The organism is Pseudomonas sp. JV241A (assembly GCF_900275665.1).
Classification (GTDB): domain Bacteria; phylum Pseudomonadota; class Gammaproteobacteria; order Pseudomonadales; family Pseudomonadaceae; genus Aquipseudomonas; species Aquipseudomonas wadenswilerensis.
This window is the reverse complement of record NZ_OPYO01000013.1, coordinates 57,672-113,074: the sequence shown is the minus strand read 5'-3', so window position 1 is coordinate 113,074 and position 55,403 is coordinate 57,672. Positions and strand designations below refer to the sequence as shown.

Genomic DNA, 55,403 nt, shown 5'->3' with positions numbered 1-55,403 from the left:
GCCAGTGCCTGTTCGCTGACCGTGCTGCGCAGGACGTAGTACGGCTGGCCGGTCTTGTCGTCGAGCAGCTGGTCGGCGGAAATCAGCGCCACCTCGCCCGCTACCCGCGGCGTGCTGCTCTGGTTGAAGGCGGTGAAGAGGATATCCACAGGCAGCTGCACCGCGACTTTATCCACAAGGTTGACCGGCAGGCGCCCTTCGACTTCCAGGGCAGTGCCCTGGGGGACCACCTCAAGCAAGGTTTCACCGGCGCGCACCACTGCGCCCTCGGTATGCACGCCGAGGTTGACCGCGATGCCGTCGGCCGGGGCAAGAATCTCGCTGTGCTGCAGGTCGAAACCAGCCGAGGTCAGTTGCTGCTCCAAGGTCACGCTTTTCAGTTGCGCCTCGGCCAGCTGGCTGCGCACCTCTTTCTGGTATTCCTCGCGGCGTTGCTGCAGGTTGAGCCGCGACTCGACGATGCCCTGCTCAAGCCGTGCGCTATCGCCGCTGTTCTGCGCCAGGTCACGCTGGACCTGGGACAACTGCCGCTGATACTCCAGCAAGCGGTTGCGCGGAATGTAACCCTGGCTGGCCAGCGGCTTGAGGTTCTCCAGTTGCTCACGCAATGAATCGGCCTGGGCCTGCAGGTCGCCACGGGCGCGGCGCATGCCGGCCAACTGGGCGACTGCACCGTCGATACTCGCGGTCAGCCCCGCCTGTTCGCGGGCCTGGGCATCACGGCGGCTGCTGAATAGCTGACGCTGGCTCTCCAACACCAGGCTCAACTGCGGGTCGGGATTGTTGCTGAGCTCGGCCGGGAAGACGATTTCGCCGAGGTTATCGCGCTCGCTCTGCCAGCGCGCCAGGCTGGCCCAGGCCAGCCGGTACTGGGCCTGCAGCGATTGCACATCGGCCTGGACCTGAGTCTGGTCGAGGCGAAACAGCGGCTGCCCCTGCTTAACAATTTGGCCTTCACTGACCAGGATGCGGCTGACCACGCCACCGGCCAGGGACTGCACCGCCTTGCGCTTGCCGGATACCACCACCGTGCCCTGCACGGCGATGCCTTGATCGAGCGGTGCCAGGGTTGCCCAGGCAATGAAGCCGCCAAAGCCGACCAGGGTCAGCAGCCAGCCCAGTCGCACGTAAAAACGCGCGCCGCGGCCTTTATCTACCTGACTCATACGCCACCTCCGGTTGCCAGCGCGGCATTGGCGGGTTGACGTTGGGCCTGTTCCTGGGCGCGGCTCAGGGCCTGCATCACGTCATGCGCCGGCCCAAAGGCCTGCATCCGGCCCTCGCTGAGCACCAGCAGCTTGTCGGCCTGGGCAAGGGCTGCCGAGCGGTGGGTGACCAGTACCACGGTGCGGCCCTGGGCTTTCATCTGCGCAATGGCGGTGGCCAGCGCCGCCTCGCCACTGGTGTCGAGGTTGGAATTGGGTTCGTCGAGCACGATCAGGCTCGGCCCGCCGTAGAGGGCTCGGGCCAGGGCGATGCGCTGTTTCTGCCCGCCGGACAGGTCGCCGCCGTCTTCGCCCAGACGCGTGTCATAGCCTTGCGGCAGGCGCAGGATCAGCTCATGCACGCCGGCCTGGCGCGCGGCCTCGACCACCTTGTGGCCATCCAGATCGGCAAACCGGGCAATGTTCTCGGCAATGCTGCCGCGCAGCAGTTCGATGTTCTGTGGCAGGTAACCGATATGCGGGCCCAGGGCCTCGCGATCCCAGCGGTGCAGGTCGGCGCCGTCCAGGCGCACGGTACCGCCCAGGGTCGGCCAGACGCCAACCAGCACCTTGGCCAGGGTCGACTTGCCCGAGCCGGAGGTTCCCAAAACGCCGAGCACTTCCCCGGCGCCAAGGTTGAAACTGATCTGCTGCAAGGTGGCCACACGCTTGCCGGGCGGCCCGGCGCTGACCTGCTCGAAACCCAGGCGCCCGCTTGGCGCCGGCAAGGCCATCGGTGCTGGCGGTTCAGGAAACTCGCGCAACAGACCATCGAGACGCTGATAGGCCATGTGCGCCCCGCTCCACTGCTTCCACACCGCAATCAGCTGATCGATCGGGCTAAGTACCCGCCCCATGAGGATGGAGCCGGCGATCATCATGCCCGGGGTCATCTGCCCCTCGATCACCAGCAAGGCGCCCAGCCCCAGCACCAGCGATTGCAGGCACAGGCGCAGCGACTTGCTGACCGCGGTGATCACTGCCGACGTATCGCTGGCCTGGTTCTGCAAGGTCAGAAAGCGCGAATGCAAGGCGAACCAGCGCTGGCGCAAGGCACCGAGCATGCCCATGGCCTGGATGCTCTCGGCGTTGTGCAACTGGCTGCTGGCCAGGTGCGTGGACTGCTGCTGGAAACCGCTGGCTTCGACCAGCGGCTTGTGGGTCAGGCGTTCGTTGAGCACCGCCAGGGCAATCAACAGCAACGCCCCGGCACAGGCCAAGACGCCCAGCCAGACGTTGAACAGAAAAATCACCGCCAGATAAATCGGAAACCAGGGCGCGTCAAAGAAGGCGAACAACGCCGGGCCGGTGACAAATTGCCTCACCTGGGTCAGGTCGTTAAGTGCTTGCCCTGCCTGGCCATCGCCCTGACGCAAGTTGCGCTCGAAGGCGGCCCGGTACACGTTCAGGTTGAAGCCCTGTTCCAGCTGGTTGCCGACACGGATAACAATGAAACTGCGGATTGCTTCCAGCGCACCAATAAACACAAAGAAACCGACCACCATCAAGGTCAGCATCCACAGGGTTGTTTCGTTTTGCGAAGAAAGTACCCGATCATACACTTGCAGCATATAAATCGAGGGCACCAGCATGAGGAGATTAATCAACGCGGTAAAACAACCCACACTCAGAAGCGTGGACTTGTGATCTGCCAGTGCTGCCCACAAGGGCGCACCGGCCTTATTAGTCGGCCTGTTCATTGTCCGCCTTTCTATCCCTGAAAAATCGGCAATTGCCTACAAGGTTTTATTATTTATTCTTACGTTCCAATAACAGTGTCTTTCCGCTCGCTGAAGTCCATTTGAAGATACCGGGCTTATAACGGTTGAAGTGCACCAATGCAGTGCCGCTGCCGCCCATCAAGGCCAGGGTATCGGGAGTCGGCAGCCAGCCGCTGGGACGTTGGCGCTTGCCGATCAGTTTCTGTGCGCATTTCAGGTCGCCACGCAAGGTTTGCGATGCGTCCAATTGCAACTCACAGCCCGCGGCCCGATTGTCTTCGGGGTAAAGCGTCCATTCACCGGCCAGTTGCGCGGGAGTGGGGAGTATCAGGCTGCTTGCCATACCGACCTCGGTCATCAACATCAGGGGAATCGCGCCGAGCGCGATCATTCGCTTGAAAGCCATCATCTGCCCGCCTCAGAAAAAGCGGCGCATGAGCGCCGCCCTTTCAGGTTGCTATCAGACCACGATATCCGTGGCGACTGCCTGACCTACAGTAGTCACCAGGAAATCAGACAGGCTGTTGCCGGTGAAGTCGATCGACAGGCTACCGAGGTTGCTTGCCTGATCGAAGCTCAGTACCGCCTCGCCGGCATGCCCGGTAAAGGCATCAACGAACTGCAGCGGCAGCTTGTTGACAGCAAAGGCCGAGATGGCCGACAGATCGATCTTGTCCTGACCGCTGACAAAATCCATGATCCGGTCGGGATTGCTCGGGGTCGAATCGCTGCTGGCAGCGAAGACGAAGGTGTCGGAACCGGCACCACCCCAGAGTTTGTCGCCACCACCGGCGCCGTAGATGATGTCGTTGCCGGCACCGCCCTTGAGCTCGTTGGCCACGGCGTTGCCGATCAGCAGGTCATTGCCCGAACCGCCGATGGCGTTCTCGACAATCGCGCCCTTGGCAATGGAAATGTTGCCGACCATGCCGCCAACGTCGGAGAACGACGCGTCATTGAGGTTGATCTTCTGGTTTTGGGTAAAACCGGAGAAGTCCAGGGTATCGTTGCCGCCACCGTCCCACACCGAGAAGACGATTTTCGACGAGGCCGAGGTGGCCGAGTAGAAATCGCGGTCGGCGGTGGAGTTGAAGCCGTATACGGTATCGCCGGAGCGGGTCGCGTAGTTGGCACCGTAGAGTTTCTGGATCGCCGCGATGTCATCCATCAGTGGCGCCGAGGAGTACACCTGCACGCCGCCCTTGGTGAAGTTCTGGCTGGTGTTGCTCTCGCCCCAGTAGCTCATGACGCTGTAGCCACGGGTATCCTGGCCGTAGGTTGCATCGGCGTAGGTTGGGTAGCCTTCCCCGGCGTTGTAGTCGCCCGGGTGGGACAGACCGAGCACGTGGCCGATCTCGTGGGTCAGGGTCTGGCGGCCGTAGTTGCCGTTCTCCGGGTTGACGTTGGCCTGGTACTGGTTGTTGATCAGGTACCAGGATTCACCCTTGTGCGAACCCGGGCGGTCGAACGGCAGATAGGCAAATGCCGCGCCACCGGTGCTGCCGTCGCTGTAGTTGCCGAAGGTCATGTGACCGTCGCCGCCTGACGCACCTTCCTTGAAGGTCACCTTGGCCACGTCTGCCCAGGACTGCATGGACAGTTTGGCCTGAGCCTTCTGCTGGCCGGAAAAGGCGCTGAACGAGCCCAGTTCCTGACTGTCGAAGCCAACAGGTGCCTTGGTCAGGAAGGTATAGGTCAGGTTGATGGTGCCGTCCTTGTTCAGGTCCTTCCAGGCGGCGCCATCGCGCAGCAACTGGGTAGCGGCCTGGTCGACCGAGAACGAAGGTTTGCCATTGACTGTCGCACTGCCGCCGCGATCATATTGATGGCCGAAACTATTGATCAGGCTGTAAGCGGAACTTGCACCGTGCGGTTGCAATACAGAGCCAGCTGAAACAATAGCGCTTTCTTTGACTTTCGACATACAGACACTTCCTTGTTTACAAAAAAGCAGTTGTTGTCCGACAGGACGCTCCCGCGGCGAGATCGTCCCATCACTCGCCTGAATGAGGCGGGGAAAAACTGACACACCAGGAATTGAACTGTCCAGCTTTTTTTGACGCCAATTTTCAATAACACTACTTGTTTATTGTCCTACAATTCAGAAGCCTTGATTTAGCGCCCTCCGCAACAATTTGCGCAAACGGTGATATATCGAGCCCAACTAAAATCGCGCCCATAGACGAAAGTCGACCGAGCAGCTTTAGTTGAGAAACCGAACTTTAATTATAAGAATGCGACATGCCGTTATCCTTCAGCGGATCTACGTCTTTACTTTTTTGCGACAACTCGGCGGTGACCCTCCGTCGCCTGGCCATTGACTTGTGCCGAACCCTGGCGCTGAGTAGGGATTGGTCAATAGCCCTTTCAACCTGGACGCCACTATGACAAGACTCACGGTTCAATCCGGCGATTTCTTGCAAGGTGAAGGCGAGTACCGCAACGGATCGCTCACACTCAAGACCGCCCGCAGCCCTTCACCCGGCGAGAAGATCGCCCTTACCCGCATTTCCGATCTGATCGTTGCCAATCAGGAATCCAGTCGCAGCCTCAGCAGTGCGCTTGGCTGGGGCATGGCCGGCGCCCTGGTGGCGGGTCCGGTCGGACTGATCGCCGGCCTCTGGCTAGGTGGCAAGGAAGAAGAGGTGACCTTCCTGGCCACGTTCAAAGATGGTCGCAAGCTGATGGCCATCACCGACAAGAAGACCTGGTCGAAAATCGACGGCAACTGGCGGCGACACGCCCAGACGGCGGCGAACGGGTGAATCCGCGCCGCCCTCGCTCGTACAGAGCAGTAGAAGCCGATTGAAAACAGGGGCACCGCCAGCCGGTCGCCCCTGCTAAGATTGCGCCCCCGCCTGCCCGGCGCAATACCGGGCGGGTTACCAGTGCCCGGGCTAGTCCCCCTCTACCCATCGGGCAAAAAGCCCTATCGGACAGCAGCCGATCAATAACGGCGCGTCCGCGTTCGCCTTCAAGGAGCTCCTGCATGACCTTGCCCCGCCCTCGCCTGTCCCTGCACCTGCTCGGCCTGAGCCTGGCAATGCCGGCCTCGCACAGCCTGGCCCAGGACAGCATCACCCTGGCGCCGGTGCAGGTATCGGAGGCCTACAGCGAGGGCTATCAGGCCCGGGAAGCCGCGGTCGGCGGCTGGCAGCCAGCGCCGCTCCTGGATACTCCGGCATCGATTGCAGTGTTCAGCGAGCAATTGCTGGCTGATCGTCAGGTGCGCAAGCTCAGCGAAGTACTGCAAAGCGATGCCTCGGTGGGCGAAAGCTACGCACCGATCGGCTACTACGAGAACTTCAATGTACGCGGCTTTGAACTCAATGCCGCCAGCAGCTACAAGATCAACGGCCAGACCATCGCCGGTGAGCAGAACGTGGCACTGGAGAACAAGCAGCAGGTCGAGTTGCTCAAGGGCCTCTCGGGCTTGCAGAGCGGCGTGTCGGAACCGGGCGGGCTGATCAACTACGTGACCAAGCGCCCGGAGGATGTGCGCACGGTCACGGTGTCGAGCAACGAGCAGGGTGAACGCTACATTGCGACCGACCTGGGCGGCTGGTTCGGCAGCGAACGCCAGTTCGGCCTGCGCGCCAACCTGGCCCACGAAGACATCCGCTCCTACGTCGATCACGCTGACGGCAAGCGCGACTTCGCGTCCCTGGCCTTCGACTGGCAAATCAACCCCGATGCGGTGCTGCAACTGGATGCCGAGTACCAGCAGCGTGAACAGCGTTCGGTGCCGGGCTATCAGTTGCTGGGTGGCAACAGCCTGCCCCACGGCATCGACCCGCATGACCGCCTGGCCTACCAGCACTGGGCCAACCCGGTAACGATCGACTCGCTGAACCTTGGCGGGCGCTTCGAGTATCGCTTCAGCGACAACTGGACGGGCAGCGTCAGTGCTTCGCGCAGCAAGGTGGTGATCGATGACTACAGTTCGTTTGCCTGGGGCTCCAGCGAAGGCGCCTACTTCAGCGAGGCAGGCGACTATGACATCTACGACTACCGCAGCCCTGACGATACCCGCCGCACAGATGAGGCACAGGGGGCGCTCAATGGCCGCTTCGATACCCTGGGCATGGGGCATGAGCTGACCATCGGCGCCAGCGCCCAGCGCCGTACGCTCGACCAGCGCCCTTACTTCAACGAGTGGATCGGCAGCGGCAACATCTATCAACAAACGCCGGCGCTGGAGCCGTCCGAGAAGACCCCGGGCCACAGCACCCGCAGGCTCGACAGCCGCCAGTACGGGATATTCGCCAGCGACCGGATCAGCTTCAACGAACAATGGCAGACCGTGCTGGGCGCGCGCCTGGTGCGTCTGGATGAGAAGACCTTTGCCGAAGATGGCAGCCCAGGCCGCCATACCCGCGACTATCAACTGCTGCCCAATGCCGCGCTGATCTACAAGCCGCGCCCGGATATCTCCCTGTACACCAGCTATAGCAAGGGCCTGTCATCCGGTGGCACGGCGCCGTGGTTCGCCACAAACACTGCCGAGATTCTTGCGCCGACCCTGTCCCACCAACTGGAAGTCGGCATCAAGCGCGACTGGCAACGCCTGAGCCTGAGCGCAGCTTTGTTCCAGCTGCGTCAGGCCTACCAGTATTCGCAACCTGACGGCGCAGGCAATTTCACTTATGTACAGCAAGGCCAGCAAAAGAACATCGGCCTGGAACTGGGCGCCAGCGGTTGGCTCACCTCCAACCTGCAGATCAATGCCAGCGCTGCGGCAATCCGTGCACGGGTCAAGAACAGCGGCACGGCTGACCACGAAGACCATCAAGCGCTGAACGTGCCGAATTTTCGCGCCGCCATTCAGGCCGACTACAGCCTGCCGATCCCGGGCCTGGCCCTGCTCGGAGGCGCCCGCTACAGCGCCAGCAAATACGCCAACCAGGCCGGTACGGTGGAGGTCGGCAGCTATGCGGTTGTCGATCTGGGGAGCCGCTACAGCACCAAGGTTGGCGGCTATGACACGGTGCTGCGGCTGATGGTGGATAACGTCTTCGACAAGCGCTACTGGCGCGATGCCGGCGAGTATCTGGGGGATGGTTATCTGTTTCAGGGGGCGCCACGGACAGCGCGGGTTTCGGCTTCTGTGAGTTTCTGAGGCCCTCATCGCGGGTCTGTGGGAGCTGGAGTTGCCAGCGATCGAGCGCGAAGCGGTCGTAATCCAGGCAGCGCATGATGTGCTGGCTGCACTGGCCCCATCGCTGGCAAGCCAGCTCCCACAATGAATCTGCGTACGCCGCCGGACCTGTGGGAGCTGCGCGAAGCGGTCGTAGTCCAGGCAGCACCTGATGTGCAGACTGCACTGACCTCATCGCTGGCAAGCCAGCTCCCACCAAGCACCGCCGTCAGAATGGTTCGCTACCCTCGCGAATTTCCACTTCCAGCACCTCACCCAACGCAACCAGCTGCGCCGCCACGTCCCTGGTGGTGATGAAGCCACTGTAGCAGTCACTGTCGGTGGACCAGTTCCACAGCACCAGGCCCTGCTTGTGCAGTTCGTCGTGGGCCGTGACCATCAGCTCGGGCACCGTGGTGTCGTCGAGGAAGTCTTCATCCTCCGCATCTTCAACACCGAAGGTAACCTCGGCATCACGCGCCTCGGCCAACTGCCGCACGCTCTGCACAAACGACTCGGTGTCCTTCCAGTCGACGAAATACACCGATTCCCAGTCAGCCACATCCTTGACGATCCACATCAACTGCTGCGGGTCGTCCTCGAACTCTTCGACCTCATCTTCATCCAGCTCGATTTCGCGCAGCGCCTGAATGTGCTGGCGGGTCATCTCGGCCGATGGGCTGATCAGGGCCAACAACTGCTCGGCGGCGAGAATCTGCTGCTTGCTGAATACTTCTTTGAGCATCTGAAACATCCTTTTTCATGGGCAAAACAAAAAGCCCCCGGCCTTGTTCAGGTCGGGGGCTTTTCTAGATGTGGCGGTGAAGAAGGGATTCGAACCCTTGATACAGTTTCCTGTATACACACTTTCCAGGCGTGCTCCTTCAGCCACTCGGACACTTCACCGGTTCTCGCCAAGCAGTTCAGCCTGTCGAGGCGCGCTAATGTAGTCGAAAGAGGTTCTGATGGCAAAGGTTTTTTTCAGAATATTCATGCGCTTAAGCCATTTAATCAAAAAACCCCGGCACAGAGGGCAAAGCCGCCATTCTCTGGCGTGCTTTGGCAGCCCGGATTAACGCACTCCCGTCAGGACGAGCAAGCGGACCTGCAAGCTGACCGGTCAGTCAGTCACAGCGCTTTACCTCGGGCACTTGCCTGAGTAACGTCTGCCCCACTCCCCCTTAAGGAACCCTGTCATGAGTGAGCTGATTACCTACCACCTCGAAGACGGCATTGCGACCCTGACCCTGAACAACGGCAAGGTCAACGCTATCTCGCCCGACGTCATCAAGGCCTTCAATGCCGCCCTCGACCAGGCCGCGCAGGACCGCGCGGTGGTAATCATCACCGGCCAGCCGGGCATTCTCTCCGGCGGCTACGACCTGAAGGTCATGACCGCAGGCCCGAAAGAAGCCGTCAGCCTGGTCACCGCAGGCTCCACCCTGGCCCGACGCATGCTCTCGCACCCGTTCCCGGTCATCGTTGCCTGCCCGGGCCACGCGGTGGCCAAAGGCGCATTCCTGCTGCTCTCGGCCGACTACCGCATCGGCGTCGAAGGCCCGTTCAGCATTGGCCTCAATGAAGTGCAGATCGGCATGACCATGCACCACGCCGGCATCGAACTGGCCCGCGATCGCCTGCGCCGCTCGGCGTTCCACCGTTCGGTGATCAATGCCGAGATGTTCGACCCGGCCAGCGCCGTCGACGCCGGTTTCCTCGACAAGGTAGTGCCGGTCGAACAGCTGCAGGAAGCTGCGCTGACAGCGGCCCGCCAGTTGAAGAAGATCAACATGAACGCCCACAAGCACACCAAGCTCAAAGTGCGCAAAGCGCTGCTCGACATCCTCGACGACGCCATCATCCGCGACCAGGAACACCTGGGCTGACCCCCTACCAAGGCCTGATTGCAACTATTTGTGTAATCAGGCCTACCCCACCCCAATGAGCGTTTGCCGATAGAAGTGCACACCCGTACACTGCGCCGCGTTTGCCTGGTGTGAGTCGTACGATGCTTTTTATTATCCGCATGTTCCTGTTGGGGCTGCATTTTCTCCTGGCCGGTGTTCTCGGTGTGCTGGTTGGCTTGTGCCGACCGTTCAACCCGGACAACAGCCGAATCTGTGCACGCCTTTATGGGCTGCCCGCCACCTGGCTGATGCGCCTCGAGATCAAGGCCGAGGTCGGCCCGCTGTTCGATCAGCCGCCGGGCTGCGTGATCATCGCCAACCACCAGTCCAACTACGACCTGTTCGTGCTGGGTCATGTGGTGCCGCGGCGCACCGTGTGCATCGGCAAAAAGAGCCTGAAATGGGTCCCCCTGTTCGGCCAGTTGTTCTGGCTGGGCGGCAACGTGCTGGTCGACCGCGGCAACGCCTACCAGGCGCGCCGGGCAATGCAGACCACCACCCGCACCCTGAGCGAAGACGACACCTCGATCTGGGTGTTCCCCGAAGGCACGCGCAATGCCGGCGAGCACCTGATCACCTTCAAGAAGGGGGCCTTCCACATGGCCGTCGAGGCGGGTGTGCCGATCGTGCCGGTGTGCGTCAGCCGCTATGCCAGCCGCCTGAAGCTCAACGGCTGGCGTCGCAGCAAGGTGATCATCCGTTCGCTGGCGCCGATCGCCACCAGCGGCCTGACCCAGCAGGATGTGCCGGCCCTGGCCGAGCAGTGCCGCCTGCAGATGCAACACTGCATCGATCGCATGGAAGGTGAACTGGCCCAGGCGTGAACGGTTGCCGAATCGTGCCGGTCAGACCAAGCTACTGGCACGGTTAACAGAAGAAGTGGACAACCATGGGTCGAGTCGTTGCGGCGGCGGTGTACAGCGCCGGCAGAAAAGTCACCAATATCAGCCTTGATGAAGGCAGCCAATGGGCAAGCAAACCCGGTCATTTCGTCTGGATCGGCCTGGAAGAGCCCAACGCCCAGGAGCTGGCCAACCTGCAGCGCCAGTTCAACCTGCATGAACTGGCCATCGAGGACGCGCTGGAAAAGCACAGCCGGCCCAAGCTCGAGACCTTCGGCGACGCCCTGTTCATCGTCACCTACTCGCCGGTGCGCCACGAAGGCAAACTGGAGTTCATCGAAACCCATATCTTCGCCGGCAATGGCTACATCATCACCGCGCGTAACGGCCACTCGAAATCCTATGCCCTGGTGCGCCAGCGCTGCGAAGCGCGGCCGCTGCTGCTCGAACACGGTGAGGACTTCGTGCTCTACGCCCTGCTCGACTTCGTCACCGAGAACTACCAACCGGTCAGCGAAGCCATTCATGGCGAGATCGAGGAGCTGGAGCAAAGCGTGCTCAGCGGTTCGCTCAAGGAAGAGGACATCCAGCGCATCCACAGCCTGCGCCGCGACATCCTGCGCCTGCGCCGCTACGTGGCACCGATGGTCGAGGTCAGCGAAGAGCTGCAGCGCCTGACCTTCCCCTTCATCGACAAGAACATGCGCCCGTATTTTCGCGATGTGCAGATCCACGTCACCCGACAGATGGAAGACCTGGCCGGGATTCGCGATATCGCCAGCCAGACCATCGAGATCGGCATGTTGCTGGAGTCGTCACGCCAGAGCATCGTGCAGCGCAAGTTCGCCGCCTGGGCGGCGATCCTGGCATTTCCCACGGCGGTGGCGGGGATCTACGGGATGAACTTCCAGAACATGCCGGAACTGACCTGGCATTACGGCTACTTTGCCGTGCTGGGCGGGATCGCCGTGGGCTGCACGGCGCTGTATGCCAGCTTCAAGCGCTCCGGCTGGCTGTAACGGCAGGCCTCAGGCCGAGCTGCCCTGAGGTTTGTGCGCCACAAAGCGCATCATCCATTCGGCCACCGTGCTGCCCTGGTGCTCGTGCGCCAGGCTGTCGATGCCCTTGCGGTACACCTCCTGGCCAAGGTTGTGCTGGCGCAGCTCGAGCAGCGCCCGCGAATAGTCGTGAATGAATTCCGGGTGGCCCTGGAAGCACAGCACCTGGTCACCGATGTGATAGGCCGCGTTGGGACAGAAATCGCTGGAGGCAATCACCGTGGCGTTTTCCGGCAAGCGGGTGACCTGGTCCTGATGGCTGATCAGCAGGGTCAGTTCTTCAACCTGTGGGCTCATCCACGGTGCCTTGGCGTTCATCACATAACGGTGGGTACCCACCCCCCAGCCCTGGTGCGCGCGCTCGCTCTTGCCGCCCAGCAGCAGCGCCAGCAACTGATGACCAAAACAAACGCCGAGTAATTTGTCGCCACGCTGGTAGCGCTCCAACAGGAACGTCTTGAGCTTCTGAATCCACGGATCATCACCGAACGAGTCGGCCTTGCTGCCAGTGACCAGGTAGGCATCGAACACCTGGTCATCATCGGGGTACTCGTCGTTCAACACGTTGTAGACGCGAAACTCGGCGGCGATTGGCTGGCGGCTGAACAGCTGCTCGAACATCCGTCCGTAGCCCTGATACTGCTCGACCAGCTCCGGTCGCAGGACGTCGGTTTCCAGGATGCAGATGCGTAGCGACATATAAATAGTCCTGAACGACAAAGGCGGGATTGCCCCGTAAAGCCTGCCCCGAATAAGGCGCGCAGGCAAGTATGATGCTCGGACGAACGGTCATCAGTTGTGGATCCACTTGCTGATGTGCTGCAAGCGTCTAGCAAGGGGAATGCTGCAGGATGGCCAAAGGCCTCATAGCCAAAACAACTTGTAACTGAATAAGTACAGATTAAAGCGTTCTAAAACACGGGTGACGTTGACCCTAAGGTTAGCTGTATACCCATTAGCAACGGTTCGCGTCTTAATGCTTCGCTGCGTCAAATCATGTTCGCCAGATCAATGACAAGGAAGCCTCTGGGCACTCAGGAATAACAACAAAAAGGCGGTCAGCCATGTTCAAACAACACAAAGTACGTCAAGCCGGGCTCATTCTTTTCGCCACCACGCTGCTGTTGATCCTGCCGAACCTTTCACGCCTGTTCGGCTGAGCGACATGCCCTCCTCCCCTGGTTTGTGCCTGGCACAAGCCGGTTGTGTGCAGGTAATCTGCCGACCTTGATGGTTGGAGACTGCCCATGCGCCATTGCCTTACCTTGCTGCTTGCCCTGCTCTGCCTGCCCCTGCAGGCGGCGCAACTGACCCTGGACCTGGGCACTGGCAGCCGTCAATGGCAGAGCGCCGAGTTACTCAGACATCCGCTGGCGCAGGACATTCAGATCGACAACGATGTTTCCTACAAAAGGACCATGCATTACCGCGCAGTGCCGCTGGCTGCCTTGCTGCAGGGTGTCCAGGCTGAGGATCACCTGCAAGCGGTAGCGCTGGATGGCTTCGCCGCCGAGATGCCGGCCGCGCCTTTGCTCCAGGACGGTCCCGCCCGGGCCTGGCTGGCCATTGAAGACCCCGCACAGCCCTGGCCACCACTGGCCAAGGGCAAACCCGGCGCCGGGCCCTTCTATCTGGTCTGGAGTAACCCGCAAGCCGGGCGCATCAGCCCCGAGCAGTGGCCTTTCCAGGTTGCCAGCATTCGCCGCCTGGCCGCAGTAGCCGAGCGCTTCCCGGCCATGCGCCCGGCGCCCGGCCTGGCGGCCAATGACCCGATCAGTCAAGGCTTTGCCGTGTTCCAGAAGAACTGCCTGGCCTGCCATCGCCTCAACGGCGCCGGTGACGCCCAGTTCGGACCGGACCTGAACCTGCCGCACAACCCGACCGAGTACTTCCAGGCCGATTTTCTCCAGCGCTATATCCGTGACCCGCAAAGCCTGCGCCAGTGGCCCCAGGCGAAGATGCCCGGGTTTACCGAAGCGGTCATCAGCGACGGCGAGCTGGACGCGCTGCTTGCGTACCTGAGCCACATGGCCACGCGCAAACCCTGAGGCTCACTGCTGCTGGGCGTTGAGGGTCGGGGTCACCAGCACCTTGGCGTGCATTTGCTCGAAACCGCCGCCCCGGCGCATGCCGCGCACCGGACAGGCATCCAGGTAGTCCAGGCCCACCGCCAGCTTCAGGTGCCGTTCGGGCCGGGCCAGTTGGTTGGTGACATCAAAGCTGTACCAGGCATCCTCCAGCCAGGCTTCGGCCCAGGCGTGGCTGGCCATTTGCTGGCTGTTGCTGTCGAACAGGTAGCCGGACACGTAACGCGCCGGTACACCCAGGCTGCGCACGCACGCCAGAAAGGCATGGGTGTGATCCTGGCAGACCCCTGCCCCGCCGGCGAAAGCCTGTGCTGCACTGGTGTCTACAGCGGTACTGCCGGGCCGGTAGGCCATGCGCTGATTCAAGGCATTCATCAATTCGATCAACGCCGAGCGGTCACGCCGCTTGCGGCATTGCTGGCTGGCGAAGGCGCGCAGCGCTTCGTCGGCCTCGGTCAGACGGGTGAAGCGCAGGAACGGCAGCGGCGATTGCAGTTCGTGTTCAGCCTCACGGCGTTCATCGATGTCCACCAGCCCGCGAGCGCCGATGACCAGGTCCGAATGCGGCTCCTCCAGGCTCAGCACATGCAGGATGTTGCCGAACGGGTCCAGTTGCGCCCGCACCGGCCGCGGCAGGTCCAGCTGCCAACTGAGCACCTGCTGGCGCTCGCTGTCGTGGGGAGTCAGGCGCAGGTACTGGATGCTGGCGCGAACCTGGTCTTCGTAGTGGTAGGCGGTTTCGTGGCTAATGGTCAGTCTCATACGGCCTCCAGGTAGGCACTGTGAATGGCATTACCCAACTCACGCACCAGCGGAATGTAATGGGTCAACCAGGGGTGCAGGCCCTCGGCGAGGATTTCATCAATCGAGGTGTAGCGCAGGCGTGCGTCCACCTCGGCGGCCAGGCGCTGGGCCGGGCGGCCGTTGCCACCGGGCAGGCTGGCGAGGATCAGGTCGATTTCCTCGGTGCAGGCACGCAGCGAGCGCGGCACGTCGGCGCGCAACAGCAGCAGCTCGGCAACATGGCGGGCGGCCGGTGCATCACGGTAGATCTCGGTGTAGGCCTCGAACGACGACAGCGCACGCAGCAAGGCGCTCCATTGGTAGTAACCCCGCGCCGAACTGTCGCTGACCGCCTCGGCCTCGTCGCCGAGCATTTCGTAGCGGGCATCGAGCAGGCGCAGGGTGTTGTCGGCGCGCTCGATGAAGGTGCCCAGGCGAATGAAGCGAAAGGCGTCGTTGCGCATGATGGTGCCGTAGGTGGCCCCCCGGAACAGGTGCGAGCGTTCCTTGATCCACTCGCAGAAACGGCTCATGCCATAGCGGCCCAGGCCCTGCTCGGCAATACCGCGAATCTCGAGCCAGGTGGCGTTGATGTTTTCCCACATGTCGGCGGTAATCCGCCCACGTACTGCATGGGCACTGGCCCGCGCGGCGCCGAGGCAACTGTAGATGCTCGCCGGGTTTTCCGGGTCCAGGGCAAAGAAGTGCAGCAGGCGCTCGGCATGCAACTGGCCGTGGCGCTCCAGGTAATCGTCGAGGGTGCCGGTGATCAGCAGCGGCATGGCCATTTCATCCAGGCCGTCGCCGCGGCCGTCCTGCGGCATCAGCGACAGCGAATAGCTGACATCGAGCATCCGTGCGAGGTTTTCCGCCCGCTCCAGGTAACGCGACATCCAGTACAAATCGGAGGCAGTTCTACTCAACATGACTTAATCCTCAACCACCCAGGTGTCCTTGGTACCGCCGCCCTGGGACGAGTTGACCACCAGCGAACCTTCACGCAGGGCGACCCGGGTCAGGCCGCCAGGCACCACCCGGGTCTCGCGCCCGGACAGCACGAAAGGCCGCAGGTCGATATGCCGCGGGGCAATGCCGTTCTCGACAAAGGTCGGGCAGGTCGACAGCGACAGCGTTGGCTGGGCGATGTAGGCCGCCGGCCGGGCCTTGATCCGTGCGGCAAACGCCTCGATCTCGGCACGGGTGGCCGCCGGACCGACCAGCATGCCGTAGCCGCCGGAACCCTGGGTTTCCTTGACCACCAGTTCCGGCAGGTGCGCCAGCACGTGGGAAAGTTCTTCAGGCTTGCGGCACTGCCAGGTCGGCACGTTCTTCAGGATCGGCTCCTCGTCGAGATAAAAGCGGATCATGTCGGTGACATAGGGGTAGATCGACTTGTCGTCGGCCACGCCAGTGCCAATGGCATTGGCCAGCACCACGTTGCCACAGCGATAGGCCGCCAGCAGCCCGGGCACACCAAGCATCGAATCGGGGTTGAACGCCAGCGGGTCGAGGAAGGCATCGTCCAGGCGCCGGTAGATCACATCCACCGCCTTGGGACCATCGGTGGTGCGCATGAACACCCGCTCATCCCGCACGAACAGGTCGGCGCCCTCGACCAGCTCGACGCCCATCTCGCGGGCGAGGAAGGCGTGCTCGAAGAACGCGCTATTGAAACGCCCGGGCGTCAGCACCACCACGCTGGGGTTATCCAGCGGGCTGGAACTCTTGAGGGTATCGAGCAACAGGTTGGGGTAATGATCGATGGGGGCGATGCGCTGGGCGGCAAACAGCTCGGGGAACAAGCGCATCATCATCTTGCGGTCTTCGAGCATGTAGCTGACGCCGCTGGGGGTACGCAGGTTGTCTTCGAGCACGTAATAGCTGCCATCGCTGTCACGCACCAGGTCGACCCCGGAAATATGCGAATAGATGTTGCGGTGCAGGTCCAGGCCCTGCATCGCCAGCTGGTACTGGTCGTTGGCCAGGACCTGCTCGGCCGGGATGATCCCGGCGCGGATGATGCGCTGGTCGTGGTACAGGTCGGCGAGAAACAGGTTCAGCGCCTTCACCCGCTGAATGCAGCCACGCTCCACCACCCGCCATTCACTGGCCGGGATGCTGCGTGGGATGGTATCGAAAGGAATCAGGCGCTCGGTGCCCTGCTCGTCGCCATAGAGGGTGAAGGTAATGCCGGCGCGGTGGAACAGCAGGTCGGCTTCACGTCGACGCTGGGCCAGCAGTTCCGGCGGGGTTTCGGCCAGCCAGCGGGCGAACTCCCGGTAGTGCGGACGGACCTGGCCGTCAGCGGCGTACATTTCGTCATAAAAGGTGCGGATCATGCCGAACTCCTTGTCACCCGTGCACCCGAGCCATCGCAAGCCCCGTGCCAGCGGCATAATTCCTTGTTATTCAATAAGTTGCGTTTTAAGCGAAGAACGGCCGCACCAGATCTGTGCAACCGCCCCGGTTGCTTTGACGGCAGCGCTTCATTGCGAAGCGCCGAGCGGCCCACGGCAGACGGCCAGAGCCGCCCTGTGGGACCGTTTGATCAGGCCAGCTGACGCTCCTGCTTGACGCCCCAGCCTTCTATTTCTCCACCCAGCGGGGCAATCACCGCCTCGAAATCCTGTTCGAATTCGCCGATACCGCCATAGGTTGCAAACATCACCTTGCTCAGTTCCAGATGCCAGGCGCCATCATCGCGCTCATGCACTTGGGCACTGAGTGATTCGCCGCGAAACTTTCCTGCCGCTCGCCGCGCCCGTGCCTCGTCCGGAAATACCGCATAAAACTCGATGGGATGAATCTGCGCGAAGTTGAACCCCCCTTCTTTCATCCGACGCAAGACCGTGCTGCTGATGTCCTCGTATTGGCTGCTCATGAATCGTCCTCCTCATTACCGATGGATAGACTTTCAGTGCAAAACGCACCTGCCCGCCACACAAGACGTGCGGGGGCAATTCGAGCTGTTGCGTGACGTGGATCGGCAAGCCCGGACAATCAGAAGAAACTGCCCGACCTTGTCTGCAGCGTAGCGCCTGATTGCCCGGCGTGCCAGCCAGCCAGCGGGTTCAGGGGGCTTCAGTGATGGCGGTGATCTCTACCCCGTTCTGCTCTTTCAGCCATTTGGCCGTCGGCGAGGGTGTGCGGCCCTCGAAATCAGTGAGGTCCAGTTCGTCCATGACCGGAAACAGATGGGTACGAATCAGCCGCGCAGCCTCTTCGATGCTCGGCTCAAGCTCTGCGGTGAGAGGCAGCGAGGTACGCTCGCCCTTCTGATCAACAAAAGTAATGACCCAGTCTTTCATTGGACTCTCCTCTGTACCGATGTTCAGGGTGAATCTGGCCTACCTTCCGTTGACCTCGCCGCGGGGTGGTTGTTCAGTCGACTTGCGGCTCAAAGCGATGGCCGCCCGGCAGCGCACGTATGCTTTGCAGCGTGCGCAGGAATTGGTCCCTGGAGGGCTCGAACTGCAGCGGCGGCTCGGAGTGTTCATCGGTCACTCCCAGTACCACGGTGGGCTGGTAGCCGGAGCTCACGGCGCCAGCGACCATCCTGAACGTTTCAGTGGCCGCCGGCTTGAGACTGTCAGGCTCATAGACGCGAAAGCGTGCGCCGCCGAACCTGCCCTTGGCGGCACCGATCCGCACGCTTGAGGGCCCGAACTTATCGACACTGATATGCATCGGAAACGGGTTGACAATCAGTCGATCCAGCAGCATCGGCACCATCTCGACGGCCTTGTCGCTGTCACTGCTCATGCTCAGGCGGTGCAGCAGTTTCGGGTTGTCTGCAGGGTTGAGGCCCAGGGTGATGGCATGGCGCGGTGTGCCATCGTCGGCAATGAAGCCGAAGGGCACACAGAAGCCGTTGTCCTGGGGAATTTCGTATTGCTTGCGGGTGCGGAACGCGGCCAGCACAGCGCGCGCCCTGGGCTCCAGCCGGGCCAGCGCAGCGGTGTCTGTAGCCGTATTGGCGCCACTGTAGAATTTGAATCGGTAGATGCGTTGATCGCGCCACAGGTAGGCAGTCAGATTACCTTCATACCAGTTTGCAGAGGCGTCCGGCACACCCAGCTCGATAAAGCGCTCATGCTCGTACTCTACATCGGTCGGCCATTGTGCCTGCTCCGCGAAGAAGGCATCGCGCTCGACCTGCAGCTTCGCCACCGGCCGCCCCTCGGCAGTAAATTGCTTGATCATGTCGTCAAGCACCACCAGCTGCGAAGTCACATAGCCTATGCGCTGGAGCTTTTCACGCAAGTCGTAGTACTGATCACTCAGGGCCCTGTAGCGCGCTTCATCGTCACGGCTCGCAGAGATGGCAGCATCCAGCGCCTCCATCTGCGCCTTCACCACCCGCTCCTGCGCCGGGCCACGGGTGAGGCTCTGCACATAGCGGATCTGTTCGTAGAGTGCACGGGTGGTCAACGGGCTGACCTCGATGTCGACCAGAAAGGGCAGCTCGCCGGTCAACCCTTCGCCGTAGGCAATCTGCTTGTCCCCAGGGGTGATCGTGGGGTCGGGGAGATCGAAATTGTAGTATTGCCAGTAACCACTGGAAACGTGCCAGGCAATGTCCTGGGGTACATCGAACTGCACCCGGCCCAAGCATTCGGTGCGCCAGCCGGGGGGCGTCTGGTAATCCGCTGAGGCAACATCGGCCACCGCCAACAGTGAATGGCACAGGCAGGCAAACAACACGAACACTCGCACGCAAAAATCCTTTTTTGATGGGCGCCATTCCAGCCCCCGCTTCCCGAGGCGCGCAATTTGAGCATCCATGGCACAAAAAGCCAAGACCCCGGCAAGCCGGGGTCCTGTTTACAGCGCTAGCAACGACGTTATTCCGGGGTGCCGTGCACTACACCCGCGGTGTTGTCCAGCAAGCTCTTGGTCGCCGTCTGGATGAACGACTCGAGCTTGTGAGTCAGGTCCTTCTGGTCCGGGGCTTCGATCAGCTCGGCCTTGAAGTTGGCGCCCAGCTCGTAGCGGTACATGCGTGGCGACATGTCCTTGGCCTCGATCAGGATGCGATCGCCCTTGACTAGGCCGACGATCTGCTCGCTGCCCGACGGTTTGATCATGCCGAAGCCCGGATCACCGGCCGGCAGGTTGAGCAGGTCACGGCCCCAGCACTGGTGACGGGTTTCGCCGCCCAGGCGGCCCATGATGGTCGGCACGATGTCGATCTGGGTACCCACGGTGTGGTTGACCGCACCGAACTTGTCCTGGATGCCCGGGGCAATCAGCAGCAGCGGCACGTTGAAGCGCCCGAGGTCGAGCTCGGTGACCTGCTGGTGGTTGCCGAAGCCATGGTCGCCAACGATGACGAACAGGGTTTCCTTGAAGTAAGGCTCCTTGCGCGCCTTCTCGAAGAACTGGCCCAGGGCCCAGTCGGAGTAGCGCATGGCGGTCAGGTGCTCGTCCAGGCGGCCCTGGCCTGTGACCTTCTCGACCGGCAGATCCTTCGGCAGCGCATACGGCGTATGGTTGGACAGGGTCTGCAGCAGCGCGTAGATCGGCTTCTTGCCATCGTGCCGGGCCAGCTCTTCGTTACCGCGGTCGAACATGTCCTGGTCGGACACGCCCCAGGTCGGGTCGGAGAACACCGGATCGACGAAGTCGTTACGGCCGATGAAGGTGGTCATGCCCTGGTTGCCGAAGAAACCGGACTGGTTGTCCCAGGCAAAGTCACCGTTGTAGACGTAGACGTCGTCGTAGTCACGGGCGCTGAGCAGCGCCGGCAGGCCTGAAAGCTTGTGGCCGCCTTCCGGGGTCTGCATCAGGTACTCGAAGCCCGGCAGGTTCGGGTAGCAGGCCATGGTGGCGAACATACCCTGGTGGGTGTGGGTGCCGTTGGAGAAGAAGCGGTCGAACAGCAAGCCCTCTTTCGCCAGTTTGTCGAAGTACGGGGTGATGTTGTTCGGGCTGCCCAGGGCGCCTACCGAATGACCGGCGAAGCTCTCCATGAGGATCACCACGACGTTCTTGATCGGCAGGGTGTTGTCCGCTGGCGGGATGAAATCACGGCGCACCGCAGCGCTGTCGGCATCGACCAGCTTGTCGTTGCCAGTCAGCAGCATGTCGCGCACGGTCTGGGTAGCCAGGCCCTGCTCGATGGTCGACTTCCAGATGTTGGCGCGGTCCTCGCCGAAACGGCTCTTGGCGGCGTCGATCAGGGTCAGGGTGCCGTTCAGGCCCAGCTGGTTGACGAAGTTCGAGTCGGTGGTGAAGGCATCGCCCCAACGCATGGGCGGGCCCTGGCGCAGGGTGCCGCGGGCAGCGATGACCGCCACCAGCAGGATCATGAAGAACACCACGCCACGCACATACCAGGGCGCTGCGCTGGCCATCTGGCTTTCATACACGTCATTAGGCCGGGTCAGGCGGTCGATGCCCTTGAACAGCAGGCTCAGCAGCCAGGTGCCAAAGGCCCAGGCCAGCAGGTAGCGCACCACCGGGAAGCCGTACCAGAGCATGCTCAGGACGGTTTTCGGGTCTTCCTTGACGTACTGGAACACCAGGCCGTTGAGGCGCTGGTGGAACTCGCGATAGAAGTCCATCTCCATCAGGCCGAGGAACATGACGATGCTCGAGGCGATGGTCAGCCAGGCCCGGAACAAGCCGCGCGCGGCCATCGCCCGGGTGCTGAGGATTGCCAGCAGCAGCGGAATGCTAAGGTACACCACAACCCGCAGGTCGAAGCGCAGGCCATTGAGGAAACCCTCGGCCACGGTCGACATCGGCGTGTCGCCGATCATGTCGTTGTTGTAGACCAGCAGGGCCAGGCGAACCAGGCTGAGCATCAGCATGATCACCAGACCGCACAGCAGGGTGTAGGCCAGATGCGATTTCAGCGTCGTTTGCAACGGGCGCGATGCAGCCCGCTGTTGACTCAAGGCGTCCGTGGTAGCCATGAATTGGAAGATCCCTAGGGTTCAGGTTCGAGGAAGGCGGTAAAACGAATCGGCAAATGTGCCCTAAACGCGAGCGCGTTGCACGGCCATTCGGCGAACGGATAATTGCGCGCGCAAATTGTCGGCAATCGATTGTGAAAATTTCGTAATAGAATCAGGGTTATCAGCAAAGAGATCATTACGCCATGTTTTATCGCTACCTCCCAAGCCCGCTTGGCCCGCTGCTATTGGCAGGTGACGATCAGGGCCTGCGCATGCTGCACATGGACGCCGCCCAACCCTGGGAACTGGCCGAGGACTGGCAGCCGGCCAGCAACCAGCTGGACGATGTGGCGCGCCAGCTGGACCAGTACTTTGCCCGTCAGCGCGAACAATTCGAAGTGCGCCTGGCCCCCCAGGGTACGCCGTTCCAGCGCGAGGTGTGGCAGGCCCTGCAGCGCATTCCCTATGGCACCACCTGCAGCTACGGCGAGCTTGCCCAGGCTATTGGCAACCCCAGATCGGTGCGGGCAGTGGGCACTGCCAATGGTGCCAACCCGATTGCAATCATCATCCCCTGCCATCGAGTGATTGGCAGCAATGGCACCCTCACCGGGTTTGCCGGGGGCATCGAGCGCAAGCAGATCCTGTTGGAACTGGAGGGGACCTGGTTGATCTGAAGATTATCGCGGGGCAAGCCCGCTCCCACAGAGCTACAGCCGCACATTGCCCCGCGGCCCGGCGATCGCCCAGATGATCAGGCCCAGTACCGGCAGCAGCAGAATCAGCAGGATCCAGAGAATCTTGGCGCCACCACTGGCACCGCTCTTGATCACATTGATGATCGCCCAGATGTCCAGGGCGAGGATGATCAGCCCAACCAGGCTATTGAAAGTAGAACCCATGGTGTTGCTCCCTTGATCGAGCCTGCCCCTCAGGATAGCTGGCTATCAGCCCCATAGAGGCGAATCGTTCGCCGCGGCCCTGTAGCGCTGGTTACACTCGTTTCATCGAATTGCGCCAGAGAGGTCCCTATGCCACCCGCCCACAGCCACAGCAGCCCCGCCCCCGTCCCACTGTGGAACGCCTGGCTGCAACAGGCACAAAGTACCCCGTGGCTTAGCGCAGGCCTGGGTCTGAGTTTGCTGGTGGTGCTCGGTCTGCTGATCGCCAGTGCCTGGAATGCCGTGCATGGCGACCACCAGCAAAACCTGCACATGGCCATGCTCGGCGGCCTCGCCGGGTTTGCCGCCACCGCACTGGGCGCGGTCATGGCCGTGGTGCTGCGTGAAATCAGCGCGCGCACCCAGGATGTGATGCTCGGGTTTGCCGCAGGCATGATGCTCGCCGCCAGTTCGTTCTCGCTGATCCTGCCGGGCCTCGACGCAGCCCGGGAGATCACCGGCAACGGCCCTTACGCGGCACTGACGGTGGTGATCGGCATGGGCCTGGGCGTGCTGCTGATGCTCGGCCTCGACCGCTTCACCCCGCACGAACACGAAAGCACCGGCCCGTGCGGCCCGCAGGCGGACCGGATCAACCGGGTGTGGCTGTTCGTGCTGGCGATCACCCTGCACAACCTGCCCGAGGGCATGGCCATTGGCGTCAGCTTTGCCAGCGGCGACCTCAATGTCGGCCTGCCGCTGACCAGCGCCATCGCTATCCAGGATATTCCCGAAGGCCTCGCTGTGGCTCTGGCGCTGCGCGCAACCGGTCTTTCGACCTTCAAGGCGGCGCTGGTGGCGATCGGTTCGGGCCTGATGGAGCCCATTGGCGCCGTGATCGGCCTGGGCATTTCCACCGGCTTTGCCATTGCCTACCCGGTGAGCATGGGCCTGGCTGCCGGGGCGATGATCTTCGTGGTATCCCACGAAGTGATCCCGGAAACCCACCGCAATGGCCACCAGACTTCGGCAACCCTGGGCCTGATGGGCGGCTTTGCAGTGATGATGTTCCTCGATACCGCTCTCGGTTAAACGTGCACGGCAACCCGCAGCGCTTCCAGGGCCGGCGCTGCGGCGATGCCGACTTCAGCGCACAGCTCCAGCACTCGCGGCAGGTCGTCGTTGCCAACCAGTACCATCTGCAGCTCATCGTCGAGCAACTGGCTGAAGTTCATCAGCACATAGCCGCCGGCTTCCTTGTTCATCGCCCCCATTTGCACCTGGAGGCGGTTGAGTGCGGTCAGCGGCTCGACCTTGGCCAACTGCTTGGGCTTGAGGTTGAACGGCACGGTCTTGTCAAAGGAGTCGACGATCTGGGCGAACAGGTCCTGGTAGGTATCGGCCTGGAACAACACGGTATCGGGCAGGCTGCCGACGACAATCCATTCACCCAGCGGGATCGGGAAGCTGTCGTCGTAGTTGATGTCCGGGTTGGCGGCGAGGAACGCCTGCGGGTCGGCATAGGCCTGGGCGGCTTCGTCGGCGATGCGCGCAATGTCTTCTTCGCGCATGCAGCCAGCGCTGATTTTGCCGATGAGTTCGACCAGTTGGGATTTCATGAAGGGGCCCTGCGACGGTGAAAAAAGTCGCCAAGGATAGCCGTAAAAGGCCCCGGAGGGTTAGCCGAGCAGCTTGAGCAACTGCTCGGTAGTCTCGGGAGCCCCCATGGTTTGCGCAGCGCCCAGGGCATCGGCGCCACGGGCGTCACGATGGCGTGGGTTGGCGCCCTTGGCCAGCAGGTAATCGACGATCACGGTGCGGTTGAACATCGCCGCCATCATCAGCGCGGTGCGCCCATCAGCGGAAGTGCCATCGACCTCGGCGCCTTTATCCACCAGCAGCTGGACCATCTCCAGGTTGCCCTTGAACGCGGCGCCGGCAATGGGCAGCTGTCCCTTGTCATTGGCAATCTGCGGATCGGCACCGTACTCGAGCAACACCGCGACGGCATCCAGATGCCCGTGGTAACTGGCAAGCATCAGCAAGGTGTCGCCATTGCCATTGCGCAGGTTCACCGGCAGGCCGTTTTCCAGCAAGCGCCCGAGCATTACCGCGTCGCCCTTGCGCGCCCGGTCGAACACCTCTTCGGCGAACGCCGCAGCCTCGTCGTCGTTCATGGGCGTGGGGCTACGTTGGTCAGACATGGGGAACCTCCTGGCTATCGGAAAGGCCCAAGTCTTTGTCAGGGAGCGCGCGGGGTCAACTGGGGATAAGTCATGGCCATGACAGAAGAAATCTATTGGCCGAGGCAGCACTGCAAAATGCACTGTGCAGAATGCACGACCATGCAGAATGCACGGCGGAGCGCTTCAATGAAATTTATAAACCATTGATTAATAATAGTTTTATTTAAAACAAAAGCTGGCACAGTCGCTGCACCTGTCACTCCATGTCTGCCACTAACAGTCAGGAGCTGATATGGACCTTATCCAGGAAAAATTCGCCTCGGTATTCTCCGCCTACGACGTCACCACCCAGGCGCGCCCCGACGGTGGAATTCTGCTGACCCTGCGGGCAACGGACGGTACCCAGACCAAGCGCTCGATTTCTTATGCACAACTGCACAGTGCCGAACAGCTGTCGTGGGCGATCAGTGCGATTCGCCGCGACCTGGCTGAACAGGCCAGCGAGTTGCCGGTGATTTCGCTGTTGCAGAGCCAGCAGCGGTTTGCCTTGCCGACTTATCGGTAACTTCGCGGGGCAAGCCCGCTCCTACCTGTAGGAGCGGGCTTGCCCCGCGATGGCGTTTGTCAGTCGTCAAGCCGCGGGAAATTCTTGGCAATCGAATCGCCAGTAAACTGTGCAAGCCCACCTTCCGGCCGGTTGAACACCCGGATCGCCACGAACCGCGGCTCCTCGCCCATGTCGAGCCAGTGCCGAACCCCTGCCGGCACGCCGATCAAATCGCCCTTCTCGCACAACACCGCATAGATGTAGTCCTCGATCCGCAGGCTGACCAGCCCGCGCCCGGCGGCGAAAAAGTGCAGTCGATCTTCGTCACAGGTATGTTCGGCGAGCAAGCTGGCGTCCGCTTCGCGGGTCACCTCGACACTGGCGTAACCGGTCTCGGCCTTCAGCGCATCGATACCAGGCTGATAAGCGCCGATCAGTTGCTGATCGCTGGCGCCCGCCTGGATGGGCGCGGCTGCCTGCCAACGCTCGAAACGCACGCCCTGCTCGGCCAGGGTCGCGGCGATATCCTCCAGGTGAGTCAGTACCTTGTTGGGAATGTCCGGGGTGGACTGGTGATACACGCTAAGGCTGCTCATCGGGGCAACTCCTTACTACCGGTTTACGGCCAAGGCTCATGCCCTGTCCTCTTTCATTCGAAGTGCAATGATAACGGCTGCAGCCAGGGCTGCGACGCTGGCAATACTAAAGGTGGTAGCCGGCCCCAGCAGGTTCCAGCTGTACCCCGAGTACAAGGCGCCCAAGGCGCCGCCGGTGCCGGCGAGCGCTGCATACAGCGCTTGCCCCTGGCCTTGCTGGCGGGCGCCGAAGCTGCGTTGCACGAAGGCGATGGCGGCAGCGTGAAAGCTGCCGAAGGTGGCCGCATGCAAGACCTGGGCGAGCAACAGCACGCCCAGGTGCTCGGCAAAGTTGCCCAGCAACGCCCAGCGCACTGCCGCCAGGGCAAAACTGGCGAGCAGCACCCGGCGCAGCGACACCCGCGCCAGGATCCAGCTCATGGCCAGGAACATCAGCACCTCGGCCACCACCCCCAGCGCCCAGAGCATGCCGATGGTGCCGCGGCTGTAGCCCAGGTGCTCAAGGTGCAGAGTCAGAAAGGTGTAGTACGGGCCGTGGCTCAGTTGCATCAATGCCACGCACAGGTAAAACGCGGCAACACCGGGGCTGGCCAGTTGCTTGAGAAAACCGCCGCTGGCGGTACGATCATTCTGCCCTGGTGGCTGGGCATTGGGCACCCAGACGCTGGCCAGGACGATACCGGCCATGATGATCACCAGCGTGACCGGGTAGATATCCAGGCTCAAGCCGTCGAACAGCCGGCCAAGGCCGACCACGGTGAGGATGAAGCCGATCGAGCCCCACAGACGGATCTGGCTGTAGCGTGCGGTCTGCCCTTGCAGGTGGGCCAGGGTGATGACCTCGAACTGCGGTAATACCGCATGCCAGAAGAACGCATGCAGGGCCATCACCAGCGCCAGCCAGGCATAGCTTTTGCCGAAAAAGATCAACGAAAAGGTCGCCAGGGTCGACACGGCGCCCACGCGCACGATCAGCAAGCGCTGGCCACTGCGGTCACCCAGCCAGCCCCACAGGTTGGGGGCCACGCAACGCATCAGCATGGGAATGGCGACCAGCTCGCCGATGCGCGCACTGGAAAAACCCAGGTGATCGAAATACAACGCCAGAAACGGCGCTGTCGAGCCGAGCAAGGCGAAGTAAAAGAGGTAGAAACTGGACAGCCGCCAGTAGGGAATCGGCGCCACGGCTCAGCGAGCCGCAGCGCGAATGGCAGGTGCCAGCATTACAGCTGGCCCAGCACCGGCGTCTTCACTCGCACGTCGGCGTTCTGCCCGCGGTGACGCAGCAGGTGATCCATCAGCACGATAGCCATCATTGCTTCGGCGATTGGCGTGGCACGGATACCCACGCACGGGTCGTGACGGCCCTTGGTGATCACTTCAACCGGGTTGCCATCGACGTCGATGGAACGGCCCGGAGTGGTGATGCTAGAGGTCGGCTTGAGGGCCAGGTGGGCAACGATTGGCTGACCGGAGGAAATACCGCCGAGAATGCCGCCGGCGTTGTTGCTGAGGAAACCTCCCGGGGTCAGCTCGTCACGGTGCTCGGTACCGCGCTGGGCGACGCTGGCAAAGCCTGCACCGATTTCCACGCCCTTGACCGCGTTGATGCTCATCAGCGCGTGGGCCAGCTCGGCATCCAGGCGATCAAAGATCGGCTCGCCCAGGCCAGGCATGACGCCTTCGGCCACCACGGTGATCTTCGCCCCGACCGAATCCTGGTCGCGGCGCAGCTGGTCCATGTACGCCTCAAGCTCCGGGACCTTGTCCGGGTCAGGGCTGAAGAAGGCGTTCTGCTCCACCGAGTCCCAGGTCTTGAAAGGGATTTCGATCGGGCCGAGCTGGCTCATGTAGCCACGGATGCGGATGCCCTGGCTGGCCAGGTACTTCTTGGCGATGGCGCCGGCGGCCACGCGCATGGCGGTTTCCCGCGCCGAGCTGCGGCCACCGCCGCGGTAGTCACGCTCACCATACTTGTGGTGATAGGTGTAGTCGGCGTGGGCCGGTCGGAACAGGTCCTTGATCGCCGAGTAGTCCTTGGACTTCTGGTCGGTGTTGCGAATCAGCAGGCCGATGGAGCAGCCGGTGGTGCGGCCTTCGAACACTCCCGAGAGGATTTCGACTTCGTCGGCTTCCTGGCGCTGGGTGGTGTGGCGGCTGGTGCCGGGCTTGCGCCGATCCAGGTCGTGCTGCAGGTCGGCCAGGGAAATTTCCAGGCCCGGCGGGCAGCCATCGACAATGGCGACCAACGCCGGACCATGGCTTTCGCCAGCGGTGGTGACAGTGAACAGCTTGCCGTAGGTATTGCCGGACATGCAGGACGCTCCGCGAATCAGCCAGATTTGAACAAGGCCGCCAGTATACGCAGGCTAACCATTCAGTTCATCCCTGACGGCGAACCTTCTGCGCCCGGCCCGGTCCAAACCGCACTCTCTCGATAGTGGCCTGATGATGTTGCGTATTGTTGCAGTAATCGCCCTGCTGTTCAGCGGCCTGGTCCAGGCTGCTGCCCCCACCGTATTCCAGCGCCCGGTCAGCCTCGACACCGGCAGCGGCGTGTTACATGGCAGCCTGCTGTTGCCGCGCACCGAGCAGCCGCCACCGGTGGTGCTGATCATTGCCGGCTCGGGGCCCACCGACCGCGACGGCAACAATCCTTACGGCGGCAACACCGACAACCTCAAGCAACTGGCCCTGACCCTGGCGAAAAACAATATCGCCAGCGTGCGCTACGACAAGCGCGGCGTCGCTGCGAGCCTGGCGGCCACCCCGGATGAACGCGACCTGACGGTGGAGCGCTACGTCGCCGACGCGGTGGCCTGGAGCCAGAAGATCAAGGCCGACCCGCGCTTCGGCCGCCTGATCCTGCTTGGCCACAGCGAAGGTGCGCTGATCGCCAGCCTGGCCGCCGAGCAAAGCGGCGCCAGTGCCGTAATCAGCATCGCCGGCAGCGGCTGGCCGATCGACAAGGCGTTGCGTGCACAGATCTTTGAGCGGGTACCCGGGCGCTACATGGCCAGTGCCGGGGACATCCTCGATCGCCTTAAAAACGGCAAGACCTCCTCCCGGGTGCCCCTGCCCCTGCAGGACGTACTGCGCCCGAGCGTGCAGCCCTACCTGATTTCGCTGTTCCGCCAGGACCCGGCGGATGCCTTTGCCAAGGTCAAGGTACCGGCACTGATCATCCAGGGCACCCATGACTTCCAGGTCAATGTCGACAACGCCGAAATCCTCAAGGCCGCCAAGCCGGATGCCGAGCTTGCAGTGATCAAGGGCATGAACCACATGCTGCGCATTGCCCCCGAGGAAATCAGCCAGCAACGTGACAGCTATCTTGATCCGCAACTGCCGCAAGCGGCCGAACTGGGCCAGCGCGTTATCGACTTCATTCAGCGGTTGCCTGCCAGCTGAGGCCAAATCGCAGAAATTACGCCTCCAGCCCAGGACAATCCTGCCGATATAGCGGTGCTGGCATCGTCAATGCGACCAGCCCGCTGCGCACATGAGGATTGCCGTGATGACCGAAGCCGCCCCCCAGGACACCGCCGAGACGACTGCCGAGCAGGCAGCACCGGAGGCCGCCCCACTGCCCTGGGCCGATGTTGCCCCCGAACATTTCCAGATGCTGCGCCTGGCGCCGTTGCCGACCGACCGCAACAGCGGTGCGCGGCCGCTGCGCTTTGTCCAGTACGGCTATGCCGAACGCCACAACAAGCAGACCAGCCTGCTGCGCATGGCTATCCAGCTGCCGGCGCAAAAGGTGCGCAAGGAACAGAACCACCTGGATGTGTGGGTCGACCATGAAGAAAAACGCGTAACTTTCACCCCCGATTCAGGCCTGCAGATCGAGCCGCTGAACCGTGGCCTGGGGCGCTTCCTGCTGAACCAGGCAGTGCAATGGGCGCAGCGCAAGTGGCCGCATTACCGAGTCGAAGGTGCTGCCCTGCCAAGCAAGGACGCCCTCAACGAAGACACCCGCCTGCGCCGTGACCATGTGCTGCGCAGCCATGGCCTGGAGGTCGAGTACGCCGATGCCCAGCACCTGAAGGGGCGCTTTGTCGATGTGCAGGTCGGTGAACTCAAGGGCGCCTGGAACAGTGACAAGCTGCAGCGGGTCGAGATTCTCGATGCCGCGCAGATGCTGCAACAGGCCGAGCAGAACTTGCAGGAAAAAGAGGCGCAACTGCGCGAGCGTGATGAGCGGGTCAGCAAGTACCGCCGCGAAGACAGTGGGCTGCGTTTTACCATCACCTGCCTGGTGGCCTTTGCGGTGTTTCAGGCGGGGTTGTTGATCTGGATTGCGACTCACCGCTAAAAAGCATCGCTGGCAAGCCAGCTCCCACAAGGGCAATTGTGGGAGCTGGCTTGCCAGCGATAGATTCACTGCAAACCTGAAGCCTTACACCTTCGAGGCAAACAACCCCTGGTGCTGACGGCACTGCTCAGCCGTGAGCATGAACACCCCGTGCCCGCCGCGCTCGAACTCCAGCCAGGCGAAATCCACTTGCGGATAAAGCGCCTCGACATGCACCTGGCTGTTGCCCACCTCGACAATCAGCAAGCCCTTCTCGGTCAGGTGATCCGCTGCTTCGGCCAGCATCCGCCGCACCAGGTCCAGGCCGTCATTGCCGCACGCCAGGCCCAGCTCCGGCTCGTGGTGGTATTCCTCGGGCATGTCGGCAAAGTCTTCGGCATCGACATACGGCGGGTTGGACAGGATCAGGTCGAAACGCTGACCCGGCAGACCGGCGAAACCATCGCCCTGCACGGTATAAACGCGTTCTTCCAGGCCGTGACGTTCGATGTTCTGGTTGGCGACTTCCAGCGCCTCGAAGGACAGGTCGGCGAGCACCACCTCAGCCTCGGGGAATACTTCGGCACTGACGATACCGATGCAACCGGAGCCGGTGCACAGGTCGAGGATGCGTGCCGGCTCACCGGCCAGCCATGGCTCGAAGCGCTTTTCGATCAGCTCGCCAATCGGCGAGCGCGGGATCAGCACGCGCTCATCGACAATGAACGACAAGCCGCAGAACCAGGCTTCACCCAGCAAGTAAGCCGTGGGCACGCGGTCTTCGATACGGCGCTTGAGCATACGCTGCAGGTTGACCAGCTCATCGTCTTCCAGCTGGCAGTCGAGGTAGGCGTCGGCGACTTCCCAGGGCAGGTGCACCGAGCCCAGCACCAGCAGCCGCGCTTCATCCCAGGCGTTGTCGGCGCCATGACCGAAAAACAGGCCATGCTCGTGGAAACGGCTGACGGCCCAACGGATATGATCGCGCAGGGTGCGCAAGCGAGAAGTGATCACAACAGACTCCTTGAAAGACGACCTGCGATTCTAACAGCCCGGCCAAAGAAATGATCGGCAAAAACACCTTGTAAGGATATCGCCAAGGTGGCTGCAGGCCACTAACGACGCTGGTTGTACGCGAAGCGATTCACATAAGTGCTCAGGCAGGGGACAATAGGGTAAAAGCCCTATCCAAAGGAGCCCTTGATGTCTGTTCCAACGACGATGTTCCACCTCAGCGGTCGCGGTTATCCGCCGGCCAAGCTGAACAACGCCAGCCTGGTGATTATCGATGCGCAAAAGGAGTACCTCAGCGGTCCTCTGGCGCTCTCGGGCATGGACGCGGCCGTGGCCAACATCGCTAAAATGCTCGAGGCGGCCCGCAAGGCCGGGCGCCCGATCATCCACGTGCGTCACCTGGGTACCGTCGGCGGCATGTTCGACCCGCAGGGCCCACGCGGTGAATTCATCCCGGGCCTGGAGCCACAGGGTGACGAAGTGATCATCGAAAAGCGCATGCCCAACGCCTTCAAGAACACCACCCTGCATGAGACCCTGCAGAAATACGGCCACCTGGACCTGATCGTCTGCGGCTTCATGAGTCACTCCAGCGTCAGCACCACCGTGCGCCGGGCCAAGGATTACGGCTACCGCTGCACCCTGATCGAAGATGCCTGCGCCACCCGCGACCTTCCGTTCAAGGATGGCGTCATCCCTGCGGCGCAGATCCAGCAGAGCGAAATGGCGATCATGGCCGACAACTTTGCCTGTGTGGCGCCGACTACCAGCCTGATCTGAGCGACCGCCCGGCAGCCGGGCGGAACCACCTCACGGCTTTTCGGTCCAACGCCGGATATCCATAGAGGAAATCGGAATGAAAATATCCGATGGTTTTGATGCCAAGCGCTTGCGCCCCCGCACGCCCCGTAACTGGGGCATGCGCCTGGCTGCGGCGTTTTCGGCGTTACTGGCAACTGCCGGCGTGCTGCTGGCCATGGCCGGCGCCGCCAGCCTGCTGGGCCGCCCCGCTGCCCTGGGCGAGCTCAATGCCAACCCGGCTGGCGCCAGCATCTTGCTCGGCCTTGGCCTGTTACTGCTGTACCTGGGCATCTGGTTCTGGCGCCGCAGCCGCTTGCGTCTGCGCCGCAGCCGCGAGCTCAACCTGTCACCGCACCTGATGAAAAAACACGATTGACTGCACGCCTTAGGGGAGTCGCGTAAACTACGCCGCCCAGGCGGAGGCTTACATGCAAGACGACGAATTTTCCCTGTTCAAAAGCGAGATGCGCGGCGTCAAGCCGATCACGCATGATCGCGCCGAGGTCGGCAAACCCAAGGCCGACCGCAAAAAGCTGGCGAGCCTGCGCCAGGCCGCGACAGTGCGCAGCGACCAGACCGTGGTCGACGGCCTGTCGGACCAGTTTGTCATTGATGTCGGCCCCGAAGACGACCTGCACTGGAGCCGTGACGGCGTCCAGGAAAGCCAGATGCGCAAGCTCAAGCTCGGCCAGATCGGCTTTGAAGGCAGTCTCGACCTGCATGGCATGACCGTCGAAAAAGCCCGGGAAACCCTCTGGGCCTTCCTCGCCGAGGCCACCCGCTTCGAAGTGCGCTGCGTGCGCGTCACCCACGGCAAGGCGGTACGCCTGGATGGCAAGCGGCCGATGATCAAGAGCCACGTCAACACCTGGCTGCGCCAGCACCCGCAAGTACTCGGCTTTACTTCGTGCCAGGCCCGCCATGGCGGTACGGGCGCGGTGTATGTCATGCTCAAGCGAACCATGCTCGAAGGCCGTGACGAGTAACGCCGTACTTGCAGCGCCGCCGTCGCCGCCGTACCCTTCGCGTTTGCGATAAATCCCACAGGTAGATCCATGTCCCTGGAACAGAACTACACCGCGATCCTTGGCCAGCTTGGCGAGGATGTCTCCCGCGAGGGCCTGCTCGACACGCCCAAGCGGGCTGCGAAGGCCATGCAGTACCTTTGCCGCGGTTATGAGCAAACCCTGGAAGAAGTGACCAACGGCGCCCTGTTCAGCTCCGATAACAGCGAAATGGTCCTGGTCAAGGACATCGAGCTGTACTCGCTGTGCGAGCACCACATGCTGCCGTTCATCGGCAAGGCCCATGTTGCCTACATCCCTGACGGCAAGGTCCTGGGATTGTCCAAGGTGGCGCGGATCGTCGACATGTACGCCCGTCGCCTGCAGATCCAGGAAAACCTCAGCCGCCAGATCGCCGAAGCGATCCAGCAGGTCACCGGCGCCCTGGGCGTGGCGGTGGTCATCGAGGCCAAGCACATGTGCATGATGATGCGCGGTGTGGAAAAACAGAACTCGACCATGATCACTTCGGTGATGCTCGGCGAATTCCGCGAAAACGCCGCGACCCGCAGCGAGTTTCTCAGCCTGATCAAGTAATCGGGCCAGACTGCAAGCCGACCTGTCGTGGTCGGCTTTTTTTATTCTGAGGAGTTGCCATGATCGTCAAAGCACTGCGTGTGGGCCTTGGCCAGTTGATTGTGTTCGGTGACTGGATCAGCCGCCCAGCCAAGCTCAAGCGCGACCCGGCCGCCCAGGCCCAGGTCGAACAGCAAGCCAGCGGCCTGAGCCTGTATCAGTTTCACGCCTGCCCGTTCTGCGTGAAAACCCGCCGCACCCTGCACCGCCTGAACGTGCCGGTGGCGCTGCGTGATGCCAAGAACAACGAACAGGATCGCCAGACCCTGCTCGCCGAAGGTGGCAAGATCAAGGTGCCATGCCTGCGCATCGAGGAAGACGGCAAGACCACCTGGATGTATGAATCCAAGGTGATCATCGACTACCTCAACAAGCGTTTTGCCGCCTGATCGCTCAACCGAGCATGGTCACGTGACGGGGATGGCTGGCCACACGCTCCAGCCATGCCTGAACGCCCGGGTATTCATTGAGGTCGAACCCACCCTGATGGGCGACATGGGTGTAGGCGTACAGCGCCACATCGGCGATCGAGTAGGTATCGCCCACCAGGTACGGCGTTAGCTGCAGCTGTTTCTCCATCACCCGCAGGGCCTTGTAGCCGCCCTTGTGCAACGTCTTGTACTCCTCCAGCCGGTCTTGCGGCAGCCCCAGGTAGAACTGGATGAAACGTGCTACGGCAATGTACGGCTCATGACTGTACTGCTCGAAGAACTGCCATTGCAGCACCTGGGTGCGCAAGCGCGGTTCGGTAGGCAGGAATTCGCTGCCATCGGCGAGGAAGTTGAGAATCGCATTGGATTCCCACAGATAGGTGCCATCCTCGAGCTCCAGTACCGGCACCTTGCCGTTGGGGTTCATGGCCAGGAACGCCGGGGTTTCCGTCTCGCCCTTGAGGATATCCACCGAGTGCCATTCGTAAGGCAGGTCAAGCAGGTGCAGCATGAGTTTGATCTTGTAGCAGTTGCCCGACTGGTAGTCGCCGTAAACCTTGTACATCGCTCCCCCTCTTCGTAATGCTGAATCGAACCCGCGCCCATAGTTGGCGACTGTACGGCTAATTGCAATGCCTGCTGTATGGCAAAGATCAACAGTCTGCGCGTTAGTCTGAAAAAACTGCTTACACCCAGAACAAGGAAAGCCCCATGTCCGACGCCACGTCTGCGCAATTGCGCCCTTTGGCCGACTCATCCCCTTCCGCGGTCGTGGCCGGCTTCATCGCCATGCTCACCGGCTACACCAGCTCGCTGGTGCTGATGTTTCAGGCCGGCCAGGCAGCCGGCTTGACCACCGCGCAAATCTCCTCCTGGATCTGGGCGCTGTCGATCGGCATGGCGATATGCAGCATCGGCCTGTCGCTGCGCTATCGCACGCCGATCACCGTTGCCTGGTCGACCCCCGGGGCGGCGTTGCTGATCACCAGCCTGGGCGGGGTCAGCTACGGCGAAGCCATCGGCGCTTACATCACCTGTGCGGTGCTGGTGGTGATCTGCGGAATGACCGGCAGCTTCGAGCGCCTGGTCAAACGCATTCCGGCATCATTGGCCTCGGCGCTGCTGGCCGGGATCCTGTTCAAGATCGGCAGCGAAATCTTCATTGCCGCCCAGCATCGGACCGCGTTGGTGCTGGGGATGTTCTTCAGCTACCTGCTGATCAAGCGCGTGTCGCCGCGGTACTCGGTGCTGGCCGCTTTGGTCGTGGGTACCGCCCTTTCCGGCGCCATGGGCCTGCTTGATTTCAGCGGTTTCAGCCTGGAAGTGGCCACCCCGGTGTGGACCACGCCAAGCTTCTCCCTGGCCGCCACTATCAGCATCGGCATTCCGCTGTTCGTGGTTGCCATGACTTCGCAGAACATGCCCGGTGTCGCCGTACTGCGTGCGGATGGCTACCAGGTACCCGCCTCGCCACTGATCTCGGTAACCGGCCTGGCTTCGCTGGTGCTGGCGCCGTTCGGCTCCCACGGCATCAACCTGGCGGCCATCAGCGCGGCGATCTGCACCGGGCCGCACGCCCATGAAGACCCGAACAAGCGTTATACCGCGGCGGTCTGGTGCGGGATCTTCTACGGTATCGCTGGCGTTTTCGGCGCCACCCTTGCGGCGCTGTTCGCAGCCCTGCCCAAGGAGCTGGTGCTGTCGATCGCTGCCCTGGCGCTGTTCGGCTCGATCATGAACGGCCTGACCGTGGCGATGAACGAAGCCAAAGAGCGGGAAGCGGCGCTGATTACCTTCATGGTCACAGCGTCTGGCTTTACCCTGTTCTCGATCGGTTCGGCGTTCTGGGGGATTGTCGCCGGGGTGCTGACCTTGATGATCCTCAACTGGCGTAAATCGGCGTAGGCAAATCGCGGGGCAAGTCGGGGCACCCCAGCGCCGCTCCTACAGGCGAAAATGCCCGACCATGCCCTTCAAGTCGTTGCCCAACTGCGCCAGCTCGATACTTGAGCTGGCGTTGCCTTGCATGGCCAATGCCGACTGATCGGCGCTGCTGCGGATCTGGGTGACGCTGCGGTTGATTTCCTCGGCCACCGAGCTCTGCTGCTGCGCTGCCGCAGCAATCTGCTGGTTCATCTGCTGGATCAACGACACCGCTGCGGCAATGCTGCCCAGTGCGCTTTCAGTGTGCAGGGCATCGCTGACGGCCAACTTGACCAGCTCGGCACTGCCCTGGATCTGCGCTACCGAAGCCTGGGCACCGCTGCGCAAGCTGCTGACCAGGCGCTCGATCTCCTCGGTCGATTGCTGGGTGCGCCGCGCCAGTGCCCGCACCTCGTCGGCAACCACGGCAAAGCCCCGGCCCTGCTCGCCGGCCCGTGCAGCTTCGATGGCGGCGTTGAGCGCCAGCAGGTTGGTCTGCTCGGCGACGCTCTTGATCACCTCCAGCACCTGACCGATGTTCTGCACTTCGCTGCTGAGGTTGTCGATGCTCTGGCTGGCCGACTCGGCGGAACTGGCCAACTGCTCGATTCGCTGCATGCTCTGGCGCACCACCTGCTGGCCGCTCTCGACCTTGTCATCCGCCGTTTGCGCCGCCAGGGCGGCTTCTTCGGCGTTGCGTGCAACATCATGCACGGTGGCGGTCATCTGCTGCATGGCGGTGGCCACCTGCTCGGTCTCGTCCTTCTGACTGTTGACCTCGCGATTGGTCTGCTCGGTGACCGCCGACAGCGACTGGGCGTTGCTGGCCAGTTGTTCGATACCGTTTTGCAGGCCACTGACGATCGCGCTCAAGCCTGTGCCCATCTGCTGCATGGCCAGCATCAGCTGGCCGACCTCGTCACGCCGATCGATACTGATTTCGCCGCGCAGGTCGCCGGCGGCAATCTGCTGGGCCCGGCCCATTACCTGCCGCAACGGCCCGACCACCGCGCGGGTGATCAACCAGGCCGCCAGCACGCCCGCCAGCAATGCCAGCAGCGAGGCAGCGAGGATCAGCACGGCGTTGCGCTGCAACTCGCCTTGCATGGCCTGGTCTTCAGCGAGATAGGCTTGATCGACCTGACGGGTGACCTGCTCGGCCCGCGCCTGCAATTGCTGCTTGAGCTGCTGCTCACGGCCAAGCAGATCGGTGTACTCGGCAAGCTTCTCGCTGAAACTGGCGATATGCGTGCTGACTTCGCCAAGCACGGTTTGATAGCCGGCGTCGGTTACCGCAGTCTTCAACTGCTCGACCAGGGCAGCGGCTTGTTCGGTCTGTTCGATGCGCCCCTGGCGCGCATCTTCGGCGCCCTTGCGGTTCTGCTCCAGGCGCACCCGCGCCTCATCCATGGCCTGCAACATCAAGCGGGCAACCTGAGCGACTTGCCCGGCCTGCTCTACGAACTCGGCGCCCTGCTGGCCCTGACTATCCTTGAGGGTATAGGTGCCATCATCGGCCAGCCCCGACTGCAGCACATCGAGGTTGTTGGCAACACTGGAGACTGACCAACTGGCCATGTCCAGCGCCAGCTCCTTGGCCTGGGTCAGCTCGACGAACTGGTCGAAGGCCTGGCGGTAATCGTTCAGCGCCTGCTCGACGCCGCTCAGTTGCGGCAGCGCCCGTGCTTGCTCTTGCAGGGCTTCGAGGCGCTGGTGCACTGCTTCTACCGCCATGGGATCGGAGCGCAGGGCGAATGCCTGTTCCTGCAAGCGAGTGTCGAGCAGCGCGGTATTGAGCGCCGCCATCTGCTTCAAACCGTCGAAGCGTTGCCCGACGCTATGCAGGGCGGCAACTCCCGCTGCCGCCACCACGGCAGTCAGCAGCAAGACCAGGGCAAACCCCAGCCCGAGCTTGCGGGCCATGCCCAGGTTGGCGAAAAAACCACGCTTGGCCGAACTCATCGCACTTCCCCCTGCTGCCCGCAAATGCATCAAGCGTGAAGAGTGGCAATGGCGTGGCTGGTGGCACAAGATCCCGGCGTCGGAATAATGGCAAAAAGCTACAGTTGCGTCGTTTTCAGGACAGCCGAGGTCGCCCGGCGCGCTGGAAGAACGTCTGTGCCCGTTGGTCCTGGGCATAGGCGACATTGATCCGCAACCAGTCGCAGGCAGCGCCCAGGGGATCGAAGGCACTGCCCGGCGCCAACAGCACCGAACAGGCCTGCGCCTCGTGGTTGAGCTCGGCAAAACTGCGCCCCGGGCAACGGGCCCAGACGAACATGCCGCCATAGGGCTCGGTGAACACTTCCCAGCCGTTGGCCTCCAGTTGCCCCAGGGCCTTGGCCATGTGCTGGGCCAGGCGCAGGCGCAGGCGTGCCGTGCTTTTTCGGTAGCTGCCGTTGCCAAGCATCTGCGCCACCACCTGCTCGGTAAAGCGCGAAGTCCCCAGCCCGCTGACCATTTTCAGTTCTGCCAGGCGGGCGACCAGCTCAGGCCCGGCCACCAGGTAGCCGACCCGTAGCGAACTGCTCAGGGTCTTGGAGAAACTGGCCAGGTAGATCACCCGCTGCTCGGCATCCAGGGTTGCCAGACGCGTGACTGTACCGTCCTGAAAGTCCGCGTAGATGTCGTCCTCGATGATCAGCAGGTCATGTTCACGGGCCAGTTCCAGCAAGCGATAGGCGACCTTGGGCGACAGGCTGCTGCCGGTGGGGTTCTGGTACAGGCTGTTGATGTACAGGCAGCGCGGGCGGTGCTGCTTGAGCAGGTCCTCCAGCACCTGCAGATCGGGACCGTGCGGGGTACGCGGCACTTCGAGCATGTCGACTTGATGCAGGCGCAACAGGCTGTACAGGTTGTAGTAACCCGGGCTTTCCACCAGCACCTTGTCACCTGGCTTGAGCAGGGTGCGCACCAGCAGGTCGAGGGCGTGGCTGGCGCCCTGAGTGGTGAGGATCTGCTCGGGCGCAGCGTGGATGCCGATCTGCCCCAGGCCCTTGTGCAATTGGGTACGCAGGCTGGCCAGGCCCAGTGGCGGGCAATAGTCGATCAGCTCATCGACCGCGCCACGGCTGACCTGACGCACTGCCTGGGCAATCGCCTCGGTGGCGCGCCAGCTGGAGGGCACCCAGCCACAGCACAGCTTGAGCAGCTCGCCCGGATCGTCCGTGAATTGCTGCCAGCGGCTGTCGAACGCTTCGTCGCGGATCGGCTGATCGACCAGAGGTGTCTTGAGGCGCTGTTCAGCGACAAAAAATCCGGCGCCATGGCGCGCCTCCAGCCAGCCTGCTGCCACCAGCCGGTCGTAGGCTTCGATCACGCAGGACTGGCTGACGCCCTGCTCCCGGGCCAACTGACGTATCGACGGCAAGCGGCTACCGGGACGCAAGCGCTGGCCTTCGATCCAGGCCTGCAGTTGCCCAGTCAATTGCTGTACCAGTGGGATGGCGGAGTGACGATCAAGGCTGAGGTGCATGGCAAAGTGTTCGCAGATTTTGTCCGAACAGTTAATCACAAAACCCTTGCCAGTGTGCCTTGTGAGGCCCTGCTGATCACCGGATAGTCGGCCCATCGACAAGGAGCCGACCATGCCCACCCAGCGCCACCCTGCCCTACTGGCTTTTGCCCTGTGCCTGATCACCTTTGCGGTCAACCTGCAGGCACCGCTGTACACCGCTTACGCCGAGCTTTCCGGTTATGGCGCCGGGGCCACGGCAATGGCGTTCTCCGGGTATGTACTGGGGGTGATTCCGGTGTTGCTGTTGCTTGGCGGCCTGGCCGATCGGGTCGGGCGTCGCCCGCTGATCCTCGTCGCCCTGGCCTTGTCGATGTTCGCCACCCTGTTGATGCTGTTGGCCCCTGGCCTTGAAACCCTGGGCCTGGCGCGCCTGCTGCTCGGCATCGGCACCGCACTGGCGTCGGCCACCGGCACCGCCTACATGAGCGAACTGATGCACAGCGGCGACAACCGTCACGCCGCCACCTGGGTCACAGCCAGCACCTCGCTGGGTTTCGGCCTGGGTGCGGCGCTGACCAGCCTGTTCCTGCTCAGTGGTCCAAGCCTGACACCGGGCAGTTTTTACCTGCATTTAGCGCTGGCCTGCCTGGCGATGCTGGCGGTATGGCAGCTGCCCGACCGGCGCCTGGACAATCCCGCCGCCCTGTTGCGCCTGCCCTACTACCCAACCGGCAGCCTGCCCTATGGCCTGGCGATCCTGCTGGCCTGGGCCTGTGTCGGCCTGGTGATCGCCTTGCTGCCGTCGATCCTCAAACAGCATGGCCTGGCCAGTTGGTCGGGGGTTTCGACTTTTTGCGTGATCAGCTGCGGATTACTGTTCCAGCCACTGGCCAAGCGCCTGGCACCGGTGCGCGCCACGGCCATTGGCCTGGTGATATTGCCCTGCAGCTATGCGCTGCTGGCCTGGGGCGCGGACAGCGGCGCGCTGGCGGCGGTGCTGCTGGGCACCATCGCCGCCAGCAGCGCCTGCTATGGCTTTGTGTACCTGGGTGGATTGTCGGCGGTGAACACCTTGGCCGGTGAGGAAAAAACCCGCGCCAGCGCCGGCTTCTTCCTCTTGGCCTACATGGGCTTCAGCCTGCCGGTGATCCTCACCGGGCTGTTGGTCGACCGCCTCGGCCCGGGCACCGCCCTGCTGCTATTCGGCCTGGTGCTGCTGGCCGGTTGCCTGCTGGTTGGCCTGGCCCTGGCACGCAGCCACAAGGCGCTTGCCGTGCCGACGCTGGCAACCGTCAAATAGCCGTGGCGCCGCCATCGACTGCCAGGGCCTGGCCGGTGGTGAACGCAGCGCCATCGCTGCACAGGTAAAGCACGGCACTGGCAATTTCCTCGACCTTGCCAATACGCCCGACCGGGTGCATGGCTGCGGCGAATTCAGCCTTGCGCGGGTCAGCCTCATAGGCGCGGCGGAACATGTCGGTGTCGATCACCGCCGGGCACACGGCGTTAACACGGATCTTCTTCTTGGCGTACTCGATGGCCGCCGATTTGCTCAGGCCGATCACCGCATGCTTGGAAGCGCTGTAGATACTCATCTTCGGCGCGGCCCCAAGACCAGCCACCGATGCCGTATTGACGATGGCGCCGCCACCCTGGGCCAGCATCAATGGCAACTGGTACTTCATGCACAACCACACACCCTTGACGTTGACGCCCATGATCGCGTCGAACTCAGCCTCGCTGCCTTCGGCCAGGCGGCCCTGCTCGATCTCGATACCGGCGTTGTTGAAGGCGTAATCCAGACGCCCGTAGGCCTCGACCGTGCGCCCCATCAGCTGCCGCACATCCGCCTCGCGGGTGACGTTGCAGCTGACGAACAAGGCCTCGCCGCCGTTATTGCGGATCAGCTCGACCGTGCCTTCGCCACCGGCGGCATCAAGGTCGGCCACCACCACTTTCAAACCCTCGGCGGCAAATGCCAGTGCCGTCGCCCGGCCAATCCCCGCAGCACCACCGGTGACCAGGGCAACCTGGCCGGAAAAACTCATGCTCATCGCTAGCTCCTGCAACAAAGTGAGGTCAGTGATCAGGAGTCTAGGCAGCGATCCGCGGCGTTGGGCAGCATCATCAGGGCGCCGGTTGAAGCACTATCGGCGTGGGTGATTGTGTTGGCCAGGATCAATCAGCGCAGTGGATTACCGTGCATTCGCCAAGCGGGTAAACCTTGCCGACTGGCCAATCAGGGTCTATCAACAAGCATTGCCCTTCAAACGAGAGCCTTGCCATGACTGCCCAGACCAACCGCCGCTTCCTCCTCGCCAAACGCCCGACCGGCGCCGTCACCCGCGACGACTTCAGCTATGAACAGGTGCCGGTGGCCGAACCGGTTGAAGGTCAGATTCTGGTGAAGAACCTCTATCTGTCACTGGACCCGGCCATGCGCGGCTGGATGAACGAAGGCAAGTCGTACATCCCGCCGGTGGGCCTCGGCCAGGTGATGCGCGCCCTGGGCGTCGGCGAGGTGGTTGCCTCGAAACACCCGGGCTATGCCGTCGGCGATCACGTCAACGGCGCACTGGGCATCCAGGACTATTTCGTCGGCGAGCCCCAGGGCTTCTACAAGATCGATCCGAAACTGGCGCCGCTGCCGCGTTACCTGTCCGCCCTCGGCATGACCGGCATGACCGCCTACTTCGCCCTGCTCGAGGTTGGTGCACCCAAAGAAGGAGAAACCGTGGTGATCTCCGGTGCCGCGGGCGCCGTCGGCAGCATTGCCGGGCAGATCGCCAAGCTCAAGGGTTGTCGCGTGGTGGGTATCGCCGGCGGCGCCGAGAAGTGCCAGTACCTCAAGGATGACCTGGGCTTTGACGGGGTCATCGACTACAAGGCCGAAGATGTCCTGCAAGGCCTCAAGCGCGAGTGCCCGAAAGGGGTCGATGTCTACTTCGACAACGTCGGCGGCGACATTCTCGACGCCGTGCTCAGTCGCCTTAACTTCAAGTCGCGGGTAGTCATTTGCGGCGCCATCAGCCAGTACAACAACAAGCAGGCGGTCAAAGGCCCGGCCAACTACCTGTCACTGCTGGTCAACCGTGCGCGCATGGAAGGCTTTGTAGTGATGGACCATGCCGCCAACTATGGCAAGGCGGCGCAAGAGATCGCCGGCTGGCTGGCAACCGGCAAGGTGAAGAGCAAGGAAGACGTGGTCGAAGGGCTGGAAACTTTCCCCGAGACACTGTTGAAGCTGTTCAGCGGGGAAAATTTCGGCAAGCTGGTGCTTAAGCCCTGATCTCGGCGACCACCGCCGCCAGCGCCTGGGCGGGATCGGCAGCCTGGCTGATCGGACGACCGATCACCAAGTAGTCGGAGCCGGCATCCAGGGCCTGGCGCGGGGTCAGGATGCGACGCTGGTCGTCCTGGGCGCTGCCGGCCGGGCGGATCCCCGGGGTGACCAGTTGCAGCGACGGGTGCGCAGCCTTCAGTGCCGGCGCTTCCAGCGCCGAGCACACCAGCCCGTCCATGCCGGCCTTCTCGGCCAGTGCCGCCAGGCGCAGCACCTGCTCTTGCGGCTCGATATCCAGGCCGATGCCGGCCAGGTCTTCACGCTCCATGCTGGTCAGCACGGTCACGCCGATCAGCAACGGCTGCGGGCCGCTGCGCTGGGCCAGCACCTCACGGCAGGCCGCCATCATGCGCAGGCCACCGGAGCAATGCACGTTGACCATCCACACGCCCATCTCCGCGGCGGCCTTGACGGCCATGGCGGTGGTGTTGGGGATATCGTGGAATTTCAGGTCGAGGAACACTTCGAAGCCCTTCTCGACCAGGGTTTCGACAATGCCCGATGCGCTGCTGGTGAACAGCTCCTTGCCGACCTTGACCCGGCACAGGGCAGGATCGAGCTGATCGGCCAGCTTCAGGGCGGCGTCACGGGTAGGGAAATCCAGGGCGACGATGATGGGCGTCTGGCAGGCGGACATGGGCGGGTCTCTTGGCAAGTCTTGAACGGCGCGCATTGTAAACGAAGCGGCGGCCCGTGGGGGGCCGATGATCGCGAAATGGCCGCCAAACGGGCCGCCCCCTATAATTGAACCAATGAATGATGCTTTGGCTCCAACGAACAGGAGCGGCGTCATTCCCCGCCCGAAGGAGAACTACATGCCCTGGTACGCCTGGTTGATTCTGGTGCTCGCAATCGGCTCCATCGTCGGTGGCCTGATGCTATTGCGTGATACCGCGAAAAAGCTGCCCCTGACCGAGGAGCAGCTTAAACGTGTGCATGAGCGCAATGCCGAGATGGATGCCAAGGATGCGCAGGACCGCTGAGCCGTTTACACGACTTGGCGTAACGCGGCCTTACTTGTAGCGCGCCGCCGCCGAACTGCGCGACAGATTTGGCCCCAGAGCATCCCGGGCCTTGATATAAGCCTGCCAATCCGTCGCCTGCGGCAGTGAAGGAATAGTCACCAGTTCTTTCTGGTCCAGACCGCTGAGCGCAGCGTCAACCATCTCCCCTACTTCCATCACCATCTGCGGGTCGATTTGGGTTACATCAAGGCCGGAGCGCTCGAAGATTTCCGTACGGGTGACCCCGGGCAGCACGACCTGGACCTGCACCCCTTTATCTTTCAGCTCACCATGCAGCGTCTGGCTGAGGCTCAGGACGTACGCCTTGCTCGCGCTGTAGACCGCATTGAACATCTCTGGCGCCAAAGCCACGACCGAGGCGATGTTGATGATTGTGCCGCGACCTGCCCCGGAAAACCGGTCAGCTGCCGCAGCAGCCAGGCGGGTCACAGCCACGATGTTCAACGCAACGAGCGACTCGATCTGCGCCGGCGTAGCCTCAGCCAAGGTGCCATGCAGGGCGATCCCGGCGTTGTTGACCAGCACGCCGATCTGCTCATCGTCGCGCAGGCGCTGCTCGACCCGGGCCAGATCGTTTGCCTGGGCGAGGTCTGCGGCCAATACCTCGACATTGATACCGTGACGCGCCTGGAGGTCGCTCGCCAGGGCTTCGAGACGCTGACGGTCCCGTGCAACCAGCAACAGATCGTGCCCGCGGGCGGCCAGACGCTCGGCGTACACCGCGCCGATGCCGGAAGAAGCCCCTGTGACAAGGGCGGTGGGTACTGCCGAAATAACTGACATTGCGGTGATCTCCGAAGATCTACCTGAGACAGGAACAGGTAGTGCTCAAGCAAAATATTACCACCGTAATATTTATTCAAACTGAACCGACCAATGGCCCTGCCCCATGAAAAAGCCGGTCAAAGACCGGCCCTGTTTACTGGCTGCGAAAATCAGTTGATTGTGAGCTTGTCGCGATTGCGGTCCAGCAAAGCCTTGCCTATTCCTTTGATTTCCAGCAGTTCGTCTACCGAGGTGAAGGCACCATGTTCTTGGCGATAGGTGATTATCGCTTCGGCCTTGGCCTTGCCGATCCCTATGAGACCGGCTTGTAACGTAGCCGCGTCTGCCTGGTTCAAGTCCAGCTTGGCGGCTGGTTGCATCAAGACCTTGATCGGCGTGACGTTTGGATCGGCCGCAGGGGCAGCGCTCAAGGTAAAGGAAGCACAGGCAAACAGGGGGAGCAGAAGGAAGGAGAGAACGGTGTTGCGCATGGTTGAGACTCCTTGGAGATAGATTACAAAGGCAGCTTTTCCTTGGCTGCTCCTGAAACCTAGCCCGAACGCGGAGGGAGTCAAACACCCTCGACTTGAGGATTCATTACCAAATCAGACAGTAACCTGGGACAACACCGACAATGCAGTGATTAGAGCGGGTCGGGCGGACTGCAAGTGCGATGCGAAGAGAGGATGGGAGTGCAAGCAGATATTAAAAAGAGGCAGATCGGATAACGATCTGCCTCTTGATTCATCGATCAAGGATCGAGGCGACGCTGCTGGTGGATCCAGTCAACAATTTCGCCATCTGGCGCGTAGCCGCTCACCGTTTCTCGCAACAATTGCCGTACGCGGTTGTAGTCATCCCCGGAAACTGCTTCTAGAAACTGGTTGAGCCGCTCTTTGAGGACATCCCAGGACAGGTAGTCTTCCTGCGCACTCATGATCATCGGATGCCGCGTGGCAACCACATTGTCACCAATCAACAACTCTTCATAGAGTTTCTCGCCCGGTCGCAGGCCAGAGAATTCGATGGCGATATCACCGTGGGGATTGCGTTCCGAGCGGACACTCAGGCCCGAGAGATGGATCATTTTTTCTGCCAGTTCGACGATCCTGACCGGCTCGCCCATGTCCAGAACGAAGACATCGCCCCCTTGCCCCATCGAACCGGCCTGGATGACCAGTTGCGCGGCTTCGGGAATGGTCATGAAGTAACGGGTGATTTTCGGATGGGTGACCGTCAGTGGGCCTCCAGCCTTGATTTGCTTGTGAAACAACGGGATTACCGAGCCGGAAGACCCCAGCACATTGCCAAAGCGAACCATGGTGAACCGGGTCTTGTTGACTTGCGAGACATTGCTCGCGTCGCCAAACAGCACCGGGGCCACCTCTCGGCTCAACGCCTGCAGCGTCATTTCGGCAAGACGCTTGGTACTGCCCATCACATTGGTCGGACGCACTGCCTTGTCCGTCGAGATAAGGACAAAATTTGAAACGCCTGCCTGCAAAGCAGCCTGGGCAGTATTAAGTGTACCGATTACGTTGTTCAACACGCCTTCGGCAATATTGTGCTCGACCATGGGCACATGCTTGTAGGCTGCGGCGTGGTACACCGTCTCGACCCGCCAGGTCTTCATGATGTCGAGTAGCTGGGGCTGATTACGCACCGAGCCAAGGATCGGCAAGAGACGCGTCGAAAGCGACTCCCGGGAAACCCGCTGCTCCAGCTCGGAGAGGATACTGTAGAGGTTGAACTCACTGTGTTCGAACAGGATCAGTGTTTTCGGACCGAGGCCGAGAATCTGCCGGCACAATTCCGATCCGATTGAACCACCCGCACCGGTCACCAGCACCGATTGGCCAACAATGCACCGTTCAAGCAGATCCGCCTGGGCCGGTACCGCATCTCGCCCTAGCAGGTCGGCGATGTCGACTTCCTGGATGTCGTCGACCTTCACTCGCCCGCTGGCCAGGTCCATGAACCCCGGCACACTGCGAACATGCAACGGAAACGCTTCGAGGTAGCCGAGAATTTCCCGCCGCCGTCCGCGCGGAGCTGAAGGAATTGCCAGCAGCACTTCCTGGGCACCGGTTACATCGATCATGCGTTGAATGTGCCGGGGCTTATAGACCTGAAGGCCAGAGATCACTCGATCAGCAATACTGCTGTCGTCGTCGATGAACGCCACCGGGCGCATGACCTTGCCCATGCGCAAGGCGGCCACCAGCTGGTTGCCAGCAGCGCCCGCGCCATAGATGGCGACCTTGGGCAGACCATCATCACGACTGGTAAACGGAACATGCTGAGCCGCCGTGAACCAGTCGCCGAGAAAGTACTGACGCATACCAAGGCGCAAGCCGCCCACCATGATCAGACTCAACCACCAGTAGTTGAAGATGATCGAACGGGGCACGACATTCTGATGGTTGCTGTACCAGTACACCACCACACCCAGTATCAGGGCCGACAGGCTCACCGCTTTAATGATCGCGATCAGGGCGTCGTTGCCGAAGTAGCGCATCACTGCCCGATACATGCCAAAGCGAATGAACAGGGGAATGGAAATAACCGGCGCAATGAAAAACAGCCAAGGATGTTCGAGGACCGGATTCGCCATTTCGTCGATGCCCAAACGCACCACGAAGGCCAACCACAATGCACCCCAGACCAACAGCGTATCTGTCGTTACCTGAATCAGCCGCTTCTGCCGGCGAGGCAGGCTCAATAGCCAATTACGAAAACTGTCAATCATCCTTAGTGAACCTCACCACATTCCCCTGAATACGCGTATTACTTGAACTGAACCTTCCATTGGCCGTGACTGGACGGATGAATGGCTTATTTTTTTACTGCCAGTGCCATGACCGCTTGCAGCGCCGAGCAGGTCTGCTCCAGTTCCGCGTCCGTCAAGGTCGGATGCACCAGGAACATAACACTGGTCTCTCCCAGCTCTTGCGCTACGGACAGGCGTACGGCCGGACGCCAACCAGTATTGTCAAAGGCTTTCTCCAGATACACCTCAGAGCAGGATCCGGCGAAACATGGCACGCCACGCGCGACAATCTCGGCAATGATTCGATCACGGGTCCAGCCTTCAGCCAAGGCCTGAGGCTCGACGAACACATAACACTTGTAAGCGGCGTGGGTGATCTCCGCAGGGACGGCGGGTACGCGCAACCCGTCCAGGGTTTCGGCGCAACGCCAGATCTTCTGCGCGTTGTTCAGGCGGGCAGCCTGCCATTGCGGCATCCGCTCCAGCTGGATGCGGCCAATTGCACCCTGCACCTCCAGCATCCGCCAGTTGGTACCGAAACTCTCATGCAACCAGCGAAAGCCCGGAGCATGCTCACGCTCGTAAACCGCATCCCAGCTCTTGCCATGGTCCTTGAATGCCCACATGGTTTTCCACAGATCACGATCATTGGTGGTGACCATGCCACCCTCGCCGCCCGTGGTCATGATCTTGTCCTGGCAGAACGACCAGGCGCCGACATGACCGATCGAACCTACCGGGCGGCCTTTGTAGTGCGCGCCATGCGCCTGGGCGCAGTCTTCGATGACCTTCAGATCGTGCTTGGCTGCCAGCGCCATGATCGGGTCCATATCACACGGCCAGCCGGCCAGATGGACACAGATGATGCCGCGGGTACGGGGGGTCAGCACCGCTGCAATGGTTTCGGCGGTGATGTTCTGGGTGTCGCGGTCGACATCGGCAAACACCGGCACCGCACCGGCGTTGACAATACTCGATACCGAAGCGAGAAAAGTTCGTGGGGTAACAATGACTTCGTCACCCGTGCCAATATTCAGCGCGTGCAATGCCAAGTCGAGGGCTACGGTGCCGTTCGCCAAGGCGATCGCATATTCGGTTCCGGCCCAAGCGGCGAATGACTTTTCAAACTCGCGGCATTCCTGCCCTGTCCAATAGTTGACCTTATTGGAAAGCACCACATTACGAACTGCCTCGGCCTCTGCTTCGGTAAAGGAAGGCCAAGGAGAAAAAGGGGTATTCAACACAGCGTTTACCTGCTATCCGGAATTGAAAAGGGGCTGTCGGCAATTCAACGGGCCACTTGGCAAGATGTGCCCTGAACGTCCATGTACTCAAAGTGTCTCAGGTGCGAACTAGAACTCGTGCAGGTACCCCTGCTACGGTCATGTTATCAGAGATATTACAGACTACAGCGGCGCCGGCACCAACTACCACACTGGAACCAATCTCCAGCACCTGGCGAACGCAAGCACCAATGCCTATCCAGCTCAAATCCCCAACTTTGACCATGCCCGCCAACCTGGAGCCAGGGCAGACATGTACGCAATCGCCGAGAACGCAGTCGTGATCAATACTGCTGCCGGTGTTGACGATGCAACCCTCTCCAAGGGTCGCGTAGGCGTTTACCACGGCATTGGCGAACACCACGGTTGCCGCCCCCAGGGTCGCATAACGGCTGACTACCGAGGCCGGATGCTGGAGAACCGGCAATGACGCCCCCGCAGCCTTCAATTCAGCCAGTTTCCGCTGGCGAATTGTATTATTGCCGATCGCCACCAGCACCCCCTGAAAGTCATGTATCCGGGCAAGCAGGTCGGCACTGCTGCCGACCACCGGCCAAGCACCATTGCTGGTTACCCCCGGCCAGGCATCATCGAAGAATTCGATAACGTCCCAACCGCAGCATTCGGCGGTGTCAGCAACTACCTTGCCATGGCCACTCGCGCCAAGGATCGCCAACACTTTCATTTCTTTGATCCGGTAAACTTGGACATGGTGACTTCCCCTTCACCACTGATACCGTCCCTGACCAGTACCTTCTTGATTGTCAGAAAAATGATCTTGATATCGAGCCATAATGACTGGTTATCAACGTACCAGACATCCAGATTGAATTTGTCTTCCCATGACAATGCATTGCGCCCATTGATCTGCGCCCAACCGGTGACCCCGGGACGGGCGTCATGGCGGCGCAACTGTTCGGCGTCATACAGCGGCAGATATTCCATCAGCAGTGGACGGGGACCGACCAGGCTCATGTCACCTTTAATCACATTCCAAAGCTCGGGCAACTCATCCAGACTGCTGGAGCGAAGGAAACTGCCAAAGGACGTCATCCGCTGTGCATCAGGCAACGGGTTTCCCTGGGCATCATGGGCATCGCGCATGGTACGGAACTTGACCATTTCGAAGGGCTTGCCGTCCAGCCCCGGCCTGACCTGGCGAAAAAGCACCGGGGAACCGAGTCGCTTGCGAATCAGGTAGGCAACCACCGCGATCACCGGCGAAAGGACAATGAGCCCTGCGCTTGCGGCGAGGATATCGAAACAACGTTTTAACATGAGAAATCCCTAACCATGGGTATACCGCTTGCCAACTCCAACCTCATGCCGGTTACTTCGACAACCGCTGGAAGTGCGCACCGAATCGCTCGACGCCGACCCGCAAAGAGAGCTTTTGCTGGTAATAGTCGTAACCCTTTTTGCCCATTTCCAGGCGCGCCTCAGGTGTGAGCTGCATCAGTGTCATCGCCGCCTCGGCAAGAGACTCCGGATTTTCCCATTCGCCGACCACACCACAGCCAGCGGCAGCGACCAGATCCGCTGCATCACCATCCACCGCCATCAGCACAGGCTTTCCGGCAGCCATATAGGCCTGGGTCTTGGATGGGATGGTAATGGTGAACAATGGGTCTTTCTTCAGGTGCACCATCAACGCATCGGCATGGGCAAGATAGGCCCCCACCTCGGCCATCGGTACACCGGGTAGGAAAGTCACGTTATCCAGTTGCCTGGCCGCCGCCATTTCCTGCAGGCGCGTGACCTCTACCCCACCACCGAGAAAGACGAACATCAGTCCGGGTGCTCGAGACTTGAGCAATTCAGCTGCACCGATGACTGCTTGCAGCGCTTGCGCCTTACCCATATTTCCAGCGAACAAAATCCTGAACCGCGAGTCATCAGGGAAGTTGTCAGGCCGCTCGGCATCCGGCGCCCGTACCACGTCTTCGGCGCACCAGTTATAAATCACGTCGATCTTCTGCGCGGGGACGCCGCGCTCGATCAACAGGCGCTTGAAACCCGGCGACAAGACGACAATCTGATCGACCCGTTTGTAAACCCAGTCACACACACGGGCAACGATCCTGAGCGCTTTCTCATTGGAAAACATCCCCGTCGCCCTGAGCGTGTCCGGCCACATATCCTGAATGTCATAGACCACCGGCACACGCCGCAGCAGGCGAATGAAGGCCGCGGCGATACCAACGGTCAGTGGCGGATGGTAGGCGTATATGACATCGGGTTTCTTTGCCCCAAACAGCCCGTAGAGCAGGCTGCTGGCAGCAAAACTGATGTAATTGAGCACGCGACCAATACCACTTTGCCCGTGACTCGGGTATAGCGGTACGCGCGTTACCGTGACGCCATCAATGACTTCACGCTGAATGAGCTTTATCCGGTATCCCGGATAAAGCTTGCCGCCGGGATAGTTGGGAAACCCAGTGACGACTTCAACTTCAAATCCCTGCGCGACTAACTCCCGAGCAAAAACCAGTCCCTTGAATGTCGGTTCAGGATCAAACCACTGAGTCAGCAATAGAACACGAGTGGCCATCCCGATTAGTACCTTCTCCAGACGGTGCGCATGACGTAATCACGGTAACTGTGAATGATCCGCACGACCTTCTCGGAGACATTCGGCATGCTGTAGTCTTCAACCAGACGGAAGTTGCGCGCCGCGCCACGAGCCTGGCTTTCGATCAACCGCAAGCCTTGCAACACACGCTCTACTTCCAGGCCGGTCATCATCACTGCAGCCTCTTCCATCCCTTCCGGCCGCTCATGGGCTTCACGCAGGTTCAGCGCCGGGAAGTTGAGGATCGACGACTCTTCGTTGATCGTGCCGCTGTCCGACAATGCCGCCTTGGACGACAACTGCAATTTGTTGTAGTCGGTAAAGCCCAAGGGCTTGAGCAGACGGACGTTGGCATGGAAGGTGACACCCAGGGCATCGACACGCTTTTGCGTGCGCGGATGGGTGGACACGATTACCGGCAAATCGAACTGCTCGGCAACCGTGTTGAGAACGTCAACCAGTTTGAGGAAGTTTTTGTCGGCTTCGATGTTTTCCTCACGGTGAGCGCTCACCACGAAGAACTGACCTTCCTGCAGGCCAAGGCGCTCAAGGACATCCGAGGCATCGATGCGCGGCCGATAGTGCGAAAGCACTTCGAACATCGGGCTACCAGTCTTGATCACCATGTCAGGAGAAAGCCCCTCGCGAAGCAGGTAATCCCGGGCGATGGTGCTATAGGTCAGGTTGATGTCGGCAGTATGGTCGACAATTCGCCGGTTGATCTCTTCAGGCACACGCATGTCAAAGCAGCGATTGCCCGCTTCCATGTGGAAAGTCGGAATCTTGCGGCGCTTGGCCGGAATGACGGCCATGCAGCTGTTAGTGTCCCCCAGCACCAGCAGTGCCTCGGGCTCGACCTCAGCCAGCACGCGATCGACGGCAATGATCACATTGCCAATGGTTTCCGCGCCGGAGGCACCAGCTGCGTTGAGGAAGTGGTCGGGTTTGCGAATACCCAGATCCTGGAAGAAGATCTCATTGAGCTCATAATCGTAGTTCTGGCCGGTGTGCACCAGCACATGCTCACAATGCTCGTCCAGTGCAGCCATGACGCGCGACAGACGAATGATTTCCGGACGGGTACCGACGACGGTGACGACTTTCATTTTTTTCATCAAGTTCTCTCCCTGAATCATCTCGCTCACGGGCACAACGGCAGCGCGTAAGTATCCGGATGTTCACGGTCAAAAATTTCATTTGCCCAAAGCATCACGATCATTTCGTCATCACCAATGTTGGTGATGTCGTGAGTCCAGCCAGGCACCGTCTCGACAATGGTCGGCGTCTCGCCTGTGGTCTCGAGTTCATAGAACTCGCCGGACACGATGTGACGGAAGCGGAAGTTGGCCTTGCCTTTGATCACCAGAAATTTTTCGGTTTTCGAATGGTGATAATGGCCACCACGGGTAATTCCCGGGTGTGCGGTGAAATAGGAGAACTGCCCGGCATCCGGGGTTTTCAGCATTTCCACGAACACACCGCGAGGGTCGCCGTACTTGGGTACCTCGTAGGTGAACGATGCCGGCGGCAGGTAGCTCAGGTAGGTGGAGTAAAGCGCCCGCACCAGACCGGTTCCGACCGGCTCGGTGATCAACGTCGCGCGGCTGGCACGAAATGCGCGGATCTGCTCGGCAACAGCCCCCACAGTGGTGGCATACACCGGCTCGACATCGACCTTGCCTGGTGCTGATACCTGACCATCCATGATCGCCAGGAAGTGGCGAACGACATCGTCAACATACACCAGGGTGAGCGCTGCCGACTCATCGTGAATCTGGATAGGCAGATCATGGGCGATGTTATGGCAGAACGTGGCAACGGCAGAGTTGTAGTTGGGCCGTGCCCATTTACCAAACACATTGGGCAAACGGAAGACATAGACCGGGCAGCCATGCTGTCCGGCCAGTTCATCCAGCGCCTGCTCTGCTGCCAACTTGCTCTGGCCGTAGGGGTTGTCCCGATCGGCCTGTATCGAAGAGGTGTAGACCAACGGAATTTTGCGGCCGGAGGCGACCACTGCATCACACAGTTGCCGAGTCAGGTCACTGTTGCCGGTCGCAAATTCAGCAGGGTCTTGGGGACGGTTTACACCGGCAAGATGAAAGATGCAGTCAACTTCGGCAACTCTGGCTTGCAACAACGCCGGGGCATCACCACGGGCAAAACCCAATACCTCGATATCGCTGCGCTCGCGCAGGTGAGCCACCAGGTTACTGCCAATGAAACCGTTAATGCCGGTAATCAGAACCTTCATCTACTACTCCTCTGGCGTGGCATGCTCGCCACGCTGGATCGCCTGCATGAATTCCAGCTTCAGCAACAGTTGCTGCATGCCGGCGACGTCCAGGCGCTGAGTATTGTGCGAGTTGTAGTCTTCGGTGTGGGAGATCTTTTCTTCGCCTTGTTCGACAAACTTGCTGTAGTTCAGATCGCGCAAATCTGGCGGTACACGGAAATAGTCGCCCATGTCTTCGGCACAGGCCATCTCTTCGCGGCTGAGCAAGGCTTCGTAAAGCTTCTCGCCATGACGGGTACCGATGACCTGAATAGGATGCTCAGGCTTGCCCACCATCTGGGTCAGGGCTTTGGCCAGCGTCTCTACCGTGGCGGCCGGCGCCTTCTGCACGAACAGATCGCCGCTGTTGCCATGCTTGAAGGCATACAGCACCAAGTCGACTGCGTCAGCGAGCGTCATCATGAAGCGGGTCATGTTCGGATCAGTGATCGACAGCGGAACACCCTGGCGAATCTGTTCGATGAACAACGGGATCACCGAACCACGCGATGCCATCACGTTACCGTAGCGTGTACCGCAGATTACGGTCTTGCGCTCATCGACGTTACGGGACTTGGCAACCATGACTTTTTCCATCATGGCCTTGGAGATCCCCATGGCATTAATGGGGTAGACCGCCTTGTCGGTGCTCAGGCATACCACCCGACGCACTTCGTTCTGGATAGCCGCCTCGAGTAGGTTTTCGGTGCCGATGACGTTGGTCTTGACCGCTTCCATCGGATGGAATTCGCAGGATGGCACTTGCTTGAGCGCCGCCGCATGGAAAATATAATCAACACCGCGGGTGGCGTTCAGGACACTTTGATAATCACGCACGTCGCCGATATAGAACTTCAGCTTGCTATTGGCATAGCGCTTGCGCATGTCATCCTGCTTTTTCTCATCACGGCTGAATATGCGAATTTCTGCAATATCCGTATCGAGAAAACGCTTGAGCACCGCATTACCAAAAGAGCCGGTGCCGCCAGAAATAAGAAGTTTTTTTCCACTGAACATAATGAGTCCTGAATTCGATGCAAGCGTCTGTCAGTTTGATTGCAAGGCTGAGTAGATGACGTCGTCCTTTTGCTGCGCGCTTGGGTAGCTGATCAATACGGCGCGGTAAGGCCCCTTGAACACAAAGAAGCTACCTGCCGAAACGCCCACCACGCCACACTTGGCAATCACTTTGTGCATGTCCTCGAGCGATCCGCCGCCGCCAAGGATAGTGATGGGGATATTGACCGTCTGGCGCAGTTTAACCGCGAGCTCGACATCGTAGCCTTTCATCCGACCGTCGTTGTCGATCGAATTGATGACAATCTCCCCGGCTCCGAGCTCGGCCATCTCGGCAGCGACCTCCAGGACCGAGCGTTTGGTATTGCGGGTACCGTTGTGAGTCCATACATCCTGGGTGCTACCCAGCAACCTGCGCTTGTGGTCAAGGACCACGACCACGCTCTGGCGTCCGATTTCCTCAGCGATCTGGGTGATCAGCTGCGGGTTTTCCAGGGCTGCCGAACTGATCGCAACCTTTTCCACACCCAGGCTGATGATCTTGCGGGCTTGCTCGGGAGTGCGTACACCGCCACCATAGCAAAGCGGCATGCGGCATTCGGCGGCCAGGTTGGCAATACGTTGGTAGTTGGGCTCTGCGCCTTGTACCGAAGCGTCGATATCCAGCACCACCAACTCGTCAGCTTCCTTCTCGTTGAAGATTTTGACTGCGTTGATCGGGTCGCCGACGTATTTAGGGTCCTTGAAGCGGACGGTCTTTACCAGACCGCCATCCTGAATCAGTAGGCAAGGAATAATTCTGGGCCTGAGCATGTCAAATTTCCGCGAAGTTCTTCAGGAGGTTGGAACCCCAGTGATGGCTTTTTTCGGGGTGAAACTGAACACCGAAAACATTGCCTTGCGCCACCGCACAGACAAAATCATGGCCATAGGAGGCGCTA

General features: G+C 61.2%; 57 protein-coding genes and 1 tRNA gene (2 of these 58 cut by a window edge). 20 read left to right on the top strand and 38 right to left on the bottom strand.

Translation table 11 applies throughout. From position 1 onward, the window contains the following. The 4 genes in view from JV241A_RS07150 to JV241A_RS07135 are tightly spaced (at most 51 nt apart) and all read right to left on the bottom strand, a layout consistent with a single transcriptional unit that may run on beyond the window. Window positions 1-1,166, bottom strand: partial view of an HlyD family type I secretion periplasmic adaptor subunit gene (locus JV241A_RS07150; protein ID WP_134061751.1) — the 5' portion only. Its footprint begins 133 nt before the window's first position; the window shows 1,166 of its 1,299 coding nt (coding positions 1-1,166); it begins with the start codon at window positions 1,164-1,166; its stop codon lies off the left edge, out of view. Continuing rightward, window positions 1,163-2,905: a type I secretion system permease/ATPase gene (locus JV241A_RS07145; RefSeq protein ID WP_134061749.1), complete on the bottom strand. Its 1,743-nt coding sequence runs from the start codon at window positions 2,903-2,905 to the stop codon at window positions 1,163-1,165. The genes JV241A_RS07150 and JV241A_RS07145 overlap by 4 nt, the downstream gene beginning before the upstream one ends. A gap of 49 nt (window positions 2,906-2,954) precedes the next feature. Then, window positions 2,955-3,335: an AprI/Inh family metalloprotease inhibitor gene (locus tag JV241A_RS07140; RefSeq protein WP_134061747.1), complete on the bottom strand. Its 381-nt coding sequence runs from the start codon at window positions 3,333-3,335 to the stop codon at window positions 2,955-2,957. Window positions 3,336-3,386: 51 nt separating this feature from the next. Next, entirely contained in the window at window positions 3,387-4,850 is a 1,464-nt protein-coding gene (locus JV241A_RS07135) for a serralysin family metalloprotease (protein ID WP_134061745.1), read from the bottom strand. A gap of 460 nt (window positions 4,851-5,310) precedes the next feature. Between JV241A_RS07135 and JV241A_RS07130 the strand changes: the two genes are divergently transcribed. Continuing rightward, a complete protein-coding gene (locus JV241A_RS07130; RefSeq protein WP_115085880.1) occupies window positions 5,311-5,691 on the top strand; it encodes a hypothetical protein in 381 nt (126 codons plus the stop codon). 224 nt (window positions 5,692-5,915) lie between these two features. After that, window positions 5,916-8,045, top strand: coding sequence for a TonB-dependent siderophore receptor (locus tag JV241A_RS07125; protein WP_134061743.1), 2,130 nt, complete (start codon window positions 5,916-5,918; stop codon window positions 8,043-8,045). A 247-nt stretch (window positions 8,046-8,292) separates the two neighbouring features. Here the strand turns inward: JV241A_RS07125 and JV241A_RS07120 are convergent, their stop codons facing one another. Continuing rightward, on the bottom strand, window positions 8,293-8,808 hold the full coding sequence (locus JV241A_RS07120; RefSeq protein ID WP_115085878.1) for a hypothetical protein: 516 nt from the start codon (window positions 8,806-8,808) through the stop codon (window positions 8,293-8,295). Window positions 8,809-8,879: 71 nt separating this feature from the next. Then, window positions 8,880-8,969: transfer RNA gene (locus JV241A_RS07115), tRNA-Ser, on the bottom strand. A 290-nt stretch (window positions 8,970-9,259) separates the two neighbouring features. Between JV241A_RS07115 and JV241A_RS07110 the strand changes: the two genes are divergently transcribed. The 3 genes from JV241A_RS07110 (at window position 9,260) to JV241A_RS07100 (ending at window position 11,831) form a co-directional block, all read left to right on the top strand. After that, complete coding sequence (locus JV241A_RS07110) at window positions 9,260-9,949, top strand: crotonase/enoyl-CoA hydratase family protein (protein WP_115085877.1); 690 nt, start codon at window positions 9,260-9,262, stop codon at window positions 9,947-9,949. A gap of 122 nt (window positions 9,950-10,071) precedes the next feature. After that, a complete protein-coding gene (locus tag JV241A_RS07105) occupies window positions 10,072-10,794 on the top strand; it encodes a 1-acylglycerol-3-phosphate O-acyltransferase (protein WP_115085876.1) in 723 nt (240 codons plus the stop codon). A gap of 65 nt (window positions 10,795-10,859) precedes the next feature. Then, a complete protein-coding gene (locus tag JV241A_RS07100; protein WP_115085875.1) occupies window positions 10,860-11,831 on the top strand; it encodes a magnesium and cobalt transport protein CorA in 972 nt (323 codons plus the stop codon). Window positions 11,832-11,840: 9 nt separating this feature from the next. On the opposite strand, the gene JV241A_RS07095 is transcribed toward JV241A_RS07100, so the two are convergent. Next, window positions 11,841-12,569: an amidotransferase gene (locus JV241A_RS07095; RefSeq protein WP_115085874.1), complete on the bottom strand. Its 729-nt coding sequence runs from the start codon at window positions 12,567-12,569 to the stop codon at window positions 11,841-11,843. Window positions 12,570-13,117: 548 nt separating this feature from the next. Between JV241A_RS07095 and JV241A_RS07090 the strand changes: the two genes are divergently transcribed. Continuing rightward, a complete protein-coding gene (locus tag JV241A_RS07090; RefSeq protein ID WP_115085873.1) occupies window positions 13,118-13,918 on the top strand; it encodes a cytochrome c in 801 nt (266 codons plus the stop codon). Window positions 13,919-13,921: 3 nt separating this feature from the next. Here JV241A_RS07090 and JV241A_RS07085 read toward each other — a convergent pair whose 3' ends face one another. From JV241A_RS07085 to JV241A_RS07055, 7 genes are all read right to left on the bottom strand, one after another. Continuing rightward, window positions 13,922-14,719, bottom strand: coding sequence for a transglutaminase family protein (locus tag JV241A_RS07085; protein WP_115085872.1), 798 nt, complete (start codon window positions 14,717-14,719; stop codon window positions 13,922-13,924). After that, window positions 14,716-15,666: an alpha-E domain-containing protein gene (locus JV241A_RS07080; protein WP_045195278.1), complete on the bottom strand. Its 951-nt coding sequence runs from the start codon at window positions 15,664-15,666 to the stop codon at window positions 14,716-14,718. Before JV241A_RS07080 ends, JV241A_RS07085 begins: the two co-directional genes overlap by 4 nt. A gap of 3 nt (window positions 15,667-15,669) precedes the next feature. Next, window positions 15,670-17,079 (bottom strand): circularly permuted type 2 ATP-grasp protein, encoded by a 1,410-nt coding sequence (locus JV241A_RS07075; protein WP_115085871.1) that lies wholly within the window; start codon window positions 17,077-17,079, stop codon window positions 15,670-15,672. A 209-nt stretch (window positions 17,080-17,288) separates the two neighbouring features. Beyond that, entirely contained in the window at window positions 17,289-17,621 is a 333-nt protein-coding gene (locus JV241A_RS07070) for a ribonuclease E inhibitor RraB (RefSeq protein WP_010226349.1), read from the bottom strand. A 190-nt stretch (window positions 17,622-17,811) separates the two neighbouring features. After that, the gene (locus tag JV241A_RS07065) at window positions 17,812-18,048 is read right to left on the bottom strand and encodes a hypothetical protein (protein WP_115085870.1); all 237 of its coding nucleotides are present in this window, start codon (window positions 18,046-18,048) and stop codon (window positions 17,812-17,814) included. A gap of 73 nt (window positions 18,049-18,121) precedes the next feature. Continuing rightward, complete coding sequence (locus JV241A_RS07060; protein ID WP_134061741.1) at window positions 18,122-19,525, bottom strand: hypothetical protein; 1,404 nt, start codon at window positions 19,523-19,525, stop codon at window positions 18,122-18,124. A gap of 59 nt (window positions 19,526-19,584) precedes the next feature. Continuing rightward, window positions 19,585-21,660 carry an LTA synthase family protein gene (locus JV241A_RS07055; RefSeq protein WP_115085868.1) on the bottom strand — a complete coding sequence of 692 codons (2,076 nt, stop codon included), beginning with the start codon at window positions 21,658-21,660 and terminating at the stop codon, window positions 19,585-19,587. A gap of 185 nt (window positions 21,661-21,845) precedes the next feature. Between JV241A_RS07055 and JV241A_RS07050 the strand changes: the two genes are divergently transcribed. After that, window positions 21,846-22,319, top strand: a complete 474-nt coding sequence (locus JV241A_RS07050; RefSeq protein WP_115085867.1) for a methylated-DNA--[protein]-cysteine S-methyltransferase — start codon at window positions 21,846-21,848, stop codon at window positions 22,317-22,319. A 33-nt stretch (window positions 22,320-22,352) separates the two neighbouring features. Here the strand turns inward: JV241A_RS07050 and JV241A_RS07045 are convergent, their stop codons facing one another. Continuing rightward, window positions 22,353-22,544 carry a PLDc N-terminal domain-containing protein gene (locus JV241A_RS07045; protein WP_045195289.1) on the bottom strand — a complete coding sequence of 64 codons (192 nt, stop codon included), beginning with the start codon at window positions 22,542-22,544 and terminating at the stop codon, window positions 22,353-22,355. A 129-nt stretch (window positions 22,545-22,673) separates the two neighbouring features. Here JV241A_RS07045 and JV241A_RS07040 point away from each other — a divergent pair, with 129 nt between their 5' ends. Further along, window positions 22,674-23,615: a ZIP family metal transporter gene (locus JV241A_RS07040; protein ID WP_115085866.1), complete on the top strand. Its 942-nt coding sequence runs from the start codon at window positions 22,674-22,676 to the stop codon at window positions 23,613-23,615. On the opposite strand, the gene JV241A_RS07035 is transcribed toward JV241A_RS07040, so the two are convergent. After that, window positions 23,612-24,142 (bottom strand): hypothetical protein, encoded by a 531-nt coding sequence (locus tag JV241A_RS07035; RefSeq protein WP_134061739.1) that lies wholly within the window; start codon window positions 24,140-24,142, stop codon window positions 23,612-23,614. The genes JV241A_RS07040 and JV241A_RS07035 overlap by 4 nt on opposite strands. Before the next feature lie 60 nt (window positions 24,143-24,202). Beyond that, window positions 24,203-24,727: an ankyrin repeat domain-containing protein gene (locus JV241A_RS07030; protein WP_134061737.1), complete on the bottom strand. Its 525-nt coding sequence runs from the start codon at window positions 24,725-24,727 to the stop codon at window positions 24,203-24,205. Window positions 24,728-25,001: 274 nt separating this feature from the next. Between JV241A_RS07030 and JV241A_RS07025 the strand changes: the two genes are divergently transcribed. Then, window positions 25,002-25,274, top strand: a complete 273-nt coding sequence (locus JV241A_RS07025; RefSeq protein WP_115085863.1) for a DUF3509 domain-containing protein — start codon at window positions 25,002-25,004, stop codon at window positions 25,272-25,274. Window positions 25,275-25,333: 59 nt separating this feature from the next. Here JV241A_RS07025 and JV241A_RS07020 read toward each other — a convergent pair whose 3' ends face one another. From JV241A_RS07020 to aroC, 3 genes are read right to left on the bottom strand one after another with little or no spacing between them, the layout of a single operon-like run. Beyond that, window positions 25,334-25,852, bottom strand: a complete 519-nt coding sequence (locus JV241A_RS07020; protein WP_115085862.1) for an acireductone dioxygenase — start codon at window positions 25,850-25,852, stop codon at window positions 25,334-25,336. A 36-nt stretch (window positions 25,853-25,888) separates the two neighbouring features. Then, complete coding sequence (locus JV241A_RS07015) at window positions 25,889-27,037, bottom strand: MFS transporter (protein WP_115085861.1); 1,149 nt, start codon at window positions 27,035-27,037, stop codon at window positions 25,889-25,891. Window positions 27,038-27,075: 38 nt separating this feature from the next. Continuing rightward, window positions 27,076-28,167, bottom strand: a complete 1,092-nt coding sequence (gene aroC / locus JV241A_RS07010; protein WP_134061735.1) for a chorismate synthase — start codon at window positions 28,165-28,167, stop codon at window positions 27,076-27,078. A 133-nt stretch (window positions 28,168-28,300) separates the two neighbouring features. Here aroC and JV241A_RS07005 point away from each other — a divergent pair, with 133 nt between their 5' ends. Next, window positions 28,301-29,263 carry an alpha/beta fold hydrolase gene (locus tag JV241A_RS07005; RefSeq protein WP_115085860.1) on the top strand — a complete coding sequence of 321 codons (963 nt, stop codon included), beginning with the start codon at window positions 28,301-28,303 and terminating at the stop codon, window positions 29,261-29,263. Between the two features lie 106 nt (window positions 29,264-29,369). Next, window positions 29,370-30,167 (top strand): hypothetical protein, encoded by a 798-nt coding sequence (locus JV241A_RS07000; protein ID WP_134061733.1) that lies wholly within the window; start codon window positions 29,370-29,372, stop codon window positions 30,165-30,167. An 84-nt stretch (window positions 30,168-30,251) separates the two neighbouring features. Here JV241A_RS07000 and prmB read toward each other — a convergent pair whose 3' ends face one another. After that, window positions 30,252-31,160, bottom strand: a complete 909-nt coding sequence (gene prmB / locus JV241A_RS06995; protein ID WP_115085858.1) for a 50S ribosomal protein L3 N(5)-glutamine methyltransferase — start codon at window positions 31,158-31,160, stop codon at window positions 30,252-30,254. A gap of 189 nt (window positions 31,161-31,349) precedes the next feature. Here prmB and JV241A_RS06990 point away from each other — a divergent pair, with 189 nt between their 5' ends. The 5 genes from JV241A_RS06990 to JV241A_RS06970 all read left to right on the top strand — a co-directional run bounded on the left by JV241A_RS06990 (window position 31,350) and on the right by JV241A_RS06970 (window position 33,990). Next, complete coding sequence (locus JV241A_RS06990; RefSeq protein ID WP_010224084.1) at window positions 31,350-31,940, top strand: cysteine hydrolase family protein; 591 nt, start codon at window positions 31,350-31,352, stop codon at window positions 31,938-31,940. A gap of 76 nt (window positions 31,941-32,016) precedes the next feature. Next, a complete protein-coding gene (locus tag JV241A_RS06985) occupies window positions 32,017-32,337 on the top strand; it encodes a hypothetical protein (RefSeq protein WP_115085857.1) in 321 nt (106 codons plus the stop codon). 52 nt (window positions 32,338-32,389) lie between these two features. Beyond that, window positions 32,390-32,947, top strand: a complete 558-nt coding sequence (locus JV241A_RS06980) for a Smr/MutS family protein (RefSeq protein ID WP_134061731.1) — start codon at window positions 32,390-32,392, stop codon at window positions 32,945-32,947. Window positions 32,948-33,016: 69 nt separating this feature from the next. Then, on the top strand, window positions 33,017-33,562 hold the full coding sequence (gene folE, locus JV241A_RS06975) for a GTP cyclohydrolase I FolE (protein ID WP_038994069.1): 546 nt from the start codon (window positions 33,017-33,019) through the stop codon (window positions 33,560-33,562). 59 nt (window positions 33,563-33,621) lie between these two features. Next, the gene (locus tag JV241A_RS06970) at window positions 33,622-33,990 is read left to right on the top strand and encodes a glutathione S-transferase N-terminal domain-containing protein (protein ID WP_115085852.1); all 369 of its coding nucleotides are present in this window, start codon (window positions 33,622-33,624) and stop codon (window positions 33,988-33,990) included. Window positions 33,991-33,994: 4 nt separating this feature from the next. Here the strand turns inward: JV241A_RS06970 and JV241A_RS06965 are convergent, their stop codons facing one another. Continuing rightward, the gene (locus tag JV241A_RS06965) at window positions 33,995-34,597 is read right to left on the bottom strand and encodes a glutathione S-transferase family protein (protein WP_115085851.1); all 603 of its coding nucleotides are present in this window, start codon (window positions 34,595-34,597) and stop codon (window positions 33,995-33,997) included. A 146-nt stretch (window positions 34,598-34,743) separates the two neighbouring features. Here JV241A_RS06965 and JV241A_RS06960 point away from each other — a divergent pair, with 146 nt between their 5' ends. Further along, window positions 34,744-35,937 (top strand): benzoate/H(+) symporter BenE family transporter, encoded by a 1,194-nt coding sequence (locus JV241A_RS06960; RefSeq protein WP_134061729.1) that lies wholly within the window; start codon window positions 34,744-34,746, stop codon window positions 35,935-35,937. Between the two features lie 39 nt (window positions 35,938-35,976). Here JV241A_RS06960 and JV241A_RS06955 read toward each other — a convergent pair whose 3' ends face one another. Next, window positions 35,977-37,917, bottom strand: a complete 1,941-nt coding sequence (locus JV241A_RS06955) for a methyl-accepting chemotaxis protein (RefSeq protein WP_134061727.1) — start codon at window positions 37,915-37,917, stop codon at window positions 35,977-35,979. A gap of 115 nt (window positions 37,918-38,032) precedes the next feature. Further along, the gene (locus JV241A_RS06950) at window positions 38,033-39,430 is read right to left on the bottom strand and encodes a PLP-dependent aminotransferase family protein (protein WP_134061725.1); all 1,398 of its coding nucleotides are present in this window, start codon (window positions 39,428-39,430) and stop codon (window positions 38,033-38,035) included. 112 nt (window positions 39,431-39,542) lie between these two features. Here JV241A_RS06950 and JV241A_RS06945 point away from each other — a divergent pair, with 112 nt between their 5' ends. After that, window positions 39,543-40,712 carry an MFS transporter gene (locus JV241A_RS06945; protein ID WP_134061723.1) on the top strand — a complete coding sequence of 390 codons (1,170 nt, stop codon included), beginning with the start codon at window positions 39,543-39,545 and terminating at the stop codon, window positions 40,710-40,712. On the opposite strand, the gene JV241A_RS06940 is transcribed toward JV241A_RS06945, so the two are convergent. Next, window positions 40,705-41,466 (bottom strand): SDR family oxidoreductase, encoded by a 762-nt coding sequence (locus JV241A_RS06940; RefSeq protein WP_115085847.1) that lies wholly within the window; start codon window positions 41,464-41,466, stop codon window positions 40,705-40,707. The genes JV241A_RS06945 and JV241A_RS06940 overlap by 8 nt on opposite strands. Before the next feature lie 230 nt (window positions 41,467-41,696). Between JV241A_RS06940 and JV241A_RS06935 the strand changes: the two genes are divergently transcribed. Further along, on the top strand, window positions 41,697-42,701 hold the full coding sequence (locus tag JV241A_RS06935) for an NADP-dependent oxidoreductase (protein WP_134061721.1): 1,005 nt from the start codon (window positions 41,697-41,699) through the stop codon (window positions 42,699-42,701). Here JV241A_RS06935 and pyrF read toward each other — a convergent pair. After that, the gene (gene pyrF / locus JV241A_RS06930; protein ID WP_115085845.1) at window positions 42,691-43,392 is read right to left on the bottom strand and encodes an orotidine-5'-phosphate decarboxylase; all 702 of its coding nucleotides are present in this window, start codon (window positions 43,390-43,392) and stop codon (window positions 42,691-42,693) included. The genes JV241A_RS06935 and pyrF overlap by 11 nt on opposite strands. Before the next feature lie 178 nt (window positions 43,393-43,570). On the opposite strand from pyrF, the gene JV241A_RS06925 reads away from it, so the two are divergent. Further along, window positions 43,571-43,738 (top strand): DUF2897 family protein, encoded by a 168-nt coding sequence (locus tag JV241A_RS06925; RefSeq protein ID WP_010224101.1) that lies wholly within the window; start codon window positions 43,571-43,573, stop codon window positions 43,736-43,738. Between the two features lie 30 nt (window positions 43,739-43,768). On the opposite strand, the gene JV241A_RS06920 is transcribed toward JV241A_RS06925, so the two are convergent. The 12 genes from JV241A_RS06920 to hisH all read right to left on the bottom strand — a co-directional run. After that, window positions 43,769-44,563 (bottom strand): SDR family oxidoreductase, encoded by a 795-nt coding sequence (locus tag JV241A_RS06920; protein ID WP_134061719.1) that lies wholly within the window; start codon window positions 44,561-44,563, stop codon window positions 43,769-43,771. Window positions 44,564-44,715: 152 nt separating this feature from the next. After that, window positions 44,716-45,036 (bottom strand): ComEA family DNA-binding protein, encoded by a 321-nt coding sequence (locus JV241A_RS06915; protein WP_134061717.1) that lies wholly within the window; start codon window positions 45,034-45,036, stop codon window positions 44,716-44,718. 260 nt (window positions 45,037-45,296) lie between these two features. Next, a complete protein-coding gene (locus JV241A_RS06910) occupies window positions 45,297-47,294 on the bottom strand; it encodes a nucleoside-diphosphate sugar epimerase/dehydratase (protein WP_166675660.1) in 1,998 nt (665 codons plus the stop codon). Between the two features lie 86 nt (window positions 47,295-47,380). Next, on the bottom strand, window positions 47,381-48,559 hold the full coding sequence (locus JV241A_RS06905; protein WP_134061715.1) for a DegT/DnrJ/EryC1/StrS aminotransferase family protein: 1,179 nt from the start codon (window positions 48,557-48,559) through the stop codon (window positions 47,381-47,383). A 97-nt stretch (window positions 48,560-48,656) separates the two neighbouring features. Next, a complete protein-coding gene (locus JV241A_RS06900; protein WP_134061713.1) occupies window positions 48,657-49,283 on the bottom strand; it encodes an acetyltransferase in 627 nt (208 codons plus the stop codon). After that, window positions 49,280-49,876 carry a sugar transferase gene (locus JV241A_RS06895; RefSeq protein ID WP_134061711.1) on the bottom strand — a complete coding sequence of 199 codons (597 nt, stop codon included), beginning with the start codon at window positions 49,874-49,876 and terminating at the stop codon, window positions 49,280-49,282. Before JV241A_RS06895 ends, JV241A_RS06900 begins: the two co-directional genes overlap by 4 nt. A 52-nt stretch (window positions 49,877-49,928) precedes the next feature. Beyond that, entirely contained in the window at window positions 49,929-51,149 is a 1,221-nt protein-coding gene (locus JV241A_RS06890; protein WP_134061709.1) for a glycosyltransferase family 4 protein, read from the bottom strand. A gap of 5 nt (window positions 51,150-51,154) precedes the next feature. After that, window positions 51,155-52,285 (bottom strand): UDP-N-acetylglucosamine 2-epimerase (non-hydrolyzing), encoded by a 1,131-nt coding sequence (gene wecB / locus JV241A_RS06885; RefSeq protein WP_134061707.1) that lies wholly within the window; start codon window positions 52,283-52,285, stop codon window positions 51,155-51,157. 26 nt (window positions 52,286-52,311) lie between these two features. After that, entirely contained in the window at window positions 52,312-53,424 is a 1,113-nt protein-coding gene (locus JV241A_RS06880; RefSeq protein ID WP_134061705.1) for a capsular polysaccharide biosynthesis protein CapF, read from the bottom strand. Window positions 53,425-53,427: 3 nt separating this feature from the next. Further along, window positions 53,428-54,462, bottom strand: a complete 1,035-nt coding sequence (locus JV241A_RS06875; RefSeq protein WP_134061703.1) for a polysaccharide biosynthesis protein — start codon at window positions 54,460-54,462, stop codon at window positions 53,428-53,430. A 30-nt stretch (window positions 54,463-54,492) separates the two neighbouring features. Then, a complete protein-coding gene (locus JV241A_RS06870) occupies window positions 54,493-55,275 on the bottom strand; it encodes an AglZ/HisF2 family acetamidino modification protein (protein WP_134061701.1) in 783 nt (260 codons plus the stop codon). Window position 55,276: 1 nt separating this feature from the next. Beyond that, window positions 55,277-55,403, bottom strand: the end of a protein-coding gene (gene hisH / locus JV241A_RS06865) for an imidazole glycerol phosphate synthase subunit HisH (RefSeq protein ID WP_134061699.1). 488 nt of this gene lie beyond the right edge of the window; 127 of the gene's 615 nt are visible here — the last part of the coding sequence; its start codon lies beyond the right edge, outside the window; its stop codon occupies window positions 55,277-55,279.

Bases quoted from the DNA above. Each gene is read 5' to 3' on its own strand.
- JV241A_RS06985 (WP_115085857.1), top strand. From the start codon at position 32,017: ATGAAAATATCCGATGGTTTTGATGCCAAGCGCTTGCGCCCCCGCACG.
- JV241A_RS06910 (WP_166675660.1), bottom strand. From the start codon at position 47,294: ATGATTGACAGTTTTCGTAATTGGCTATTGAGCCTGCCTCGCCGGCAG.
- JV241A_RS07035 (WP_134061739.1), bottom strand. From the start codon at position 24,142: ATGAAATCCCAACTGGTCGAACTCATCGGCAAAATCAGCGCTGGCTGC.
- JV241A_RS07085 (WP_115085872.1), bottom strand. From the start codon at position 14,719: ATGAGACTGACCATTAGCCACGAAACCGCCTACCACTACGAAGACCAG.
- JV241A_RS07005 (WP_115085860.1), top strand. From the start codon at position 28,301: ATGATGTTGCGTATTGTTGCAGTAATCGCCCTGCTGTTCAGCGGCCTG.
- JV241A_RS06915 (WP_134061717.1), bottom strand. From the start codon at position 45,036: ATGCGCAACACCGTTCTCTCCTTCCTTCTGCTCCCCCTGTTTGCCTGT.
- JV241A_RS06935 (WP_134061721.1), top strand. From the start codon at position 41,697: ATGACTGCCCAGACCAACCGCCGCTTCCTCCTCGCCAAACGCCCGACC.
- JV241A_RS07000 (WP_134061733.1), top strand. From the start codon at position 29,370: ATGACCGAAGCCGCCCCCCAGGACACCGCCGAGACGACTGCCGAGCAG.
- wecB (WP_134061707.1), bottom strand. From the start codon at position 52,285: ATGAAAAAAATGAAAGTCGTCACCGTCGTCGGTACCCGTCCGGAAATC.
- JV241A_RS06870 (WP_134061701.1), bottom strand. From the start codon at position 55,275: ATGCTCAGGCCCAGAATTATTCCTTGCCTACTGATTCAGGATGGCGGT.
- JV241A_RS06880 (WP_134061705.1), bottom strand. From the start codon at position 53,424: ATGAAGGTTCTGATTACCGGCATTAACGGTTTCATTGGCAGTAACCTG.
- JV241A_RS07070 (WP_010226349.1), bottom strand. From the start codon at position 17,621: ATGAGCAGCCAATACGAGGACATCAGCAGCACGGTCTTGCGTCGGATG.
- JV241A_RS06925 (WP_010224101.1), top strand. From the start codon at position 43,571: ATGCCCTGGTACGCCTGGTTGATTCTGGTGCTCGCAATCGGCTCCATC.
- JV241A_RS07100 (WP_115085875.1), top strand. From the start codon at position 10,860: ATGGGTCGAGTCGTTGCGGCGGCGGTGTACAGCGCCGGCAGAAAAGTC.
- JV241A_RS06970 (WP_115085852.1), top strand. From the start codon at position 33,622: ATGATCGTCAAAGCACTGCGTGTGGGCCTTGGCCAGTTGATTGTGTTC.
- JV241A_RS07025 (WP_115085863.1), top strand. From the start codon at position 25,002: ATGGACCTTATCCAGGAAAAATTCGCCTCGGTATTCTCCGCCTACGAC.
- pyrF (WP_115085845.1), bottom strand. From the start codon at position 43,392: ATGTCCGCCTGCCAGACGCCCATCATCGTCGCCCTGGATTTCCCTACC.
- JV241A_RS06980 (WP_134061731.1), top strand. From the start codon at position 32,390: ATGCAAGACGACGAATTTTCCCTGTTCAAAAGCGAGATGCGCGGCGTC.
- JV241A_RS07080 (WP_045195278.1), bottom strand. From the start codon at position 15,666: ATGTTGAGTAGAACTGCCTCCGATTTGTACTGGATGTCGCGTTACCTG.
- JV241A_RS07065 (WP_115085870.1), bottom strand. From the start codon at position 18,048: ATGAAAGACTGGGTCATTACTTTTGTTGATCAGAAGGGCGAGCGTACC.
- JV241A_RS06955 (WP_134061727.1), bottom strand. From the start codon at position 37,917: ATGAGTTCGGCCAAGCGTGGTTTTTTCGCCAACCTGGGCATGGCCCGC.
- JV241A_RS07135 (WP_134061745.1), bottom strand. From the start codon at position 4,850: ATGTCGAAAGTCAAAGAAAGCGCTATTGTTTCAGCTGGCTCTGTATTG.
- JV241A_RS07095 (WP_115085874.1), bottom strand. From the start codon at position 12,569: ATGTCGCTACGCATCTGCATCCTGGAAACCGACGTCCTGCGACCGGAG.
- JV241A_RS06950 (WP_134061725.1), bottom strand. From the start codon at position 39,430: ATGCACCTCAGCCTTGATCGTCACTCCGCCATCCCACTGGTACAGCAA.
- JV241A_RS06940 (WP_115085847.1), bottom strand. From the start codon at position 41,466: ATGAGCATGAGTTTTTCCGGCCAGGTTGCCCTGGTCACCGGTGGTGCT.
- JV241A_RS07030 (WP_134061737.1), bottom strand. From the start codon at position 24,727: ATGTCTGACCAACGTAGCCCCACGCCCATGAACGACGACGAGGCTGCG.
- JV241A_RS06965 (WP_115085851.1), bottom strand. From the start codon at position 34,597: ATGTACAAGGTTTACGGCGACTACCAGTCGGGCAACTGCTACAAGATC.
- JV241A_RS06890 (WP_134061709.1), bottom strand. From the start codon at position 51,149: ATGGCCACTCGTGTTCTATTGCTGACTCAGTGGTTTGATCCTGAACCG.
- JV241A_RS07050 (WP_115085867.1), top strand. From the start codon at position 21,846: ATGTTTTATCGCTACCTCCCAAGCCCGCTTGGCCCGCTGCTATTGGCA.
- JV241A_RS07120 (WP_115085878.1), bottom strand. From the start codon at position 8,808: ATGCTCAAAGAAGTATTCAGCAAGCAGCAGATTCTCGCCGCCGAGCAG.
- JV241A_RS07140 (WP_134061747.1), bottom strand. From the start codon at position 3,335: ATGATGGCTTTCAAGCGAATGATCGCGCTCGGCGCGATTCCCCTGATG.
- JV241A_RS07075 (WP_115085871.1), bottom strand. From the start codon at position 17,079: ATGATCCGCACCTTTTATGACGAAATGTACGCCGCTGACGGCCAGGTC.
- JV241A_RS07040 (WP_115085866.1), top strand. From the start codon at position 22,674: ATGCCACCCGCCCACAGCCACAGCAGCCCCGCCCCCGTCCCACTGTGG.
- aroC (WP_134061735.1), bottom strand. From the start codon at position 28,167: ATGTCCGGCAATACCTACGGCAAGCTGTTCACTGTCACCACCGCTGGC.
- JV241A_RS07020 (WP_115085862.1), bottom strand. From the start codon at position 25,852: ATGAGCAGCCTTAGCGTGTATCACCAGTCCACCCCGGACATTCCCAAC.
- JV241A_RS06875 (WP_134061703.1), bottom strand. From the start codon at position 54,462: ATGTTCAGTGGAAAAAAACTTCTTATTTCTGGCGGCACCGGCTCTTTT.
- JV241A_RS06895 (WP_134061711.1), bottom strand. From the start codon at position 49,876: ATGTTAAAACGTTGTTTCGATATCCTCGCCGCAAGCGCAGGGCTCATT.
- JV241A_RS07125 (WP_134061743.1), top strand. From the start codon at position 5,916: ATGACCTTGCCCCGCCCTCGCCTGTCCCTGCACCTGCTCGGCCTGAGC.
- JV241A_RS07145 (WP_134061749.1), bottom strand. From the start codon at position 2,905: ATGAACAGGCCGACTAATAAGGCCGGTGCGCCCTTGTGGGCAGCACTG.
- JV241A_RS06920 (WP_134061719.1), bottom strand. From the start codon at position 44,563: ATGTCAGTTATTTCGGCAGTACCCACCGCCCTTGTCACAGGGGCTTCT.
- JV241A_RS06960 (WP_134061729.1), top strand. From the start codon at position 34,744: ATGTCCGACGCCACGTCTGCGCAATTGCGCCCTTTGGCCGACTCATCC.
- JV241A_RS07045 (WP_045195289.1), bottom strand. From the start codon at position 22,544: ATGGGTTCTACTTTCAATAGCCTGGTTGGGCTGATCATCCTCGCCCTG.
- JV241A_RS07060 (WP_134061741.1), bottom strand. From the start codon at position 19,525: ATGGATGCTCAAATTGCGCGCCTCGGGAAGCGGGGGCTGGAATGGCGC.
- JV241A_RS06990 (WP_010224084.1), top strand. From the start codon at position 31,350: ATGTCTGTTCCAACGACGATGTTCCACCTCAGCGGTCGCGGTTATCCG.
- JV241A_RS07055 (WP_115085868.1), bottom strand. From the start codon at position 21,660: ATGGCTACCACGGACGCCTTGAGTCAACAGCGGGCTGCATCGCGCCCG.
- JV241A_RS07090 (WP_115085873.1), top strand. From the start codon at position 13,118: ATGCGCCATTGCCTTACCTTGCTGCTTGCCCTGCTCTGCCTGCCCCTG.
- JV241A_RS06945 (WP_134061723.1), top strand. From the start codon at position 39,543: ATGCCCACCCAGCGCCACCCTGCCCTACTGGCTTTTGCCCTGTGCCTG.
- folE (WP_038994069.1), top strand. From the start codon at position 33,017: ATGTCCCTGGAACAGAACTACACCGCGATCCTTGGCCAGCTTGGCGAG.
- JV241A_RS07105 (WP_115085876.1), top strand. From the start codon at position 10,072: ATGCTTTTTATTATCCGCATGTTCCTGTTGGGGCTGCATTTTCTCCTG.
- JV241A_RS07130 (WP_115085880.1), top strand. From the start codon at position 5,311: ATGACAAGACTCACGGTTCAATCCGGCGATTTCTTGCAAGGTGAAGGC.
- JV241A_RS07110 (WP_115085877.1), top strand. From the start codon at position 9,260: ATGAGTGAGCTGATTACCTACCACCTCGAAGACGGCATTGCGACCCTG.
- JV241A_RS06900 (WP_134061713.1), bottom strand. From the start codon at position 49,283: ATGAAAGTGTTGGCGATCCTTGGCGCGAGTGGCCATGGCAAGGTAGTT.